We start from the raw sequence: 53,431 nt of genomic DNA, 5'->3' as shown, positions 1-53,431 counted from the left end.
CGGCATGCGCAACGACGCCGCCGCCGATGCAGACGTGCCCGGACGGTTCGCAAGTTGCCGCAGGACAGCCCTGTCCTCCGCCACCGCCGCCGCCGCCACCGCCGCCGGTCATGTGCCCGGATGGAACCTCGGTCCCGGCTGGCGCTACCTGCCCGGTCCCACCGCCACCGCCGCCTCCACCGCCGCCACCTCCGACGCACGCCGGTGAGCGCGGGTAAAGCTTAGCCAGGGTCGGCGCAGGCTTCGGCCTGCGCCGCATCCATGTGCAGGAGCTTAGAAGGCGCGCTCAGGCGCTCGGCGGCTCCCACAATTCGACGGGGTTGCCCTCAGGATCGTGAACGCGGGCGAATGAGCCGACGTTCGGGTCGTTCCACTCGTCACGGGTCTCGACGTTGATACCGGAATTCTTCAGCCGCTCTACGAGCTGCGCGAGATTGGTGACGCGCAGGTTGAGCATGAATGCCTTGTCGGCCCGGAAATAGTCGGTGTCGGCCTTGAACGGCGCGAACACGACCGGCCCGCCCTTTGCCTTCCACACCCATTCCTCGGCTTCTCCGGCGCCCGGCGCGGCGCAACCGGATCCGACGTTCAAATGATCGCGATACCAGGCCGTGAGCGCCTCCGGGTCCTGCGCCCGGAAGAACAGGCCACCAATCCCGATCACCCCCATCGGCGCCTCCTGAACCTTTGCTGCGAGGATATCACACAGGCTCGCCGAGAATGGCTAGAGTCTGCTTCTACCAATCCCGCCACCATGCCCGCCTCTGCGACAGCGCCAAATTCTGGCGCAATCAGTCCACAATCTACCGAACTTTGCACCTCATACTGTGTTAGTGAACCACTACAGTAAGTTTTCGGGGCGGAGATATGAGGTTTGCAGCAACCATGGCATGCGCAGCGGCGATCGTGCTGGCCAGCAGCGGCGCCGGCGCGGAACCGGTGGTGACAGGATCGGTAGCGAAAGCGGTCGACGAGAAACTCGTCGTTGCTGATCTCAGGCGGATTATTGCAGCCAATTACGTGCTCGCTGACGTCCGGTCGAGGCTGGACGCTGCGCTCGTGAAGGGGCTGGCTACGGGTCGCTACTACGTGGGCGATCCCGGAGAGCTGGTCGACCGGATCAATGCGGACATGAAGGCGGTCGCGCACGATGCGCATCTCGGCATGCGCTACGACCCCGCACAGCAAGCGCAACTCGCTGCAAGGCCAGCGGGCTCGGGTGCAGACGATGCGCCACCGAGCGACGATGAAATCCGCCGGGCGGCCAAGTTCAACTACGGCATCGTCGAGATGAAGGTGCTGCCTGGAAACATCCGCTACATCGATCTGATGGGGTTCTTCTGGGGCGGCCAGACCGCCGCAGCGTACGATAACGCCATGCGCTTCCTGAAGGATGGAGACGCCGCAATCATCGATATCCGCCAGAACGGAGGCGGCAGTCCGCAAGCAGTACAGTATCTTGTCAGCCACTTCCTCGAGCCCAATCGGCCGATCGTCACGTTCTACATGGGCGCGAACAAGGTCGACCATTTGTCCAGCCTCGCGTCGCTCCCTGCAGGACGGCTGGTCGGAAAGCCGCTGTACGTGCTGACCAGTGGGATGACCGCCAGCGCGGCCGAAGAATTTACAGGGCACGTAGCCGGATTCAAGATTGGCGAAGTCATCGGACAGAATACGGTGGGTGCAGGCTTCCGGAACGAGTTTTTCCCGGTTTCCGGTGGGTACGTCGTCAGTGTTTCCATCGGTCGGGCCGTTCTTGCCTCGACGGGGAAGGACTGGGAAGGGGTCGGCATCGCTCCGACCACGAAGGTCGAGGCGGACGACGCGCTCGAAGTCGCACAGGTCCATGCCCTGCACCGCATCGCATCGACAGCAAGCGGCATGGAAAAGCGCATGCTCGAATCGCGCGCCATGCTTCTCCAGGCCAAGCTAAGTCCGGTCGCCACCGCGCTTCCGATTGAACGCTACGCTGGCGTCTACGACGGTGGCCGGTCAGTGACGCTCGAAGGCGGCGCACTAAATTACCAGCGCATTGGAGGGCCGAAGGTCGCGTTGATTTCGGTCGGTGCCAATGAATTCGGCTTCAGCGAAGATCCGCTCTCACGCATCAGCTTCACGGTATCAGGCGCGGGCGTGACGGGCCTGAAGCTGGTTCGCGGAGACGGTTCGACCGTCGAAGCACCACGAGCGCGCTGACCAAATGGGTCGAAATGGTTTCCAGTTCGTTCTGCCAAGATGGCATCATTCAAAAATCCGACTTTTCAGGACCGTGCGGGTCAAGCTGCGGCGGCCAAGCAGAAGGCATTGGAGCAACTCCGGCTTAGGCCTGAGCCCGACGACGCTGAGCTTGCTCAGAGAAAGGCGGCTGAAGCATCAAGAAAGGCGGTTCGGGCGGAGAAGTCCGCCGCGAAGAAAGCAGCAGCCGAAGAAGCAGCTCAATTAAAGGCACGAGCCAAGGAAAAGGCCTCCGCGCCGGCGCCTACTGAGGCCGATCGAAAGGCCGCACGCGATGCTCGCTACGCAGCCAGGCAGGCCCGCATCAATCGTTGATCTGGCGCTTAACTGGCGGCGAGCATGCGCAGAGGAGTATCTCGCAGTCGCGAGCTAGGTCAGTCGCTTGCGGTTTGCCCGAACTCGTTTTCCATAGATGGTCAACGCCTTGCGCGCCGCGGCCTCGGTGCTTGTTACGCCACCGCCGGCTAACGCCCCAGCCAACTCCAAGCCCGCCTCGGTCTTTTCGCTGACCATCCGTTTCATTTCCAAATCTGCGGCTGGTCCACCGGCCATCACGCGCCAGGAGCGAAGCGCCACGACCATGCCGGCGTCTGCCCACAGTTTCGATGCATCGAATATGATCGCAGACCATTCGGAAGCAGCTTTGGATCGAGTCATGAGAGTCCTTGAAAGTGAGGAGCGCCGCCGAACGGCGACGCTCCTCGACTGAGGTTTTATTGGGCTGTCGCCATCCGCGGCTGGGTCGTGCTGTGGCCGCCGTTACGCGACAGGATTTCGCTAACTGTTTCCGACGAAACGCTATCGTCGTTGGTATCAACGGAGACGAAGATGCCGCCGTCATTGATCCGGCCTTCGTAATAGGTCGCATCCTCGTCGCTGACGCCATGGTCCTTGAGAAGGCCCGTCAGGCCGCCGGCGACTGCGCCCGCGCCCGCGCCGATCGCAGCGGCGCCCGGGATCGCCGAACTGGCGATGGCACCGGCAGCAGCTAGCGGACCGACGCCCGGGATCGCCAAAGCGGCGACGCCAAGAATGGCGCCAATACCGGCGCCTCCGAGCGCGCCCTTCAGCGTGTCACCAATTCCCTCCTCGGCCTTCTCGCCCGCACCGTCGGTGACGGTCGTGCCGTCCCCATCACGGCCGATGAGCGAAAGCTTGCCGCTATCGATCCCTGCGTTGCGCAGTTCGCCGATTGCAGCTTCTGCTTCCAAGCGGCTGTCGAACACGGCCGAAATGATGTTCTGGTTCATGGTGACTCCTGGGAAAAACTCGCCCGCCCAGATGACTAGCGAAGGAGGCGCGGCGACGTTCCTCAATGTCAGGAATAAACTCGTGGGCGACGCATTTTGCCTGCTTTCGAACGCATAGCTACGAAGCGGGCGAGCCGAACCAGAGCTGTGCGCGATGACGCCGCCATCCATCAGCAAGTCACTGCCGGAAAGCGCCGACGGTTCCAACCTCGTCAGGAGTCCCTGTGCGCTTCGTCACCGAACTGTCGATCCTCAGGCATCGACATTCTCCCTTGGCCGCGTTTCGGCGGCCCACTCCGAGGCATATTTGCGGACTTCGTCGAGCTCGACGCGGCCCCATCGCTGGGCATATCCCTCGGGGTCGACCTTCCCGGGCTGGTCGAGCCGTTTCTGCCAGTGGCGCAGCTCCTCGATGTAGGGGGCGCAGGGCACCCGCTCAAAGCTGCTTTTATCGGCGACGTCGTAGATCCCAATCTTGGCCCATTCCTGCGACCACCAATCCGGAACGTCCACGAACGGATAGAGACAGACTCCATGGAGCTCGACGCCGGCATTTATGGCCCTGAATGACTCTTCCATGGTCATCCGCAGCCAATCGGCGCGGTTGTCCTGATAGCCGCTCGTTTCGCCTATAATCATCGGGCGCTGGTAGCGGCTCCACATCATTTGCAGCAGCTCGCTGAGCGGCTTCCGGCGCGGGTCGTGCGGCCCGAGAATCTCGCGCTTCTTGTCCGCGCCGAGCTGGACTTGGCTGTAATGGTAGACATTGACCCCGATGATATCGAGGATCTCGGGCGAGCCTCCGAGCTCCGGCAAGCAGCGCCCCGAGAGTATGTCGAACGCCTCGAAGTCCTCCCGCCGCTCTTCTTGCTCCGCCTCGTCGGCCAGGTCCGGTCGATCGGCGGGCGGAACGGCTTGTATCATCGGGTCGACGTGCACCATGCGCGCTCCGGCATCGACTTCGCGGATCGCCTTCGCGCCCTCGATCGACATCCTGCACAACGCCCGCTTGAGTTCCGCCTCCCGGCCCTTGGCGAATGGGTACATCCAGCCGAGATCGCTCGCGGCTGCCGAGAAGAATGTGATCTCGTTGATCGGCGTGAAGAAGTAGGGACCGTCGGCGCTGCTGGTGACGAACTGGGCGACAGCCCGGCAATAATCCACGAAGCGTTTCCGGCAGTCGTCGGTCAGGGGATCGCAATCGTCAGGAAAGCCGTAGTGGCATAGGTCCCAGATGGGCGTGATCTTGCGTTCGGTCGCACTATCTTGAACCGCCTTGACGGTGAACCAATCATAACGACCGCCGCCGAGATCGACGCTGGGCCACCGCACGGCCTCGCGAACCACGCCGATGCCGAGGTCCATCGCCGCCGCGAGATCCCGCTTCAAGTGGCGGTCGTGCCCCGTCGCAACGACATAGTCCTTTCGCTGGCCGTCCTTCCAGACGAAGGTCGAACATTCGAAGCCGGCCATAAAGAATGTCGGAAAGATTGCGGCGCCGGACGAAGAAGCAGTTTCAAGCATGGGAACCCTTTTCGTTTGTCCCGGCAAAACGGCCATAACCGACAAACTCACGGATGAAGGAGTGGGTTCAGCCGCTCGCGGTTCAAGAACTGCGAAGCGGATCTTTGTTTAGCTGCTGAGCTAATGTCGGCTTTCGACCCAAAGCAGACGTTAAGACGACACTTGAGCACGTCCGTGGAAGTCCTGATTTCCGACGCGGAGCTGAGACGTCATGTTGTGAGACGTGCAAGGTCCTAACCTCACGACCAACGTTTCGCTCTCGGTGCTTGGCTGCGCGGCCAAGTGCGTTAGACGGTGCGGCAATTGTGCATTCGCAGGGGCCATGTCTCGGCACGAGTTGGAACCAACCCGGGGAGCCTCATATGCGTAAGATTGGCGCGCTCGCAGCTAGCGTCGTTTTCTGCATTGCTCTTGGCAGCTGCAGTAAGCAGGACAAAGAAGCTGGGTCGTCGCCAACGAGTGGCCCTGTGCCAGAAGCGTCAGTGGGTCCCGCCGCGGACAAGCTGATGGAAGAGGCGCAGGCTACGTTCAAACCGATTCCGCTCGGTGCGCCCAGGCTTGAAGGCAACGAGTCGACGCCCGAGAAACTGGCTTTAGGCCGGATGCTCTATTTTGACCCGCGCTTGTCCGCCAGCCATGCAATCAGCTGCGCCTCTTGCCATGCGATCGGATTGGGTGGGGCCGATAATGAATCGACTTCCATTGGCCACCGTTGGCAACGTGGTGGGCGCAACGCCCCGACTGTGTTTAATGCCCGTTACAATGTCGCGCAGTTTTGGGATGGCCGTGCCAAGGACCTATTCGAGCAGGCCGGTGGCCCCATGATCAATCCCGTGGAAATGGCCTCACCACAGGAACATATCGAGGAGCAACTCAAGAGCCTCCCGGCGTACACTGTCTATTTCGCCAAGGCATTTCCCGGGAGCGCGCACCCGGTTACGTTAGACAATGTGCAGAAGGCCATAGCGGTGTTCGAAGCAACACTGACCACTCCCAATGCGTCATTCGACAAGTACTTACGCGGCAACAACGACGCCCTCGATACCCGGCAAAAGGCAGGCCTGCGGCTTTTCATGGATAAGGGCTGCTCCGCCTGTCACAACGGCGTGAACGTTGGTGGCGGCAGATATGCGAAATTTGGCGTCGTGTCCTCCCCCGGCGAAAAGCTGCTGCCGCGCGGGGACCTAGGCCGGTTCGCGATCACCAAAAACGAAGCGGACCGCTATGTTTACAAGGTGCCGACGCTGCGCAACATCGCGCTGACGGCGCCGTATTTCCACACTGGTCAGGTGTGGGACCTTAACGAGGCGATTTCCGTCATGGGCAAGGTGCAGCTCGGCGCTGACCTGACACCGGACGAGACAGCGAAGATGGCGGCATTCCTTACCAGCCTGACTGGCGAAACTCCCCGTGTGTACATCCCGGCACTGCCCCCGAGCGTCGCGACGACCACGCGACCGCAGGATTGAGACCTCGGATATAGTGTCGCCCGCGACCACTAATGTCCGCCTTCCAGCCATACGGGCCATTATGCGATCGACATTCGTGACCCGAGTTTCCCAAATCGGCCGTTATGGCGTGGGCGCTACGATGGTCGGCTTTTTCACGGCCTTCGACCAGGCGGCGACCTGATAGCCGCGTTCCTGGAGGCAGCCTGACATTGCGGCCTTGATCGCGCGTTCCTTCTTGGCGCGCTTGATCTTGGCCATGCCCCAGGCGCCGCCGATGACGGCAAAGGGAAGTAGCACGACGGTGGCGCTGGCTGCTGCCAATCCGGCATATCCCCCGGCGGAAGCGAGCGCACCGCCAGCGACAGCAGTCGTCGCGCCCGCTGCGGCGCCGGCGCCCGCAGATCCGCCCCTGCCGCTTGCGTTGAGCTTGCCGTCGGCCAGCAACTGGCGGCAGGTCGCGTAAGCTTCGTCGAAGTCAGTCTGACTTGCGACCGGAGTCGAGATCGTCGGGTTAAACTCTCGCGGCCGCGATGAGCAACCTTCCAAGGTCAGAACTATCGCAAGCGTCCACGCGACCGACTTGTTGCCCATCATTCCCCCCACTCGAGCCGCTTGAGACTCTGCCCTTAACCGGATTGTGGCAGTCTTTTGAGCGATTTGCGACCCACGGCCGCGCGACGTTAGGCACCGGCGCGCGCAGGTGTTACTCAGCCGATGTTCTGAATGCGGGGCGTGGATAGAGCGGAGGCGAAGTGGCCGTGATGAAAGTGTCGATGTGCGCTCGATGCGAGCGGTACATTGAAATTTCCCGCATTCCCTGCAGTTCGCTGGACATGGACCAGTTGCGTCGTGGCGAAGTCACCATCGGCGACGCGATTTGCGAACGGGTGCTGGGACGGAAGTTTCTCGACGCCTGATCGGTAGTCGGATCCGATGCGCCGCTAACGCGACAGCTTAGCTCAGCGTCACCCAGGTTGGCGCGTGGTCGGAGGCCTTCTCCTCGCCTCTCGCCCAGCGGTCGACGCCAGCGCCGAGCAGCCGGTCCGTCGCCTCGGGCGAGCAGAGCAGGTGATCCAGCCTGAAGCCGAGATCGCGCTGCCAGCAGCCGGCGGTATAGTCCCAGAAGGTGTAGAGCTTTTCCTCGTTCGGGTGCAGCGCGCGCAGGGCATCGGTCCAGCCTTGGTGAATGATGCGGCGCCATGACTGGCGCGCTTCGGGCTGCATCACCGCGTCATTCTGCGTCGCTCGGACGGAGAAGACATCGCGGTCCTCCGGCACGACGTTCCAGTCGCCGCACAGCAGCACCGGCCGCTCATCTTCGAGCAACTCGCGGGCATGCGCTTCCAGGCGATCCATCCAGCGCAACTTGTATTTAAACTTCTCCGTCCCGACGGGATTACCGTTGGGGAGATAGATCGACGCGACGATGATGCCGCCGACCTCCGCTTCGATGTAGCGGCTGTGCGTGTCGTCAGGATCGCCGGGAAGGCCCGTGCGGCGCAGCTGCGGCTGGTCGCCTTTGGCGAGGATGGCGACGCCGTTGAAACCCTTTTGGCCATGCCACACCGCGCTGTAACCGGCCGCCTCGATATCGGCGATTGGCAGCGATTCATCCGCGCATTTCAGTTCCTGCAGGCAGGCGACGTCGGGCTTCTCGCGATCCAGCCATTCGATGAGCCGCGGCAGGCGCGCACGGATGCCGTTGAGGTTGTATGTCGCAAGCTTCATCGAGCGGCGCTTAGCCGCGCGAGCTTAGGCAGGGAAGCGCGCGTAGCAGCGTTGGGTGATGCGATCGACGCAGGCGCGATATTCCTCGTAGCATTCGTGCCCGTCGCGGATGACGCCGACCGCCGCATCGGTGTTGCCACGTGTCGACGTCAGCGAGATCGGTACGGCCGCCGGTGTCAGCTGCGCCCCCTCCCCCGCCGCGAGCGTCAGCAGGATGCCACTCAAGCCCCCGCCCGACGGACGGTTGAGCAGCGCCATCCGGTACTGCCCCTCGCTGATCGTCACGAGATAGATGGCTCCGGAAATGTTGGGAAAGGAAACGAAGCCCTTCTGCTCATATTCGCTGTCGGTGCGCGATGCCTCGCTGAAAACCAGGTGGCCCTTGTCGTCGTCCCAGTCGACCGAGGTCAGGTAAGCGAAGACCGCGCCCGCTTCGCTGAACGACGGTCGCAGCGTCAGGTATGTGCCTTCAAGCCACTGCACGGCAGCGCGGGCGTAAGCGCCCATCGATTCCGGCGCGAGCATCCGCACGCCGTTCTCGCTGCGCGACCTGAGGCTGGTGCCGAGCGCATCCTCGATCCGGACCACGGTAGAAAAAGTGAACGGCCGGCTGCCCGCAAGCGCCTTTTCCAAGGTCGACAGGCTAATCTTCGCTTCGTCTGCCAGCCACTGCCGCGACAGGCGCCGGCGCGCGAGTTCCTCCCGCACCTGCAACGCGACACTGTTGCTACCTTCGACCGAAAGTTCGTTCATGGACTCGCCCCCGAGCGCTCCGCACATCTCCGCACATTTCGGCACATGCCGTCAACGGTCCGCACGCCTGCCGCACAAGTAAGGCGAGCATTTCCAAGACTTTCCCATGGCGCGAATCCCTGATCGGAGCGAGATGCACCCGAGAAATCAGCGAGACATCGGGGGACTTACGAGATGCTCAACGACAGGGCGCGCACGGGATTCGGGGGGATGGCGGTCGTCACGGCAGTCCTTCTGATGGCCCAGTTCATCACCGGCGTGGAGGCCTTCCCACTATGAGCCCGTTATGGTCAGATCTCGCCCTGGCGCGCGCCGCCTTGGCCAAAGCGGTCGAGCGGGGCGTCGTCGAGGCGCCTGAGAAGCCGGAGCCTGCGCGGCAACAAGAGGAGCGCGACGCGGTTCGTCGCGTGCTCCGGCCGCGCCTGAAGAGCTGCGCGCTCTAACCGCCGCCATTTCAACAGCAGTGATGCAGCCATCGCGGTCGCCCGGGCGGCCGCGGTCCGTATGAGTAAAGGGAACAAGTCATGTTCATGGGTTTGATGATCGGCGCTATCGTGCTCGCGCTGGCGCAATTTGTCGTCATTCTCCGCACGCCTGCCAAAAGGGGCGGCACTTCAGGGGAGGATCAGCTGGGCAGCTGATTAGACGCTAAAGGACGATCCGCAGCCGCAGCCGGATTGCGCGTTTGGGTTCGTAACCTTGAACGCGGCACCGCCAAGGTCCTCGACGAAATCCACGGCCGATCCTCGAACGAGGTCGAGGCTGATCGGATCGACGACGAGCTTCACGCCATCGGTCTCGGCGACTTCGTCGTCAGCGTCCGCCTGCGCGGCGAGCTCGAACTTATAGGTGAAGCCTGCGCAGCCGCCGCCATCGACGGCAAGCCGCAGGATAGCCGGCCTCGACTGGCGCTCGGCAATCCAGGCCACGCGCTTTGCAGCGCTTTCGGTGAGAATGATGTTGCTCACGCTGGGGAGATAGGGAGCGGCAGGGCGCCGGGCAATGTCAGGCGGCAGATTAACGCCCGGCGTTCGGTCCGCCGATCGCGACCTGGTCCATCGAGGCGGCGCCCGAACGGCGCTGCATGGCGAGGACATAGTCGGTCGACTTCATGAAGGGGATCGGGTTCACGGCGCGGCCGTCGATCCGCACTTCATAGTGCAGGTGGTTGCCGGTCGAACGCCCGGTCGAGCCCATGCGGCCGATCTGCATGCCGCGAGTAATATGCTGTCCGGCCTGGACCAGGATGGCCGACATGTGGCCGTAGCGAGTGGTGATGCCTCGGCCGTGGTCGATCTCGACCAGATTGCCGTAGCCACCGCTATTCCAGCCCGCGCGAAGCACGGTGCCGTCGGCAGTCGCATAAATCGGCGTGCCGTAGCTGCCGGCGAGGTCGATGCCGGGATGCATGGCGGCGCCAGCGTGGAACGGATCGGAGCGGACGCCGAAGCCGCTGGTGAACGAAACGTCGAGCTTAACCGGCTTGTCCGAGGGAACCGCGATCACGCCGTCCTGGAGCTGGTCAAGCTTCTTCCAGCTGTTGAACAGCTGCTTGAAGGTCGCGTTGCCGGCGCTCTCGAACGGGCCGCCGACGCCTTCCTGACTGCCGACCCGAGCCGGGGCGATGCCGAGCCGCTTCAGCTCGGCCGCAGTGACCTGGTAACGAACGTCGAGTGCCTTGGCGACGAGCGCGGCTTGTTCGAGTTGCTGCGCTTCGACGCGCGCAAGCGGGCCGTCATTTGCGATGCGGCCATCGGCGGCCGCGGCAATGAGCTTGGGATCGATCTTTTGGCCGCTGAGCGCTGCTTCGATAAGCGCCTGGCGCTGCTCGATCTGGCGAGCGCGGGCTTCAGTGGCGGCGGAGAGGCTGGCGAGGGAGCTAAGACCGTTGGAGCGCGTGAGGAGCTGGGTGGTGGCAAAGCTGGCCCAGGCGACGAGCCCGAGCAGGACCACAAAAAACCCGGCCTGAACCGGGGCGGAAACACGGAAACGGCGCAGCCTCGATCCGTCATGGACGAACAGGTCGCGATCGCGGAACAATGTCGTTGTCACCGCCAAAACTTGCGTCATTTTAACCCGCTCCACAGCTCCCGGGCACGCGAACAAACGGTTCGCCGGACCCGGTTTCCACAATTATCAGGAGCTCCCCAGCCCCTCGCCACGCATTGGAATTGCCCAATCCCGTGCTGACGAAGCCGCAGACTGCGCGGACTTGGTAAACAAATTCAACCTTGGGTTCCCTGTGGTGGGATGAATCGAGCCGCTTAGCGGGATGAACGGATGGATCGAGGCGGTTTCCGAGGCAGATTCGAGCGATTTCAGTCTGTTGTGCAGTGCAGCAATGCGATTCTTTCGCGCTGCCTTGCGACCGCCGCAATCGGCCTTACAAGCAGCCGCGGGCCACGCCGTCCCAACGCGGCGCGAGCTCTCTGAGAGGAGAGTCAGATTGACTGAAGTTGCCGAACCCGGGGCCGTAGTGCGCCCGGCGAAACCCGCCACCAAACCCGCCAGACCGTTTTTCTCGTCCGGCCCGTGCGCCAAGCCGCCGGGGTGGAACCCGACATTGCTCAGCGAGCGTGCACTCGGCCGCTCCCACCGCGGGAGCGTCGGGAAGAAGCTGCTGGCCGAAGCGATCGATCGCACTCACGCGCTGCTGGAACTGCCGGCCGACTACAAGCTCGGCATTGTCCCCGCGTCCGACACCGGCGCGATGGAGATGGCGATCTGGTCGCTGCTCGGCACCCGCCCTGTCACCATACTGGCGTGGGAGAGCTTCGGCGCCGGCTGGGTCACCGACGTCGCCAAGCAGCTCAAGCTGAACGCCGACATTCGCACGGCCGATTATGGCGAGATCGCAGACCTGTCCGGCATCGATCCGGCGCGCGACGTGGTATTTACTTGGAACGGCACGACCAGCGGCGTCCGCGTTCCCGATGCCGACTGGATCGCCGCAGATCGCACGGGCCTCAGCATCTGCGACGCGACGTCGGCCGCCTTCGCACAGGACATCGACTGGGCGAAGATCGATGTCGGAACCTTCAGCTGGCAAAAGGCGCTCGGCGGCGAGGCCGCGCACGGCATGATCGTGCTCAGCCCGCGCGCCATCGAGCGGCTTGAGCGCGAGCCCGCTGCGCGTCCGCTCCCGAAGATTTTCCGCCTCACCAAAGGCGGCAAGCTGATCGACGGAATCTTCCGCGGCGAAACCATCAACACGCCGAGCATGCTGTGCGTCGAGGACTGGCTGCTCGCCCTCGAATGGGCCGAAAAGGCCGGCGGCCTGTCGGGCCTGATCGCCAGGGCCGACGCCAATGCCGCCGCGCTCGACGAGTGGGTGCAGCGGTCCGCATGGATCGACCATCTCGCGGGCGATCCGGCGATCCGTTCGAACACGTCGGTCTGCCTGCAATTCGCCGACCGCGCCGACGAGGAAGGCAACCGCGTCCGGCAAAAATCGCTCGGCCAGCTGCTCGAGCGTGAGGACGCCGCCTATGACGTGACCGCCTATCGCGACGCGCCGCCTGGCCTTCGCATCTGGTGCGGCGCCACTGTCGACACCACAGACATTCAAGCGCTCGGGCCCTGGCTCGATTGGGCATGGGAGGCCACGGCGTGACCGAGCAAGTACGCGTTCTCATTGCAGACAAGATGGATCCGCGCGCCGCAGCGATCTTTCGCGAACGCGGCATTCAGGTCGACGAGAAGTCCGGTCTGTCGCCGGAAGATCTGCAGGCGATCGTCCATGACTACGACGGCATCGCAGTGCGCAGCTCGGCGAAGATCAGCGCGGCGATCATGGATGCGGCGCTGCCGCGGCTGAAGGTGATCGGCCGGGCCGGAATCGGCGTCGATACGATCGACGTGCCGGCCGCATCCGCGCGCGGTATCGTCGTCATGAACACGCCCTTCGGCAATTCGATCACGACTGCGGAGCATGCGATCGCCATGCTGTTCGCGCTCGCCCGCGAAATCCCGCAGGCCGACCAGTCGACGCAGGCCGGCAAGTGGGAAAAGAACCGCTTCATGGGCGTCGAGCTGGCCGGCAAGACGCTCGGCCTGATCGGCTGCGGCAATATCGGATCGATCGTCGCCGACCGCGCGCATGGGCTCAAGATGAAGGTCGTCGCTTACGACCCCTTCCTGTCGCCCGAACGCGCCGTCGAGCTTGGCGTCGAGAAGGTCGAGCTCGACGAGCTGTTGCCGCGCGCCGACTTCATCACGCTGCACACGCCGCTGACTGACCAGACGCGTGGGATCCTGTCGCGTGAAGCGCTGGCGAAGACCAAAAAGGGTGTTCGCATTGTCAATTGCGCCCGCGGCGGCCTGATTGACGAGGCGGCGTTGAAGGAAGGCCTAGAAAGCGGCCACATTGCCGGCGCCGCTCTCGACGTGTTCGCGCAGGAACCGGCGAAGGAAAATGCGCTGTTCGGCACGCCGGGCCTGATCTGCACCCCGCACCTCGGCGCGTCGACCAACGAGGCGCAGGTGAATGTCGCGATCCAGGTCGCGGAGCAGATGAGCGACTTCCTGCTACTCGGCGGCATCACAAATGCGGTGAACGTGCCGTCGCTCTCGGCCGAGGAAGCGCCGCGGCTGAAGCCTTACATGGCGCTCGCGGAAAAGCTCGGCCGCCTGCTCGGGCAGATCGCCGGCACCGAAATCCGCTCGATCGACATCGAAGTTGAAGGCGCCGCCGCCGAGCTAAACATCAAGCCGATCTCCGGCGCGGTGCTTGCCGGCATCATGCGCAGTTGGTCGGATACGGTGAACATGGTCAACGCGCCCTTCCTGGCGAAGGAGCGCGGAATCGGCGTGCGCGAAATCCGCACCGAGCGCGAAGGCGACTACCACACGCTGGTTGCGGTCACCGCCGGCACCGACAACGGTCCGCGCCGTGTCGAAGGGACCCTGTTCGGAAATAGCGCCGCGCGGCTGGTGAAGATCTTCGGTATCCCCGTGGAGGCCGAGCTGACGGGCCAGATGATTTACATCGTCAACAACGACCAACCCGGCTTCATCGGTGCGCTGGGCACCGAGCTCGGCGAAAACGGCCTCAACATCGCCACCTTCAACCTTGGCCGCCGCAAGGAAGCGGGGGAAGCGGTTGCACTGGTGGCCGTCGACGACCCCATCACGCGAGAGGTGGCCGCCCAGCTCCGGGAACTGCCGGGCGTCCGCGAGGTCGTGCCGCTGAGCTTCTAACCGCAAAGAAAAAGGGCGCCCCCGAAAGGGCGCCCTTGGGGTCAGACCGCCTGCGTGCGAGCGGCCGAACCCGAACCGATTAGTTGGCGCTGTTGCCGTCGGCGTCGGCGCCGTTGCGGACCGCGTCAGCCTTGACTTCGCCCTGGTTGCGGACGGCGTCGGCCGTGTTCTCGGCATTCGCCTGAACATTGTCGGCCATGTTGTCGGCATTGGCCTCGATCGTGTCGGCCGTGTTCTCGGCGTTCGCCTCGATATTGTCGGCGGTTTGCTCGGTCGGGCTCTGCTTGCACGCCGCGAGGGCGCCGAGACCGAGGGCAATCGCTAGGACGGTGGTGGTTTTCACGTTTCACTCCCCTGTAGTTGTTCTGCCGTTCGCGCTTTCGAGCACGATACGAAGCGCAACTACGCGCGACCGCGGTTTTCTGTTCCGCAAGTTCAACAATCTCTTCCCGCCTAGACGCGCTGCCCCTCCGCTCCTAGGAGCGGGCCGGCCTCAAGTAGCAAGGACTTAACGTGGGAAACGTGACCGTCATCGGCGCCCAGTGGGGCGACGAAGGCAAAGGCAAGATCGTCGATTGGCTTGCGAGCCGGGCCGACATGGTGGTGCGCTTCCAGGGCGGCCATAACGCCGGGCATACGCTGGTTGTCGGCGACAAGACCTACAAGCTCTCGCTGCTGCCGAGCGGCATCGTTCGCGGCACGCCATCCGTCATCGGTAACGGCGTCGTGCTCGATCCGTGGGCGCTTCGCGACGAGGTCACTCGGATGCGCGAAATGGGCATCGATGTGACGCCTGACGTTCTGATGATTGCCGAGACCTGCCCGCTCATCCTGCCCATTCACCGCGACCTAGATGCTCTCCGCGAGGACGCGAGTGGCGCCGGCAAGATCGGCACCACGCGACGCGGCATAGGCCCAGCCTACGAAGATAAGGTCGGCCGCCGCGCCATCCGTGTGTGCGACCTCGCGCACCTCGGCGAACTCGGGCCACAGCTCGACCGTCTCTGCGCCCACCACGACGCGCTCCGCGCCGGCTTCGGCGAGCCGCCGGTCGATCGTGAGCGCCTCAAGAACGATCTCGCCGAAATCGCCGATTTCGTGCTTCAGTTCGCCAAGCCCGTCTGGCGTGATCTGGATGAGGCGCGCTCGCGCGGGCGCCGCATCCTGTTCGAAGGCGCGCAGGGCGTGCTTCTCGACGTCGACCACGGCACCTATCCGTTCGTCACTTCGTCCAACACGGTCGCCGGCACCACCGGTTCGGGCAGCGGCATGGGTCCTTCCGCGGCTGGCTTCGTGCTCGGCATCACCAAGGCCTACACGACGCGCGTCGGCTCAGGCCCCTTCCCGACTGAGCAGGACAATGAAGTCGGCGAGCGTTTGGGCGAGCGCGGACATGAGTTCGGCACCGTCACCGGCCGCCGCCGCCGCTGCGGCTGGTTCGATGCGGTGCTCGTACGTCAGGCGGTCGCGGTCAGCGGCGTGACCGGCATCGCGCTCACCAAGCTCGACGTCCTCGACGGCTTCGAGAAAGTGATGATCTGCACCGGCTATCGGATTGGCGGTCAGGAATTCGACCACCTGCCGCCGCATGCCGCGGATCAGTCGCGGGTCGAGCCGGTCTACGAAGAAATCGAAGGCTGGCCGGGCTCGACTCGCGGCGCGCGCAGCTGGGCCGACCTGCCGGCACGCGCGATCAAATATGTGCGCCGCATCGAAGAGCTGATCCGCTGCCCGGTCGCGCTCGTCAGCACGTCGCCGGAGCGCGACGACACCATCCTCGTCCGGGATCCGTTCGCGGGCTAGTGCCGCACTTCGAAGCGGCTGGAATTTTCGTCCGTCGCTTCATCGATCTTCATGTCGAACACGCGTGCCTGCGGCGGGCCTTCGCGCATGCGGCTGATTAACTCATCGACCAATTCTTCTTCGCCTTCGATATGCGCTTCTACGGCACCGTCGTCGCAATTGCCGACCCACCCGCACACCCCGATCGAGCGTGCTTCGTCGCGAGTCCATGCGCGGAAGAAGACGCCCTGCACGCGCCCGGTCACGCGAACATGCCGGGCGACCCTGGCCATCAGACCGTCGAGATGTCCGGCGCGTCCTCGGCCTTCATGCCGACGACGTTGTAGCCCGCATCGACGTGGTGGATCTCGCCGGTAACACCGGACGCGAGATCGCTGAGCAGGTAGAGCCCCGCCCCGCCAACGTCCTCGATGGTGACGTTGCGGCGAAGCGGCGAATTATATTCATTCCACTTCATGATGTAGCGGAAGTCGCCGATGCCGCTCGCGGCGAGCGTCTTGATCGGTCCAGCCGAAATACCGTTCACGCGAATATTTTCGCGGCCGAGATCCGCCGCCAGATATTTCACCGACGTTTCCAGCCCAGCCTTGGCGACGCCCATCACGTTATAGTGAGGGATGACTTTCTCGGCGCCGTAATAGCTCAACGTCAACAGCGAGCCGCCGTTGGTCATCATCACCCGCGCGCGCTGGGCAACGGCGACGAAGCTGTAGACCGAGATATTCATGGTCATCAGGAAGTTGTCCATCGTCGTGTCGACGAACTTTCCCCGAAGCTCATTCTTGTCGGAATAACCGATCGCGTGGACGACGAAGTCGATCGAATCCCACTTCGACTTCAAATGCGCGAACGCGTCGTCGAGCGCTTCCATGCTGCTGACGTCGCAATCGACGAGAAGGTCCGACCCAAGTTCCGCCGCCAGCGGGCGCACACGCTTTTCGAGCGCCTCGCCCTGGTAGGAAAAGGCCAGCTCGCCGCCCTGTTCGGCGACGGCGCGCGCGATTCCCCACGCAAGCGAACGATCATTGGCAAGCCCCATGATCAACCCGCGCTTGCCTTGCATTAGTCCGGTCAAAGTTGAGGCCCCTCAGGCTGCAATTCTGGTTTCACGTCTTCACCGGGTTGCGGCTCCTCGACTTCAAGCTCGTCGGTGTACGGCCCGGTGTAGATTTCGCCCTTTAGCGCGGTGGCGCCGCTTTCCGCCAGCGCCGCGTTCAGCTCCGCGCCGATGACGACGCCAAGCCCGACGACGAAGAAGAAAATGAGCGCGATCATCACGCCCGCAAGGCTGCCGTAAGTGCGGCTGTAGCCGCCGAACAAGCTAATCGCGTCCGGCAGGATCTCCACCGTCGCCAGCCACCACGCGGTAATCAGTAAAGCACCCGGCCACTTGCGGCAGTCGCGCTTGCGGTAGCGCGCCGGCGTCAAGGCCAGGAATAACACGTAGAAAGTGAAATAGAGCGTGATGCCAGGCACGAAGCGATAAAGCCCGAGCGTGCCGGCCAGCCCCTGCGCCATGGGGAACCATTCGAAGATGAAATGCCTGACGATGGTCAGCGAAGCGCTGGCGGCGAACGCGACCATCAGCAGAAGCACCGCACCGAGGATTAGCAGGATCGACCCGAGCCGATACTCCCAAAATGGCGCGCAATATTTCACGCCATAAGCGCGGCGCAGGATGTCGCGGATCGTCTCGACGAAGCTTGTCGCCGTCCACAGACCGACGATTGCGCCGAACCAGAGCAGATTGCCGGTGCGGATCGTCAGCACTTCCAGCACGGGCTCGCGTAGCGTCGCGGCGACATCCGGCGGAAGGCGCCGGAGGACGTTCGTCACCGTCAGCATGGCGTCCTGGCTCTGGCCGAGCAAATGCGCGACCGCCGCGGCGACGATGAAGAAGGGAAACAGCGCGACGATCGAAAGGTAAGCGAGGTTGCCGGCGTGGATGAAGCCGTCGTTATAGACGCCGATCGCGACGCGCTTGACCACTTCCCAAACAGTCACGTGCGGCTTGAGCTTTTCTTCGACCTCCGTTCCGAAGGCCGCGCGCATGCTCGCTAAGCGCTTCCGCCGTGCTTCCGGCGAGGCAGGCGAAATGTCGCGCATTCGGCGGCGCTAGACCCCTAGGCTCGCGCGCGGGTTGCCACCGGCGTTCCAGCCTTCCGCGAACTTCTGCAGATCGGGGTCGCTTGCCGGCACGTCGATCTCCACGCTGATCAGCTGGTCGCCGCGCTTGCCGTCCTTGTCGGCAAAGCCACGCTCCTTCAGCCGGAACACCTTGCCCGAGGTCGTGCCCTTAGGGATCGTCAGCATGACGGGTCCGTCGGCCGTGGGCACCTTCACCTTGGCGCCAAGCACCGCTTCCTTGAGCGTCACCGGTAGGTTGAGGCGGATGTTGTTGCCGTCGCGGGTGAAGAACCGGTGGGGCGCGATCTCGATCGTCACGATCGCATCGCCGCGCCCGGCCGGTCCCTGCTCGCCCTTGCCGCCAAGCCGGATCTTGGTGCCGTCCTCAAGCCCCTGCGGAAGCTTCAGGTCGATTGTCTTGCCATCGCCAAGCGTAATCCGCTGCGGCTTGAGCGCGACCGCGTCGACGAAAGGGATCTTGAGGCGATATGCAACATCCGCGCCCTTCTGCGGGGCGCGCCCGCGCTGGCGGAAGCCGCTGAAGCCGCCGCTCTGCCCGCCTCGGCCGCCGGTCGCAGCGCCGAACAGGCCTTCGAAAAGATCGCTGAGGTCGGCCGCATCGCCGCCTCCGCCGAAATTGAAATTCTCGTAGCCCGCGCCAGGATGCTGGCCACCGCCGCCCGCACCACTCGAATAGCCGCCGAACCCGGAGCCGAACGGCATCTTCGGGTTGCCATCTTCGTCGATCTCGCCGCGGTCGTATTTCGCGCGCTTGTCCTTGTCGGACAGCAGATCGTACGCGTGGGTAATCTCGCCGAAGCGCTTCGCCGCGTTCGGATTGTCCTTGTTGCGGTCCGGGTGAAGCTGCTTCGCAAGGCTGCGATAGGCCTTCTTGATCTCGGCCTCGCTCGCGCCGCGCTTCAGTCCCAATCGTTGGTACAGGTCCAGAGCCATATCCCTCCAATGGCGCACAGTTACAGCGCTGACCAGATGGGTTGCCGTTCCGCCAAGGCCAAGCCTAAGGCAATCGCAGCATGGCCGCCGACCCGTTTGCATTGTTCGATGAGTGGTTTGCGCAAGCCCGCGCGAGCGAAAGCGGCCTGCCCGAAGCAATGAGCGTCGCCACCGCCGACGCGACCGGGCAACCATCCTCACGCATGGTGCTTCTCAAGGGCCACGGCCCCGACGGCTTCGTTTTCTTCACCAACGTCGAAAGCGACAAGGGCGAGCAGCTCGCCCAGAACCCGAAGGCCGCGCTCCTCTTTCACTGGAAATCGCTGGGACGCCAGGTGCGCATCGAAGGCGCGGTCGAGCCCGTCACCGAAGCCGAGGCCGATGCATATTTCAGCAGCCGCCTGCGGGATTCGCAGCTTGGCGCCTGGGCATCCGACCAGTCGCGGCCAATGGATCGCCGCGAGACCTTCCAGCAACGTTTCGAAGAAGCCGAGCAGCGCTTCGAGGGGCAAGACGTCCCGCGCCCTGAATATTGGAGCGGCTACCGCGTCATTCCGCACCGGATCGAATTCTGGACCGAGCGCCCTTATCGCCTGCACGAGCGGCGCCTGTTCAAGCGCGATGACGACAGCTGGACCGAAGGATTGCTCTACCCGTGACCACCGCCAAGACCGCGGCCGAACATTCGACGCATTCCTCGCGAGCCGCGCTTGCGAGCGTGGCCGTAGCGACGATCCTCCTTATCGCGAAAGCATGGGCGGCCTACCGGACGGACTCCACAGCGATGCTCGGGTCGCTTGCAGACACTGCGCTCGACGTACTCGCCAGCCTGACCACACTCGCCGGTGTCCGCATCGCTGCCCAGCCAGCGGATCACGATCATCGCTTCGGCCATGGGAAGGCGGAGGCTCTGGTCGCGCTTGCGCAGGTTGCTCTCATCAGCGTCTCGGCCGCGGGCATCATGTGGCGAGCAGTTGACCGCCTCATTCATGGCAGCCCCACACAGGCCATGGCCGACGGGATTGCGGTGTCGGTGGGCGCGATCGTGCTGACGTTCGGCCTGCTATGGTATCAGCGGCAGGTCATCGAACGCACCGGATCGGTCGCGATCAAGACGGACAACGTCCATTATAAGTCCGACCTGTTCCTCAATGGCTCGGTCATCATTGCGCTTGTTCTCGATCAGGCGCTCCATGTCGCCGGCGCCGACGCGCTCTTCGGAATTGCCATTGCCCTATGGCTCATGTGGGGTGCGTGGCGGGCGTCGAGCGAGGCGATTCACCAGCTGATGGATCGCGAATGGCCCGAGGAGGAACGCGAGGAATTTCTCGCTGCAGCGGCCGAATATCCTGAATTTTCGGGCCTCCATGACCTGCGATCCCGCAAGAGCGGCACGCTTCGTTTCGTCCAGTTCCATGTCTGGGTTCCGGCGCACTGGACCGTGCAGGAAGCGCATGACCGGCTCGATCGGGCCGAGGAGGAATTACAGAAACGCTTCCCGCATACGGAAATCCTGATTCACGTCGATCCGGAAGGACAGACGGACCGCGAGACGCTCTTGCCGCAGGAAATCACGGAGCAGGCAGGTTGACGACGATCCCCTTCTTCCAGGTCGATGCCTTCGCCGAGCGCCCGCTGACCGGAAATCCCGCCGCCGTCATGCCGCTCGACCGCTGGATCGATGACGCGCTGATGCAGGCGATCGCGGCCGAGAATAATCTCAGCGAGACTGCGTTTACCGTTCCGAGCGAACGGGACGATGCCGACTTCGACCTGCGTTGGTTCACGCCTGTCGCCGAGGTCGAGCTTTGCGGCCACGCGACGATCGCGTCGGGGCACGTGCTGATGACCGGCGGATCGGTGCGCTTTTCGACCAGGGCCGGAATTCTGACAGTCAGCCGGCGTGACGATTTGCTCGAGCTCGACCTGCCGGCCGCACCGCTCACAGAAGTGCACGAGCCGGAGCTCAATCGCGCGCTCGGCCTCCCGGATTTACCGGCATGGCTTGCCGAGGAATGCAACGACGCGGCGATCATCGAGGTGGCCGACGAGCAAACCGTCCGCGATCTCGAGCCGGATTTCATCGCGCTGCGTGGCATCCGCCGAATGGCGGTCGTCACTGCGCGCGGCACGACCGAAGACATCGTCGACCGCGTGTTCGTGTCGTATCTCGGCATCGACGAGGATCCGGTGACCGGCTCCGCCCACGCCGCGCTGACCCCCTATTGGGCGAAGCGGCTTGGCAGGAACGAGTTCACCGCGCTTCAGGCCAGCGCTCGCACCGGCCTTCTCAATTGCCGCCTCCAAGGCAACCGCGCCATTCTCGGCGGCAAGTGCCACACGGTCATCGAAGGTCAGTTCCAGCTGTGAAGTTCGCAGCCGCGTGCGTCGCGCTAGCCGTCGTCGCCACGCCCGCGCCTGCCAGTCCGAAGAGTGAGCGCGCGGCGATCCTAAACGTCATCCAACGCATGGAAGCAGCTTGGAACCGCGGCGACTTCCGCAGCTACATGGCGGGCTTCAAGAGCCCCGACGTCATATTCGTCTCGGGCGGCAAGTTTCAGCAAGGTTGGCAGGGCACGCTCGACCATTATGTCCGCGACTATGGCGGGTCGCCGGAACGGCGCGGCAAGCTCCACTTTTACAATATGAACGTCGACCTGCTCGCGCCCGACGCCGCCATGCTGGTCGGCCAGTACCGGCTCGAGCGCGGCGCCCGTATCACCGAGGGCGTCAATACGCGCCTGTTCCGGAAAATCCGCGGCAGATGGCTCATCACGATGAACCACGTCTCCGCCTACGACGTCGCGCCTACTGCGACCGCGCCAGAAGCGCGCTGAGGTCCGATTTCCAGAATTTCGCCCAGGTGTGCGTGCCGTGCCCATGCGTTTCCGCGGTCTCGGGGATCAGCCGGAACTGCGCATTGGACATACGCTTCACTGCTTCCTGAGGGTAAGTGAAGTTGCGCGGATTGATGAAGTCGTCGGCCGAATTGATCCACATCATCGGCGCCGTGATCGCTTCCAGCCTTGGCCAGGGATTGTAGTTCCGCGACGAATCCAGCTGGTAGATGAGATCGTTGGCATCCAGCGACTTCAGCGCGTTCGCCACGCTCTGCTCGGCAAACTCGCTCGCCTTCACCCGCGTCGAATACTGCGCCTGCAGGAACAGCGGCGCGCCGCCCGCGACGAACAGCAAGTTCTGCGCCGCCCGCAAGCCGGTCAAGGGCTCTGCGGAGTATCCGCCCCCCTGCCAGGCGGGGTCAGCCTCGATGCCGTTTATCGCAAGTTGGCGCCACATGCGGTTGAGCCCGGCGATCTCCACCGGCTCACATGCCATCGGCATCAGCGCGCTGGCGAAGGCCGGATAGGCCTCTCCCCACACGAAGGCGTGCATGCAACCCATCGACGTGCCCATGATCAGCCGTAGATGCGCGACGCCCAGCGACTGCAGCATCCGATGCTGTGCATCGACCATGTCGTCGTAATCATATTTCGGAAATTTCATCCGTAGCCCGTCGGACGGCTTCGACGATTTCCCGTGCCCGATATTGTCGGGGAGAATTATCCAGTATCGACGAATGTCGAGCGGCTGCCCCGGACCATAAAGTTCGTCGGCGAACTGCGGCCGGAGAAACTGCTGTCCCGTTCCGCCGGTGCCGTGCAGCGCCATCACCGCGTTGTCGATCGCACCCGCCGCATTGCGGTGCGGTGTGCCGAGCGTGGTGTAGTGCATGTTGAGGCGCGGCAGGCTCACGCCGCTGCGGAAGCGGAAGTCTTTCAGGACGACATCGCCCTCTTTCGTCGGCCAGCTCTTGGGCGCGGGCGGCGGCGGGGTAGGCGCGGACAAGGCCTGGGCGGCAAGAGCGGCGAAAAAGAACAGCATCACTACCTCATGACTGGAGCTTGCGCTCGAGCGCGTCGAGCAATGGCAACTGGCTCGGAAGCATGTAATCGCGCGCTTCGGCAAGCGTCATCCACCGCGCCTGCTCGACCTCGGGGAAAGACTCGCGCCTTCCGCTTCGCGGCGGCCATTCGACCTCGAAATCGTTCGACCGGATCGCGTCGCAATCGAGATCGCCTTCGACCGCAAATGCCTCAACGACTTTGCCACCCGCCTGCCTGACGCTCGCGAGCGCAAACGGAACGGTGGACAGGCGCGTACCGGTCTCTTCCTCGAATTCGCGAAGCGCGGCTTCCGCCGGCCGCTCGCCCGGTTCGATCTTGCCCTTGGGAATCATCCACGCGCCGGCGTCCTTGTTACGCCAGAACGGACCGCCGGGCTTGATCAGCAGGACTTCAGTTCCGCCCTCGCGCTGACGGAAGAGAAGGATGCCGGCACTAAGCGGCGGCGGCATCCAGCTTCTGCTCGGCGCCGATGGTCTCGGCGATCCAGCCGCCGCCGAGTAGACGCGAGCCCTCGTAAAGGACCGCTGCCTGGCCCGGCGCGACGCCAAACTCGGCGCTGTCGAAGCGCAACCACTCCCCGTCGCGCGTCGCTGCAACCGCGGGCGCGAGCGAACGCACCTTCGCCGTCACGTCAGTCTGGTCCTCGCCAAGCCAGTTCCAGTCCGCGACGCGCATCGCGCCAACGGCAAGCGCGCGGCGCGGTCCAACGACGATGCGCCGGGCGTCCGGCTCGATGCGGATGACGTAGAGCGGCTCGCGCTGGCCGCCGATCTCGATCCCCCGGCGCTGCCCGACCGTGAAATGCACGACACCACGGTGCGTGCCCAAGATGTTGCCGTCGAGATCGATGATATCGCCGGGCGCCTGCGTCTCCGGTCGCACCCGCTTGACCAGCGAGGCATAATCCCCATCGGGCACGAAGCAGATGTCCTGGCTGTCCGGCTTGGCCGCGACCTCCAGTCCGACCTCGCCAGCGATACGCCGCACGTCATCCTTCGGCAGGTCTCCCAGCGGGAAACGCACGAAATCGAGCTGCTCACGTGTCGTACCGTAGAGGAAATAGCTCTGGTCGCGGCGCGGGTCGGCTCCCTTGTGAAGCTCGACACGATCGCCGATCACGACCCGCCGCACGTAGTGGCCAGTCGCCAGGCAATCCGCGTCCAGTTCCCGCGCGAACTGGACCAGGTCGACGAACTTCACGCCCTGGTTGCAGGACGCGCAGGGCACGGGCGTCCGGCCATGCGCATATTCGTCGACGAAGCGATCGATCACGCCTTCGCGAAAGCGGCTTTCGTAATCGAGCACGTAGTGGGCAATGCCGAGCCGGTCGGCGACCTGCTTTGCATCGTAGATATCCTGCCCCGCGCAGCAGGCGCCGCTCCGCCGCACGGCCTCGCCATGATCGTAGAGCTGAAGCGTGACGCCGATGACTTCTGCGCCGGTCTGCGCGGCGAGCGCGGCCGTGACGGAGCTGTCGACGCCGCCCGACATGGCGACGACGATCCGGGCTTCGTCCGCGGGACGGCCAAGCTGAAAATCAATCCGCATTTGAAGGTCTGATGTGGGCCATCTTTACTCGAATTTCACCATCCTCGCCTAGACCGGTGATGTGGGTAGGCATTCGAGGGGGATGGATTGGCGCGTCACGAGGGGAACTTTCGCAGTGGTGCGGAGGAACCGCTCAGCGTTGACGAGCTGTTCGCCCTTCTCGCCAAGTTCGAGAAGGACGACGGCCTGTCCCGCGAAGATGCGATCGCCTGTGCCCTGTCGGCAAGTGAAGGCTGGCAGGAAGCGGTCAAGCGTCTTGGAGGTGCGTTCGCGTCAGATGCCTCAGGGTTAAGGGAGCGTAAGGGCGAACTACCGGAGGATTAACCAGCGCGCTTCAGAATGTTTTTAAGCGCCAGCGTTAAACAGCAGTGCAGTGTCAATGATTAAGCAGGTGTGACGGAATGCTCGAGAACCAGAAGATTCGTCCGGCCCAGGTCATCGGACCGCTCGGCGAGCCGCTGACGCTCGATTCGCTGCCGCCTCCGAGCACGACGCGTTGGGTCGTCCGCCGCAAGGCCGAGGTCGTCGCCGCCGTTGCCGGTGGGCTGCTCAGCATTGACGAAGCGTGCAAGCGCTACACGCTGAGCCTCGAGGAATTCACGAGCTGGCAGCGCGCGGTGGACCGTAGCGGCATGCCCGGCCTGCGCGTCACCCGGATCAAGCAATACCGCGATCAGTACGAGCGCCAACAGCGCTACTGAGGCCTCGCTTTTAGTCGTTACTGGCGGGAATCTATCCAGCTTTCCCGCCAGCTTCGGCTCCTCTCGTTAACCAATTTTCTTGCCAGACCCTTCCGAATCCGGAACAACTGCGGCGCATCGCGCGTCTGTGGTGCCGGAACGATCGCCCTAAGCCAGGGCGATCACGAGAACAGGAGGGATTAGGCTCATGGGTATCATCGTCTGGCTCGTCGTCGGTGGCATTTGCGGTTGGCTCGCCAGCCTCATCATGCGGACTGACGCCCAACAGGGTGTCATCCTAAACATCGTCGTCGGCATCATTGGTGCGGTCATTGCCGGTCTGCTGTTCGGCGTGAATATGAATGCCGGCATCACGATCGAAAGCTTCCTCTACGCGCTCATCGGTGCGGTCATCCTCTTGGCGATCGTAAACCTGATCCGCAGGGGTACGGTCCGCTAACGAACCGACCGGTCTGAATTGAAAGGCCGCGTGGGGATTGCCCGCGCGGCCTTTTTCTTTGCCTTTCCGAGCGCGGCTATTGGAGCTCGAACGTCATCGACAGATTGACCTGCAGCTTCTGCTCGCCAGCGTCGATCTTGGTATCGGCGGCCTCGGCCATCTGTGCCCGCATCACCATGGGCATCGGCGGGGGCGGCGCATATCCACCGCTTTCGCTGACCGAGACGACACGCACCACTCGCAAGCCCATCGACCGCGCATAGAGCTCGGCGCGCGCACGCCCGGCGGCGACCGCCTTGCCGCGCGCCTCGTCGAGCGCGGATTCGGGTTTGTCGACCACCAAGGTGGGTCCGTTTATCTGGTTTGCGCCCTCCTTGACCAGCGCGTCGAGGATCCGGCCGGCCTTGGCAATCTCGCGAAAGCGGACACTCACCTGGTTCGACGCCTGATAACCGGTGATCACCGGCGGCTCGTTGTTCACGTAGCGATAGTCGGGGTTGAGGCTGATATTGCTCGTTTGAATATCGCGATCGGCGACGCCTGCAGCCTTCAGTGCGGCGCGCACGCGCTGCATGCGGCTGGCCGCTTCCTGCATTGCCGCTCCGGCGGTTGCCGACTTAGTGACCACGCCGGCGCTGATGATTGCGACGTCCGGCACGCGCATGACTTCGCCGGTTGCGCTGATATCCAGCCGCGTACCCGCAATGGTCTGGTTAATGGTGCTCTGTGCGCCGGCAGGGGCCGGCAGGGCGGCCGTGCCGAACATCAGCGCGGCGATCAGGATGCGTTTCATTTCTCGTTCCCCTGGTCAGTCGTAACCATGGCGCAACGGTTGCCCGCACGCCATGGCTGTTTCATGAACGGGAACGCTATAGCCGGCGCCGGCCGGCAACCAACCGATAGATGCCAAGGAGGATGAATGCGCCGATGATCGCGGCGACGAAGCCTGCGCCTTCACCGGTATTGTACCAGCCGATCGCATGGCCCAACCAACCGGCAACCAGCGCGCCGGCAATGCCGAGAAGAACGGTGATGATGCATCCGCCCGGGTCCTTGCCGGGCATCAGAAGCTTGGCGATGGCACCGGCGATTCCGCCGATCACGATCCAGCCGATGATCCCATACTGCTCCATTGGGCTGCTCCCCTATTCTACTGTCGTTCATGCGACGATTGATTTAACAGCCGGCAACGCTCGCTCGCAATACAAGTGCCACCGTTAGTCGAAAAGCAGTAGCTTCGGTTAACTTCGTAGCGCCCTGTTGCGCGAGGTGCTCTATTCACGTAATACAGTGGTTGGCGCTAACAGACTCGCAAAGACGGCAGGGGAATGATGAACCGGGAAACTTCGATCCGCACCTCGGACACGCTGATTGTGACCGATAGTGCACGCCGTCGGCGCTGGATCATCATCGGCGCGGTCGCCATCGCGATGCTCGTCATTATCGCCGCAGCCATGCTGATGGGCAAAGGAGCCACGAAGCCTGATGACGCAGCGGCTGGCGACGCCAAGGGCGCGGGCCAAGTTCCAAGCGTCACGGTGGTCGTTCCCGGTCGCAGCTCCGTCGCTCGCATCATCACCGCCAGCGGACCGCTCGCGGCGAAGCGCGATCAGCCGGTCGGCATCGCCGGCCAGGGTGGCCGTGTCGTCCGCGTTCTCGTCGATGCCGGCAGCTGGGTTCGTGCCGGGCAGACGCTGGCAGTCGTCGATCGCTCGGTTCAGGCGCAACAGGCGGCACAGCTTGCGGCGCAGGTCGATGCGGCGCGCGCCAACGCTGCGCTGGCCCAGTCGAACTATGAGCGCGCCGTCGCCCTTCAGGGCCGCGGCTTCGTTTCCAAGGCAGAAATCGATTCTAAGAAAGCGACGCGCGACGCCGCTTACGCCCAGGTTCGCGTGGCGCAGGCGACGCTCGCCGCGACCCGTGCGCAGATCGGCCAGCTCAACGTCATCGCACCGGCGTCGGGCCTGATCCTCTCGCGCGCGGTCGAGGTCGGCCAGATCGTCAGCCCCGGCTCCGGCGCGCTGTTCCACCTTGCAGAAGGTGGGCAGATGGAAATGCAGGCGCAGCTGTCGCAGCAGGACCTGGCGCTCATCCACACCGGCATGGCAGCGAGCGTAACGCCTGTTGGCGCGCCGACCACGATCACCGGCAGCGTCTGGCAGGTTGCGCCGACGATCGATCCGCAATCGCGGCTCGGCGCCGTCCGTATCGCCATCCCTTATACGCCCGCGGTCAAACCCGGCGGCTTTGCCGAAGCTCGCATCACGGCCGGCGAAACCTCCGCGCCGATGCTGCCGCAGAGTGCCGTGCTCAGCGATGCCAACGGCAATTACGTCTACATCGTCAATGGCCGGAACGAAGTCGAGCGGCGGGGCATCACGATCGGGACCGTGAATGAGAGTGGCGTCACGATCGCGACCGGCCTGTCAGGCAACGAGCCGGTGGTGCTCTCGGCGGGGCCGTTCCTCAACCCGGGGCAGAAGGTCAATCCGCACCGCGAAGCAGCGCGCTAAGCGTCAGCGAAAGCAGTTAAGACATGAACTTCCGCAACATTTCGTCCTGGTGCATCCGCAACCCGGTCTTCCCCATCGTCCTCTTCGTGGGGCTGATGCTAGCCGGCCTGGTGTCGTTCTCCCGCATGCAGGTGAACAACAACCCGGACATCGACTTCCCGGCCGCGATCGTGTCGGTCACGCAGCCGGGCGCAGCGCCGAACGAGCTTGAAACGCAGGTCACGCAGCGCGTCGAATCCGCGATCCGCGGCGTCAACGGCGTCGAGGAAATGAGCAGCACGGTGAGCGAGGGCAACAGCACGACGTTCGTGCAGTTCCAGCTCGGCACGCCCACCGACCGCGCAGTGAACGACGTTCGCAACGTGATCGCGCAAATCCGCGGCAGCCTGCCGGAAGGCATCCTCGAGCCGCAGGTGACGCGGGTCGACGTCAATGACGAGCCGATCTCCTACATCGGCGCCCAGACCAACGACATGACGCTCGAGCAGCTGAGCTGGTACATCGACAATACGGTCGCCAAGCGCCTGCTCGGATTGCCCGGAATCGCGGCGGTCCAGCGAATTGGCGGCGTCGACCGCACCATCCGCGTCATCCTCGACCCCGCCGCACTGCAATCGCAGGGCATCACCGCGGCGCAGGTCAATCAGCAGCTTCGTGCGAGCAACATGAACGGCGCCGGCGGCCGGGCCGAAATCGCCGGGTCCGAGCAGTCGGTCCGCGTGCTCGGCAATGCGACGGACGCCTACCAGCTGTCGCAGACGCAGATTGCCTTGCCCGGCGGACGCTTCGTGCGGCTGGTCGACCTCGGCCAGGTCCAGGACAGCAATTCCGAGCAGCGCTCGATCGCCAAGCAGAACGGCCACCAGGTCGTCACCTTCATGATTCAGCGAGCGAAGGGCGCGTCGGAAGTCACGGCCTATGATTCGCTTCAGAAGGAACTGAAGCTGATCCAGAAGGAGAATCCGAAGATCCAGTTCTCTGAGGTCTTCACCACCGTCGACTATACGAAGGCGCAGTACCGCTCGGCGATGGAAGGCCTGATCGAAGGCGCAATCCTCGCCGTTCTCGTCGTGCTTCTGTTCCTTCGCGACATCCGAGCGACGGCCATCTCGGCACTCGCCATTCCCCTTTCGGCGATCCCCGCCTTTTTCTTCATGAGCATGCTGGGGATCACCCTGAACTTCATGTCGACGATGGCGATGGGCCTTGTCGCCGGCGTGCTGGTCGACGACGCGATCGTGGAGATCGAGAACATCGTCCGCCACATGCGCATGGGCAAATCGGGCTACCAGGCGTCGCTCGACGCGGCAGACGAGATCGGCCTCGCAGTGCTTGCAACGACGATGGCCATCGTCGCCGTCTTCTTCCCGGTCGCGCTCATGCCCGGCATCGCCGGCCAGTATTTCAAGGCGTTCGGCTTCACCGTCGTGTTGTCAGTCCTGATGAGCTTGCTCGTCGCCCGCATGATCACGCCGCTGATCGCCGCGTACTTCCTGCGTTCGCACGGTGCGCAGCCGCACGCCGCGTGGAAGTGGATGGACATCTACCTCAAGGTCCTGAACTGGAGCCTCGACACGTCGAAGGCTAATGCTCTCCTCGCGCGGATACCTAAGTCCGAGAAGAGCATCGGCTACTACCTGCTCGGCGGCTTTCTCCTCCTGCCCGTCCTGGCCGTCTTCGTCGGCGGCATCGGCGCCGTGGTGATGGGCTTGGGCAAAGTCGGGCTTCCCACGGCTTACGCCTTCCCGCTGGCCTTCCTCGTCGGCGCGGCGCTCGCCTATGGTGCGGCCAAGCTGGTCGCGATCCTCGTCCAGTTGGTCGGCCGCTCTGGCTTCGCAGAATGGCATGGAATCATGGCCAGCCGCTGGGCCGCGCGTATGCACGATCATCGCATGGCCATGGTCGGCGCCGGCGTCCTGACGCTGCTTCTCAGCTTCACGCTGTTCGGCACGTTGTCGATGTCATTCTTCCCGCCGCAAAACAGCGACTTCTCGCGCGCCAACATTACCATGCCGCCCGGCACGACGCTTAAGGAAACCGAAGCTGTCGTCGACCGCGTCGCGAACAGGATCGCACAGGATCCGAGCGTCGAGCGCGTTTTCGAGCGCATCAACGTCGGCGAAGGCCACGTGAACATCGTGCTCAAGAAGGACCGCAAGGTGAAGAGCACGGACTTCGAGCGGAATCTCTCGCCGGTATTGGCGGCGATGCCCGATGCCCGTGTCAGCTTCCAGAGCCAACAGGGCGGTGGCCCCGACGGAGACTCGCGCGACATCATGCTCTTTCTCGGCGGAGAAGACCCGGCCCAGCTAAACGCCGTTGCGAACCAGATCGCCAAGGAAATGGCCACGGTCAAAGGCCTTCGCGCACCGCGTGTCGGAAGTAACCTCGCGCAGCCGGAAATCACGATCACGCCCCGCTTCGACCTTGCGGCCGACCTCGGCGTGACGACCGCCGCGCTGAGCCAGACGATCCGCATCGCGACGCTTGGCGAAATCGAGCAAAACAGCGCCAAGTTCTCGCTGTCCGACCGTCAGGTGCCGATCCAGGTTTCGCTGTCGGAAAGCTCGCGGCGCGACCTCTCGACGCTTGAGAATCTGCCGGTGCCGACGTCGAACGGCTCCTCGGTTCCGCTTAAGTCCGTCGCGAAAATCGGCTTCGGGTCAGGCCCGACGACGATCCAGCGTTCGAACCAGCTCCGCAGGCTCGCGATCGGCGCAGATCTGGCACCGGGCGTCGTCGAAGGCGACGTCTGGGCGAAGGTCAATGAGCTTCCGACCGTGAAGAACCTGCCGCAGGGTGTGCAGAAGATGAACCTCGGCAACCAGAAGTGGCAGTCGGAACTGCTGTTCAACTTCGCCGTCGCGCTCATCGCCGGCGTGCTGCTCGTGTTCGCGGTGCTGGTACTGCTCTATCGCCGGTTCCTGGCGCCGTTCGTCAACATGGGGTCGTTGCTCCTGGCGCCCCTTGGAGCGGCGGTTGCGCTGCACATCGCCAACCAGCCTGTGTCGCTGTTCGTCCTCATCGGTGTGCTCATGCTGTTCGGTATCGTCGCGAAGAACTCGATCCTGCTTGTCGACTTCGCGGTCGAGATGATGAACCATGGCATGCCCAAGGACAAAGCCATTTGGGAAGCCGGCCACAAGCGCGCCCAGCCGATCGTCATGACCACCGTCGCGATGGTCGCCGGCATGCTGCCGACCGCGATCTCGATCAGCGGCGACAACAGCTGGCGTGCGCCGATGGGCATCACCGTTATCGGCGGCCTCATCTTCTCGACGCTGCTGACGCTGCTCCTCGTCCCGTCTTACTTTTCGATCGCGATCTCGATCGAAACGAGGATCGGCAAGCTGTTCCATCGCTTCGTGGGCGCCGACGCGCATCAGGCTGGACATCCCGTTCCTGCCGAATGATGAACCTCGGGCCCGGCTCAGCTATTGAGCCGGCATGAGAGCGATGACCAACAGTAGTTTATCCCGGTTCAACCCTGCGCAGCCCGGCGCGCAGGGGATGAAGGTTGTCGCGACTGGCCTGCTCGTCGTCATGGCTGTCGTTTTCGGGGTAACGCGCTATTTCGAGCCGCAATATCCGTGGCTCGCTTATGTGAAGTCGTTTGCCGAAGCAGCGATGGTCGGCGGCCTTGCCGACTGGTTCGCCGTCACCGCGCTGTTCCGCCACCCGCTCGGCCTGCCGATCCCGCACACCGCGATCATTCCGCGCAACAAGGACCGCATCGGCGAGGCGCTCGCCCGCTTTCTCCAGGAAAACTTCCTGATCCCGACGGTCGTCGCGCGCCGCATGCGCAACATCGACGTCGCTGGAGCGGTCGGCACCTTCCTCCAGACGCCCAACCAGGACGAGCAGTCGCGCATACGCTCCGGCGCTTCACGCCTTATCGCCGACATGTTCGAAAGCCTCGACGACGAGCGGCTGGGCGGCATCGTCAAAGGCGCCATCGCCTCGCGGCTGCGCCGTACCGAAATCTCGCCGCTGCTCGGCCACGCGCTTGCGAGCGCCATCAACGAAGACCGTCACGTACCGATGCTCGAAGCCGGCATCCGCTGGACCGCGCGCGCGCTCGACGCCAACGAACCGCTGATCCGCGAGATGGTTCACAAGAAGGCGAACTGGGTACTGAAGCTCGCCGGTCTCGACGAGAAATTGGCCGACGCGATCATCGACGGCCTGCGCAAGCTGACGGTCGAAATGTCCACCGATCCTGCGCACCCCGTCCGCATCAAGGTTGAGGAAGCACTGGCCCAACTCGCCAACGACCTTCAGACCAAGCTTGAAACTCGTGAGAGGGTCGAGAACATCAAGGAGCAGTTGCTCGACAACAAGTCGGTAAGCCTGTGGCTCGACACCCTCTGGCAGAAGGGTCGCGAGGCAATCATCAAGGCGGCGCGCAACCCCGACGCAGTGATGGCCGGCAAGCTCGGCGAGATCCTAAAATCGATGGGCGCGACGCTCGAGACCGACCCCCGCATCCGCAAGGCGATCAACCAGTTTACCCGCCGCGCCGTCGTCGGCCTGTCCGCCAGCTACGGCAGCTCGATCGTCAAGCTGGTTTCGGAAACGGTGCGGAGCTGGGACGCGCAGACCGTCACCAACCGCCTCGAAGCCGCTGTCGGCCGCGACCTCCAGTACATCCGCATTAACGGAACGATCGTCGGCGGGCTGGTCGGCCTTGTCCTCCACCTATTGGACACGCTATGAGCGACCCGGAACTCGACACGCTTGCCGACAGCGCGCGCAACCGCGGGCTCAAACTCGTCCGCTCCCGCGTCCGAACCCCCGGCAAGGGCCGCTTCGGCAAGGTCGGCCTTTCCGATCCCACAGGCAAAGCCGTCTTCGGCATGGACGACAAGGGACCGACCGCGAAACCAGAGGACGTCGAAAGCTATCTCCGCAATCTCGGGGCGAAGGACTGGGGCGCGTCACTCGACGTCGCCGTGCTGCCCCGCAAGCCCAAGGGGAAGCCGAAGCGCGAGCCTGCGAACGACAGCGAGCCGCCGCCAGCGCCGAAGAAGCCGCCCAAGCCAAAGCCCGCACCGAAACCCACGCTGCGTGATGCCAAGCCGTCAGATGCCCCGCGCCTCGCCGAACTGATTCACTTCCTCGGCCACGAAGTCGACGAAAAGGCGGTTCGAAAGAACCTCACGCGGCTGAAGAAGCTCGGCGAAACGCCCATCGTTGCCGTCGAAGGCAAGCAGGTCATCGGCCTCATCGGCGTGCACGCCATGACAACCGTTCACCGCCCTGCCCCCGTCGGCCGCATCCCCGTCCTCGTCGTCGCCGAAGAAGCGCATCGCCGCGGCCTCGGCCGAATGCTCGTCGAAGCCGCCGAGCAATGGTGCCGCAAGCAAGGCTGCCAGATTGTCGAGGTAACCAGCAACGACCGCCGCGGCGAAGCCCATGCCTTCTACCGCCACATGGGCTACGAACGCACCAGCATTCGCTTCATGAAGAAGCTCTAATCGCGCTCACGCGATGCCAAGCCAATCGAGTTCGCCAGGCAACTCATCGCAGGCGAAATCTATCTGTAGCACCCGGCGTGACGCATTCTTCCTTGAGCGTTCCGAGGCGTGAAGGATCGTCGTCTGGTAGAGCCAGACATCGCCAGGCCTTGCCGAGCAGGCTGCGATCCTGCTGCCTTCAACTATCGATGAAATAGAATCCTCTGCAACACGCCCCGCTCGATGCGACCCGACGGCAACCAGCAGCGGCGCATTTTCCTCGTCCACCGGATCTAGGTGAATGCGCGCAGTGACCATTCGCTCGAGCAGTTTAAAGGGTGGTTCGACGTGTAGAATGCCAGCCTTCACCGTCCACCGGTCAAAGCCATCCGCCTGATGGCGTTGGCGAACTGCAATCGTTCGATCCTGATGCCATGCCAGCGCCCAGTTAGCTTCCGGTGTCTTGTCGAACAGAATGGCGCGAACAGGGCGCGCGGCGGGGCCGAGCCTGGATCGGACGAGTTGGCCGAGAGGGCTGAGGCTGAGGATCGCCTCCAACCGTGGACTGCCGTGAATCCACATACCAGCCGAGGACGGCATCGGTAAAATTCTTTCGAGCGCTTCCAATTCACCGGTGGGAAGCAGGCCCGCCGCGAGCGCGAGGCCGTCGCGAGCTAGGTCGAAGGCTGCCTCAGCTTGGTTCAGCCCTGGCTCCGCCGTTCGATGGTCGCTCCGACGGCTGAGAGTTTCTCTTCCAGCCGTTCGTAGCCGCGATCGAGGTGGTAGACGCGCAGGACTTCGGTTTCGCCTTCTGCCGCCAGACCGGCGAGCACCAGGCTCATCGAGGCGCGCAGGTCGGTCGCCATGACGGCGGCGCCGGTCAATCCCTCGACTCCGCGAACGATCGCCGAGCGACCGTGCACTTCGATATTCGCGCCCATGCGGCGGAGTTCGGGGACGTGCATGTAGCGGTTCTCGAAGATTGTCTCTTCGAGGAAGCTGTCGCCGTCGGCGAGGCACAGCATCGCCATGAACTGCGCCTGCATGTCGGTCGCAAATCCCGGGAACGGCGAAGTTGAAAGCGCCAACGGCCTCATCTTGCCGTTCGCGCTGACCTTGATCCCGCGATTGTGGAATTCGATCACGAGTCCGCATTGCGCGAGCGCGTTGAGCGTTGCCCGCATGTCGTCGGGCCGCGCGCCGATGAGGTCGAGCGATCCGCCCGTAATCCCCGCCGCGCAGGCATAACTGCCCGCCTCGATGCGGTCGGGCATCACTTCATATTCGCAGCCGTGAAGCGCCTCGACGCCGTCGATAATCAGGTGTCCGGACCCGATGCCCTTGATCTTCGCGCCCATCGCCACGAGTAGATTGCAGAGGTCAACGATCTCCGGCTCACGCGCGGCGTTGAACAGTTGCGTCTTCCCCTTCGCCAGCACCGCCGCCATCAGCGCATTCTCGGTCGCGCCGACCGACACCACCGGGAAGCTGAAGTCGCCGCCCGCCAGCCGACCCTTGGGCGCGCTAGCTTTTACATATCCGGCGGCAAGCTCGATCTCCGCGCCCATCGCTTCGAGCGCCTTGAGGTGAAGGTCGATCGGACGGTCGCCGATTGCGCAGCCGCCCGGAAGCGACACGGTCGATTCGCCCATGCGCGCAAGCATCGGGCCGAGCACCAGGATCGACGCTCGCATCTTCCGGACCATGTCGTAGGGCGCAACCGTGGAGACGATGTCGTCGGCCTGAAGCGTCATGCGCCGTCCCACCTGCCCCTTCTTCACCCCCGCGACGGAGGTGGAGACGCCAAGCTGGTTGAGCAGATGGCTGAACGTGTCGACGTCCGCGAGCCGCGGCAGGTTGCTGAGCGTCAGCTTCTCGGCCGTGAGAAGGGCGCAGGGCATGAGCGTTAGTGCGGCATTCTTGGCGCCGCTGATCGGGATCTCGCCCTCGAGCCTCGCCCCGCCCTTGATCCAGATACTGTCCACCGCCGCGCTTTAGCGCGTGACGGCGGTGTTACAAGAAGGCGGCGGTCAGGCCTTTTCGAGCGTGCACTGAAGCGGGTGCTGGTTCTCGCGCGCGAAGTCGATCACCTGGGTAACCTTGGTTTCCGCCACCTCGTAGGTGAACACGCCGCAGACGGCGACGCCCTGCTGGTGGACCTGGAGCATCACCCGCGTCGCATCCTCGATGCTCATCGAGAAGAATTGCTGAAGCACCAGCACGACGAACTCCATCGGCGTGTAGTCGTCGTTGAGCATCAGCACTTTGTAGTTGGACGGCTTCTTGGTCTTCGGGCGCGTGCGCGTTGCGACGCCGGTCTCGATATCGTCGATCCCGTCGTCATCCGGCCCGGAAGCCATCATCACCCGATTACGCATCACGTCGTAAAAACCCATCATCCTTAGAATATGGCAAGCAGCCGAGATGGAGCAAGGCAGCTAGCACAGTCGGGCGACAAAAAAAGGCGGCCGCTCCAACTGGGAGCGACCGCCGAACCGTTGCCTAGACTTTAGGAGGGGAGAGGGTCAGGCAACGAGAGTGTTGAAGCGCTCGGCATTGGCCGTGGCGCGATTCGAAAGCGGCTGGAACGCTTCACCGGCAAGCTTCACCATCGACTCGGTGAGCTTCGACGTCTCGGCGACCATGCGGTCGAACGAAGCGCGGGCGAAGTCGCCCTGAAGCTGCAGATACTCGGTCGGCGACTTGGCTTCGGCGAGCGAACGGATCGCGTCGGCGGCCTGCTCGACACCGTCACGGCTGGTGGCGACGACGTCCTGACCGATCGAGCGGGCACCCTCGCTGGCGAGGCGGCCGGCTTCGACTACCGCTTCGACGTTCGCGCGCGCGAGGTCGGCAAACTGCTCAGCGACCTTCTGGCCACGCTTCACGAAATCCTGGCTGCGCTCGTTGGCGTCAGCGAACATCGTCTGGAACGGCGCGAACGCCGGAACGGCGTCAAAGCCGTTGAAGAAATTGTTGGTCACGGTCTCAATCCTTTTCTGGGCCGTACGGGCAGCCTTCGGGGCAGCCTTGCGCGCGGCGGCACGGGTCTTGCGGCTGGTGCCGCGGGTCGAACGGCGCACCGTCTTGCGGGCGGCCTTCTCGGAAACTTCTTCGCGCTTGGCGCGACGAGTGGTCGCGGCGCGGGTACGACGAGCGGTCTTCTTGCTCTCGGCAACGACCTTCTCGGCCGTGTCCGCAATCGCCTTCGCGACCTCGGCAGGAGCTTCGGCAGCGGCCGCAGCCTGAACCTTGGTTTCTTCAGCCATTGTAAGCATTCCTCGCTTTTGAATTCTCTGATGTTGCAGTGCACAATAATGATTGCGCCGCACCATTTCAACCATAATTCTTGTGCGGTGCGGCAATTCGTCGCAAGATTGGTGCGCTTGACGGCCCGGCATTGGCCGAAGCAAGAGCGGCCATGGACCAACCTACCCGTCATCGCCGCGGCCTCCTGATCGTCCTTTCCTCTCCTTCGGGTGCCGGCAAATCCACTATCGCCCGCATGTTGCTGGACGCGGACGACGATGTGACGATGTCGATTTCCGCGACGACGCGCCCCCGGCGACCGGGTGAGGACGACGACGTCGACTATCATTTCGTCGACGACGACGGCTTCGACGCGATGATCAACGACAATGAATTCGTCGAGTGGGCCCCCGTTTTCGGCTACCGCTACGGCACGCCCAAGGCGCCGGTGAAGCAGGCGCTCCGCCAAGGCCGCGACATCCTGTTCGACATCGACTGGCAGGGAACCCAGCAGCTTCAGGCCGCCATGGGCGAGGACCTCGTTTCGATCTTCATCCTCCCCCCTTCGATGGATGAGCTCGAGCGGCGCCTGCGCAGCAGAGGGACCGACAGCGACGAGGTTATTTCCGACCGCATGTCACGCGCTGCCGCCGAGATCAGTCACTGGCCGGAGTATGAGTATGTTCTGGTCAACCGCGACATGGATCAGTGCCTCGATCAGGTCCGCGCCATTGTCGCGGCCGAGCGCCTGAAGCGTACCCGGCAGATCGGGCTGGTGACTTTCGTCCGGGACCTCATCGGCCCCGCGCACTAAGCGTCGAGCAGTTCGAGGAATGTTGCAGCCGCGAAGAATTCGCGGCGCCGGTTCTCCAGCGCGGCCTCGGCCTCCGCGTCCGATCCCCATTGTTCGAGCTGCCAAGTTTCATCCAGGCTGACCGCCGCCCACGCCTGCTCGGGCATCATCGCCTTTTCGAGGACCGCGAGCGCCGCGACCAAAGATCCGCCGATCGTCACCAAGGGCGCAAGCCCGGCCAGGTGAAACGGATCGAGCGTCGACACCGCATGCGACAGCCGTTCGAAGGTGGCTTCCGGCTGGCCGACGTGCATGATCCCAGAGGTCGTCGTGAAGTCGACGTCGTAGCGCCGCCGCGCCCAGGCAAGCAGCGGGTCCCAGTCCTGCTCCTGCCGCATAACAAGCGCGCGTGGTCCCTCCGCTCGGTAGCAGGCAAGGTCGGCCGCGGCGTAGCGCGCCAATCCCTCGGCAAAGGCCTGCCTGCCTGCGGAAACCCGGTCGATCGCCGCATTGGCGAGCCCGGTCAGCGGCATCGCGCGAGGGTCGATATCCTCCGCAACCGATCGCCATTCCTCGCCAATCGCATTTGCCAGCGCCTCGCTCGGCACCAGCAAGGGCGCGCGTGCCGGCGTCTTCACCGGCCGTCCGTCAAGTTGAATGCCCCAGCCGTCATCCTCCCGGATGACCAGCACTTCCTTCCAGAAGCGCTTCATTGCGCGTTGCGGTCCTTCTCGTCCCAGGCGCGCTTCAGTAGTCGCGGTGCAAAGAAGGAGTCGATCACGCCGAGTATCGCGACGATGGCGCCAACCTGCGGCCAGCCGCCGGGGCGCAGCAGATCGGTGTAGATGATGGCCATGCCGAGGAAGAATATCGCCAGGCCGATGAAGCGGACCAGCATGTAGAGAAGCAGCCGGCGCTTCGCGACATCTTCATCCATGAACATGGCTCCTGACGAGATCGAGCACGTCGAGCGGCTGCTCTGCAACCGCCACCGCGCCGGCTTCGATCAATTCCTCAGCCTCATGATAGCCCCAGCCGGCCCCGATGGGCGCCGCGCCCGCCGCCGCCGCCATGGCCATGTCGAAGCTGGTATCGCCGACGACGATGCTGGTCTCCGGCGAAGCACCGGCGTCGGCGATCGCCTGCTGAACCATCGACGGATGCGGCTTCGACGGATGCCGGTCGGCCGTCTGCAACGATACGAAGCGCGCGTGGATATTGTGGCTGTCGAGGCAATGCTTGAGTCCGCGGTCGGACTTGCCCGTCGCCACCGCGAGCAGCCATCCATCATGCTCCAACCGGTCGAGCAGCTCGATCACGCCGTCGAAAAGCGGCTCCTCCACCCGTCCTGCGGCGCGCAGGTCCATGAAAGCGTGCTTGTAATCCTCGGCGAGGTCGATGTGCCGGTCGGCGTCCAAGGCCGGAAGCAAGGTCGCGATCGCCTCGACGAGGCTAAGCCCGATGATCCGCCGGCATTGCTCCGGCGGCGGCACTTCCAACCCGTTGCGCTCGAGGCTGACCTTCAGCGCCGCGAAGATCGTCGCGCCGCTGTCTACCAAGGTCCCGTCGCAATCGAAGATCGCCAGTCGGTTCACCGGCGCTTGGCCTTCGGCTGCGCCCCCCGCGAGCGCCGCTCGCCTCGGCGTTTGTCACTCGGCACCCGCTTGGCCTTGAAGCCCGGTTGCGGACGCGGCGGCGGCACGCGGTCGCCCGCGGCCTCCACGAAACCCAGGGTCGAAAGGCTTTCGGCGAAATGCACCGGCAGCGGCGCGGTCACGTCGATTTTGCCGCCCTCGGGCGCATCGATACGGATGCGGCGGGCGTGCAGGTGCATCTTCCGGCTGATTCCGCCGGTAAGGAACGCCTCAGGCCCGCCATATTTCGCATCGCCGACGATCGGATGGCCGATCGCCGCCATGTGCGCGCGCAGCTGATGTGTACGGCCGGTCAGCGGCTGCAGCTCGACCCAGGCCGCGCGATTGCCGGCATGATCGATGATACGGAAACGCGTCTTCGCCGGAAGCCCATGCTCCTCGTCGATATGCATCTTTTCACCGCCCGTTCCCGGCTGCTTGGCGAGCGGCGCATCGATCGTGCCTTCGTCGGAATCGGGCTTGCCGACGACTAGCGCCCAATAGACCTTCTTCGCAGTCCGCCCCGAAAAGGCCTTCGCGAAGTGCCCGGCCGAGCGCGCCGTGCGCGCCACCAGCAGCGCCCCCGACGTATCCTTGTCGAGCCGGTGCACCAACTTGGGCCGCCCACGATCGTCGCCGAGCCCGTCGAGCAGGCGGTCGAGATGCTGCGTCGTCTTGGTCCCGCCCTGCGTCGCCAGCCCCGGCGGCTTGTTGAGCACGAAGGCGTGAGGGTCCTCATGGATCACCATTTCGCGGACGTAGCGGACTTCGTCCTCGGTGAGGTCGACACGTTTGCGGACGGGCTTGCCAGTGCGGGCGGGCGTCGTCTCGGCCGGAGGAACGCGGATTTCCTGCCCAGCCTCAATCCGGTCGCCGGGGACAGCCTTGTTCCCGTTGACCCGCAGCTGCCCCGTCCGCGACCAGCGCGAGACGAGGTTGAAGCTGACGTCCGGCATGTGCCGCTTAAACCAGCGGTCCAAACGGATTCCGTCGTCGTCGTCGGTAACGATGTAAGTGCGTGCCTCGGCCATGGGGCGCGCTTCCTAGCGAATGCTAGGCGTCTCGTCCCGCCCAATGTGCAAAGGCCTGTTGCTGCAGCTTGCGGATCAGCCGTGCTGCCTTGGGCCCTTCCCACTGGCCGGTATAGCCATGCTTCTTCGCGCCACCGATCCACCAGCCTTGCCCCGGCAAGCGGTCCGACTGCCGCACGACTAGCACAGCCAGCTCAGGCTCGCCGCGCTTCTCCGCCTCGTCGTCGACAAAGGCGAGCACCTTGCACAACGCCCGCATCTTCGGCCGCGTGAAATGGTGGCCAAGCAATGCCAGCGTCTCTGAATATGTGATCGATTCGCCCGCTTGGGCCGACGAGATCAGGATTGCACGCACCTCCGCAGGGTCGGCCAGCAACCCTGCCGTGTCGTCATTCATCCCTGCGGTTGCTGCGCGACCGGCGTCAGTTCAAACACGTCGAGCTTCGACGTGCTCTGCGGCCACGGAATGACCAACCGCCATTTGAACGGCGCGATCCGTTCCAGCACGCCGGCCATGTCGCGCTTGGGGTCGTCGCCATAAGCGACAGGCATCTGCTCGTCGCCAAGCGCCAGGCTGCCAAGGAAAATCAGCCTCTCCGAACTGTCGTCTTCCCATAAACGCCCGGCCGGACGCTGGCTGCCCGTCTGCTTGACGATCGTCAGCAAGTCGCCCTCGACCTCGACGTAGCAGAAGAAGGGTTTGAAGCTTTCGTATGCCCGCGTCTTCGGCACCGCCTGGCCCAGCTTGATCAGCCGGCAATTATAGCTTCCCGGCGTCGGCGCCGGTCGCGGCAACGCCGCCTGCGGCTTCAGCAAAGCCCCTTCCTTGCGGATCTCGCCCGTGAAGCTCTTTCCCGCTTCGGTGAGTGCCTGCTGCCACGCCGAATCGAGCCGCGCGATGCGATTCTGATCGGCTGCGGTTGCCAGTTTCTTCCAGGCTTCGGACTTGGCCGGCGGTTCCACCGTGACCACCGGACGAACGCCGGGCGGGCGCGTCGGCTTGGTTTCACAGCCCGACGCAAGCAGGGCAACAGCGATCAGCGTTCCAAGTCGGACGCGAGTACGAACATTGGTGTCGATCGCCGGCAAGCCTCTTGCTCCCTCGCTGGAATCCAAAACATGCCGATCACCAACTATCAACTAACGATTGGTTAACCGTGCGCTTTAACTACGCCCTCACGCCCTCTAATCGCGGCGGAATGAACGCACGCAAACATGAGGGACATCTACCGCGCAAGGGCCTGTTGTACGGGGTCGGTGCCTACGGCCTGTGGGGCGTCCTTCCCATTTACTTCAAGGCGCTCGCGGGCGTCCCGGCATTCGACATCGTGGCTCATCGCGTCCTCTGGTCGCTGCCGTTCCTGACCCTTCTCATCCTCGCTTCCAGAAGCTTCGCCAAGGTGCGCGCGGCGATTACCCAGCCCAGAACGCTCGGTATCCTGGCGCTTACGGCGCTGCTCATCGGCGTCAATTGGCTACTTTATGTCTACGCCGTGACTAGCGGCCACATCCTAGCCGCCAGCTTCGGCTATTATCTCAACCCGCTCGCCAACGTCCTGCTCGGGCGCTTCGTGCTGCACGAGCGTTTGAACCGCTTGCAATGGGGCGCCGTGGTGCTCGCCGCCGCGGGCATCTGCGTCCTCGCCGCTGGTGCGCTCGGCCAGTTGTGGATCAGCCTCAGCCTGTGCGCCAGTTTCGCGCTCTATGGCCTCCTCCGCAAAGTCGTCGCGGCCGACGCGCTTACGGGCCTCGGCATCGAAACCGCGATCCTGTTCCCGCTCGCGATCGGCTGGCTCGCCTGGCGATCCAGCGGCGGCGCGAGTGTCATCGGGACCACGACCGTCGACACGACCCTGCTGGTCCTGTCCGGGATCGTTTCAACCACGCCGCTGATTCTGTTCACCGTCGCCGCGCGAAGGCTCGCTTATTCGACGCTTGGCATGCTGCAGTTCATCGCGCCGACGCTACAGTTCCTGATCGCCGTCCTGCTCTACGGGGAGAAGGTCGCGCTTGCCCACGCCGTCGCCTTCCCGGCGATCTGGGTCGGGCTGGCCCTCTACACGATCGCGCTGCTGCGCACGCCGCCTGCACAAGAGGAACTGCCGCAGGCGCCCGAATGATGATAGGCAGCAACCCATGTTCAACATCGTTTCACTCATCATCGGCGCCGTCGCATTCATCTGTGCCCTGGTCGCCTTCATCCCGCTCCTCGGCTGGGCCAACTGGCTGATCATCCCGCTCGCCATTATCGGCGCCGCGGTCGGCATGATTTCGCGCAGCACGTCGGGGCGTAACCTCAACCTGTTCGTCATTGTAATCGGCGTCGTCCGTCTGATGCTCGGAGGAGGCATTCTCTGAGCCGCGAGCCGCGCATCGATGCCTACATCGCGAAGGCGCAGCTTTTCGCGAAACCCATTCTCGAACATGTCCGGGAACGCGTTCACGCCGTACTTCCCGACGTCGAGGAGGCGATCAAATGGAGCATGCCGGCCTATACCGTCGGCGGTAAGATCGTCCTGATTACCGCTGCATTCAAAGCGCATACGGCGCTCAATTTCTGGCGGGGCCAGGAACTCTATTCGAGCCACGATACAGTCGGCGCCATGGGCCAGTTCGGCAAAATCAAGTCGCTCGAAGAGCTTCCGCCCGATGCCGAGCTCGATCGCCTCATCCGCGAAGCCGCCGAGCTCGCCAAGGCCGCACCGGCGCCGCGCAAGCCCAAGCACGAGCCAAAGCCCACTCCGTCCATGCACCCGGAATTCGCCGCCGCGCTAGCCAAAGCGCCCAAGGCGAAAGCCACGCTCGAAGGCTTCCCCCCTTCAGCGCAGCGCGACTATTGCGAATGGATTTCCGAAGCGAAGCAAGACGCAACCCGCGCCAATCGTATCGAGGCGGCAGTGGAGTGGCTCAGCGAGGGGAAACGGCGGCACTGGAAGTATCAGAAATGCTGACCCCCAGTTTCTCGGCGCGCAGCCGGTTGAGCGCTTCGTAACCGAGCATTCCCGTCATCAGCACGATTCCGAGGTTCGCGAATATTGTGCTCAGGATAAGCGCAGCCGCGACCCAGATCAGCGGCGAGCGCTTCCGGTCCATCAGCATCGCGACGCACGCTAGGCTCAATCCGGCGAGGTCGTACGACAGAGTGTAAGGCGACATCATCACCGTGCAGCAGGCAAAGGCGGCATAGCGGTCGATGATCGGCGTTTCGGTGCGGAATACCGACCAGCTCGTCACCAGCGCCGGCGGAATGGCGATGACGAACAGCCAGCCGGGGAGGCCGACGGCGCGCACCAGCCCGTAAGCGCCGACGTCACGGCGATCGATACCGTGATCGATTAGCCATGCATGGAACTTCGGAAGCTCGGCCAACCAACGCGTCCAAGTCTCCAACCCAAAAGCTGCAAGCGACAGGAGCGCCAGTGTAAGTGTGGTCGCAATTACCCAAGCAATTGCGCGCCAATTGCGTTCGGCAATCAGAGCAATGGGCGCCGCGAGCAGGGATTGGGGCTTAATCACTGCCGCCGTCGCCAGCAAGACACCGCGCCAGCGCGGGTTTTGCGTTGTTAAGCCACCAATGATCAGGGCGCCGACGAATAGGCTCGTCTGCCCACCCAGCAGAACGCCGATCATTGCGTTAGTGCAAAAGCCCATCGCAAGCGCGCCCCTGCTGAGCATCCGGCGCGAAGCGAACGCCATTGCTGTAGCCCCCGCAGCGCTCCACGCCAGCAGCGAAGGCCAGAATGGCAGCAATCCGAACGGCCGGAAGAGCATTAGTCCAGTTGGAGGGTAGGGAAATACGGGGAGGTAATGCCCGTAAACCCATTCCAATGGAGCAGTCTCAATACCCCAGAAGACGTTCCAGTCGCCGAGATAACCGCGGTACCAGAACATGCTGAAGACGAAGCCAAGTGCCGGGATCAGCCCGACGGCCATGCTCGCCAGAAGCAGATATCCACGCAAATCGCGGCGCTGCGCGGGTGCTGAAGTCTCGGGGAGAATGGCCTCGGCGGTCATGCGCTGGCTTGTAGCGGCAAGGTGCTGAATTAGGGTTAACGGCGCGCTATCGCGTCATCCTCAGCGCCGGCCCGAACCGCGTCTGTGCCTCGCCTTCCAGCGAAAAGCCGCAGTTCTCGTAGAACACGCGGGCAGCCGGGTTGGCAATGACCCTTAATGCGAGCCCTCGCTGTCGCGCCGAATGTGTGGCCGCGTCCACGAGCGCCCTGCCGATACCGAGGCCCCACAGATCGGGCTCGACGAATAACCCATCGAGCTCGCCGCCGACCACCGCTGCGAATCCCGCAATCTCGCCGCCAAACTCGGCAACGATTACTTGCCCGTTTGCAATCTGCGCGGGCGGCAAATGGATCACCTCCGGATAGGCCAATAACTGTTCGCGATAGTCGGGCAATTCGAGCGAAGCGCGCCGCTGCAGTTCTTCCAGCTCGTCACGCTCATCCGCCTGCGCAAGCCGAAGCGTCAACCGATCAGCGTGATCGGACATAGCTCCCCGGCGCATCCTCGATGGCCTTCAGCTTGCCCTTGCCTGGCACGCGCGCACCATCCGCCTTCACCGTCGCCGGGTCCTGCTTCTTCAGCCATGCGAGCCAGTCAGGCCACCACGAGCCCTTATGCTCGGTTGCGCCCGCGACGAACGTCTCCAGCGTCGCGCTCGACTTTTCGTTGACCCAATATTGATACTTCTGGGCGGCAGGCGGATTGACCACACCCGCGATGTGTCCCGAACCCGCGAGCAGGAAGCGTTTCGGCCCGGCGAAATGGTCCATGATCTTCCACACGCTCTGCGGCGGCGCGATATGGTCCTCGCGCCCGGCCTGGATATACGCCGGCGTCTTCACCGTATCGATATCGACCGGCGTCCCGGCGACCTTGATGCCGCCTTTCTCCGCAAGCTTGTTCCCCTTGTAGAGCGTCTCGAGATAGTCGCGGTGCCAGCCTGCCGGTAGGTTGGTCGTGTCGCTGTTCCAGTGAAGCAAATCGAACGGCGCCGGCTCGTCGCCGAGCAGGTAATTGTTGACGACATAGCTCCAGATGAGGTCGCGCCCGCGCAGCAGGTTGAACGTCGCCGCCATGTAGCGGCCGTCGAGATAGCCCTTCTCCTTCGTCAGCTGCTCCAGCAGCCCCATCGTTTCCGGCCCGGTGAAGAGCTTCAGGTCGCCCGCCTCGGTGAAGTCCACCTGCGCCGTGAAGAAGGTCGCCGACTTCACCTTCTCGGCCCGCTTCTGCGCCTGGAGGTAGGCCAGCGTCGCCGCCAACGTCGTCCCCGCCACGCAATAACCGATGGCGTGAACGCCCTCGACGCCCAGCAGCTCGCGCACCGTGTCGATCGCGTCGACCTGCCCCTTAAGGACGTAATCCTCGAGGCGCGCATCGGCAATGCTTTCGTCGGCCGATTTCCAGCTGACCATGAACAGGGAAATGCCCTGGTCCACGCACCATTTGACGAAGCTTTTCTCAGGGCTGAGGTCGAGGATGTAGAAGCGGTTGATCCACGGCGGGAAGATCACGACCGGCGTCTTCAGGACCTCGTCGGTCGTCGGCGTGTATTGGATGAGTTGGTAGAGCGGCGTCTGCTTCACCACCTTGCCTGGCGTCGTCGCAAGGTTCCGCCCGACCTCGAACACGCCCTGCTTGGTTTGAGTCAGCTGTCCGGACGCAATGTCCTTCAGCATGTTCGCGAGGCCCTTGAGCAAATTCTCGCCGCGCGTGTCCAGCGTGCGCTTCAGCACCTGTGGATTGGTCAAAGCGAAATTGGACGGGCTCATCGCGTCGACGAAGCTGCGCGTCGCGAAGCGCAATTTCTCGCGCATGTCGGCGTCGATATTCTCGATCTGGTCGACCGTGCCGAGCAGCTGGTCTGAGATCTGCAGGTAGCTGTTCTTGATCGTACCGAAGATCGGGTTCTCGCTCCACTCAGGTGCCGCGAACCGCCGGTCCTTTTTTTGGGACTCCGGTGCTGCGGTCACGCCACCCAACATCTTGCCCCACGTCTCCAGGCCCTTGGCCCAGGCTTGCGCGCCTGCGGTCATCAGCGCCATCGGATCGCCGCCCGGCGCCTGCTCGCCGAACCCGAAGGCAGACGGCGTCGTGCCGAACTGCGGCATGGGCTGGCCCGCCTTCATTTGCCCGGCCCAGAATTCCATCAGCATCTGCTGCGCGCGCCCCATCACGAGGGTCCAATGCTGCCAATCTTCGAGGGTCGGCATCGCGCCGCTATTCGTTTGGTCCGCCATCGCGCTACTGTAGGCCTCATGCCCATCCTGCCGCAAATACCGACCGCGCTCGTCCTGCTCGACTATTTCGGTATCGCCGTGTTCGCGATCTCGGGCGCGCTGCTGGCGGCGGAAAAGCGGCAGACGCTCGTGACCTTCATCTTCTTCGCCGTCGTCACCGGCGTCGGCGGCGGCACGCTGCGCGACCTGCTGATCGGCGCGCCGGTCTTCTGGGTGCACACGAACGCGACCTTGCTCATCTGCATCGTTGCCGCCTTGCTGGTCTGGCTCATCAGCCATCGCAGGATCGCGGGCAAGGCGCTGCTGTGGTTCGACGCCGCCGGCCTCGGCGCCTACGCGACCTACGGCTCGGCCAAGGCGCTCGCCTTCGGAGTCGCTCCCGTACCTGCCTTCGCGATGGGCGTGCTGACGGCTTGCGCCGGCGGCATCATCCGCGACTTGCTAGCCAGCGAGCCCTCGATCCTCTTGCGGCCGGAACTGTACGTCACCGCGGCCGCGCTTGCGGCAGGTCTGTTCGTCGGACTCGACTTCGCGGGCGCGCCGGTCTGGGTCTCAGCGTTGGTGTCCGCCATCGCCGGTTTTGCCCTTCGTGCCGCCGCCATCGCACGCGGCTGGTCATTGCCCGCCTACAACGATTAAGCTCCTCGCCGTGCGGATCACGGCGCTCTTCTTCCCTTTGCTGCTCGCGGCATGTGCCACCGTGCCGCGACCCGTAATGTCGCATGCCGAAGTCGGCGTCGCCTTCGATCGCGCCGGTGAAGTTGCCAGCTTCGCCGAGGGTCTCGCCGACCCGCAAACCCGCCGCGCAGTCACTGCCGACGACCCCGTCCGCGTCGCCTCGCTCAGCAAGATGGTCACCGCCATCGGCGTGATGAAGCTGGTCGAGCAGGGCAAGCTCGACCTCACTAGCGACGTCTCGCCCCGGCTCGGCTGGAAGCTGCGCAACCCGAGCTTCCCCGATCAGCCGATCAATCTCGCCATGCTGCTCGCGCACACTAGCTCGATCCGCGAGCGCGACGACAATTACGCGATCCCGCTCGGCGCCTCATTGCAGGATCTGATGAAGGATCCGCTGAACTGGGACGCACATCACGGCCCCGCCGCAAACTACTTCAGCTACGTCAACACCAACTATCCGATCGTCGGCTCAATCATCGAGCGCGTGACCGGCGAGCGTTTCGACATCTGGGTGCGCCGCGAAGTGCTGGAGCCGATGAAGCTCGACGCCTGCTTTAATTGGCCGACGTGCAGCGACGCCGCCGTCGCCCGCGCGGTCGAGCTCGACCAAGGCGGCAAGCCGGTGAAGGACGACCTTCACGGTAAACAACCCGACTGCCCGGTGTTCGTGAAAGACCCGACGTCGTGCGATCTCAAACTATGGAAGCTTGGCGAGAACGGCTCGCTCTTCTCCCCGCAAGGCGGCCTGCGCATTTCCGCGCGCGGGCTCGCCCGCATCGGCCGCATGCTCTTGAACGGCGGCGAGATAGACGGCGTCCGCATCCTCACGCCGCAGTCGGTCGACACGCTCCTCGCCCAGACCTGGACGTTCAACGGCAGCAACGGAAAGACCGACGACGGCTTTTACTGCAGTTCGGGCAATGGCACGAACCAGCTGCCCACGTCCGTCCCCGGCTGCCGCGACGACATGTGCACCAACGGCGCGACCTTCGTTGGCCACGCCGGCGACGCCTACGGCCTGAAGTCCGGACTGTGGATCGACCGCGCCCACGGCGTCGGCATCGCTTATTTTACGACCGGCGTGCCCGAGAAGGCGCCCCGCGATGACCGCAGCGCTTATACGGCCGCCGAAGCCAAAGCCTTCCGCCGCATCCTCGCGCTCTTGCCGCACTAAGGTCGCGCCGTCAGAGTCCACCGATGGACTCCGACTTCTACCGCATCCAGCGCCTGCCTCCCTACGTCTTCGCCGAGGTCAATGCGATGAAGGCCAAGGCACGCGCCGCGGGCGAGGACATCGTCGACCTCGGCATGGGCAACCCCGACGGCGCGCCGCCGCGCCACGTCATTGAGAAGCTCGCCGAAGTCGCCGCCAAGCCCAACGCCCACCGCTATTCCGCCAGCCGAGGCATCCCCGGCCTCCGCAAGGCGCAGGCGGCTTATTACCTGCGCCGCTTCGGCGTCACCGTCGATCCCGACAAGGAAGTCATCGTCACGCTCGGCTCGAAGGAGGGCCTCGCCAACCTAGCCCAGGCGATCACCGCACCCGGCGACGTTGTGCTCGCGCCCAACCCATCCTATCCGATCCACACCTTCGGCTTCATCATCGCCGGCGCCGCGATCCGCTCGATCCCCGCCGCGCCCGGCGAGGAGTTCTTCGAGCGCCTCACCAACGCAATGCGCTATACCGTGCCGCGCCCGAAGGTGCTGGTGGTCGGCTACCCTTCCAACCCAACCGCCTACGTCGCGGACCTGCCCTTCTACGAACGCCTCGTTGCCTTCGCGCGCGAGCACGACCTCATCGTCATATCCGACCTCGCTTATGCCGAGATCTATTTCGGCGACACGCCCACGCCATCGATCCTTCAGGTCGAAGGCGCGAAAGAGGTCGCGGTCGAGTTCACGTCGATGTCCAAGACCTATTCGATGGCGGGCTGGCGCATGGGCTTTGCGGTCGGCAATGCGCGCCTGATCGAGGCGCTCGCACGCGTGAAGTCCTATCTCGACTATGGCGCCTTCACGCCGATCCAGGCCGCCGCCGTCGCCGCCCTCAACGGCCCGCAGGACATCGTCGAGGCCAACCGCGCGCTCTACAAGAAGCGCCGCGACGTCCTCGTCGAAAGCTTCGGCCGCGCCGGCTGGGACATTCCCGTGTCGCCAGCCAGCATGTTCGCCTGGGCCCCGATTCCCGAGCGCTTCCACAACCTCGGCGCGATGGAATTCTCCAAGCGCCTGCTGACCGAAGCCCACGTCGCCGTAGCGCCCGGTGTCGGCTTCGGCGAGGAAGGCGAAGGCTTCGTCCGCATCGCCCTTGTCGAGAACGAACAACGCCTGCGCCAAGCGGCGCGCGGCGTGAAGAGGATGCTGGGTGCCTGAAAACTGAGGGGAGCTTTCCATCCATTGCAGACGAAGGGTCCCTGAATGATTTGCAGAGGTAGAGGCTCAGGACAGTCGGAACTGTGTGCTCTTGCCGTAGTGTTCAGTGCTGTCTTCGTCCGGCCCGCTTCGTTATCGCAACATTAGATTAGCGCCTTCACGGCGCCTGCTTTACTAACGATCTCGCCGGCATTGAGACAGAGCGAGCGTTCGCCCGTCGAGAACCTCAGATAGAAAGTCCGGGATCGCCCTCGACTACCCTCACCGAGAGTTTCGGGCGCTCTCCCGCGGCCCACAGCGGCGCGCTGTGCACGACCCGGTAACGAAGCGGACCACCGTCCGCGCGCTCGCTGCGTGTCACCGGGCGCGGGATGCACACGAATTCGGTCCGCATTTCGTTGGCGCTTAGCCGCACCGTCGCATAGCCGTGACCGCCCAGATCAACGAACTCCAAATGTGGAGCGAGCTTCGCGTTCGATAATGACCGGGCGCGGGGAAGGTCGAAGTTCTTCGCATAATCGAGGCACGAACGGACGCCGTGCCGAAGCAGCATGTTGAATGTCCAGTCGGGCTTAGCCCCGTCCGGCCGGTCGGCAAGGAACAGGGCACGCGTCGGAAGATCCTTCGGTAGTTTGTGCTCATAGGATTCCATGACCCCCGGGCTGGCGAGCGACCCGCCGACGAAGCTCAGGCCGACCGGCTCAAACTTGCCCGGCGGCAGCGCCGCCGACGCATAGCCGGCCCAGAAGCTGTGGCGGTCGCCCGACACGATCGCGAAGCCGGTAATTCTTGAATCGTGGACGAGACCGTAAATCTCCTTCCGCTCGACATAGGCGCTGCCATGGTCGCCGCTGCTAAGGATGGCATAGCCCGCGGGCCACGGCTGCGTCGTCACCCCGGCGGGAATGTTTTGCGGGTCCGCCCGCCAGTCGAGGCTGCCGAGAGAATTGCCCCAGACCTTCCAGGTCGCGGTCGAGCCCTTGAGCTTCTCCTTGAACCAAGCCTTCTGCTCCGCGCCAAGGATCGTCTGCGGCGGCGCGTCCTTCTGCGGATTCGCGACCCGCACCTCCCCGAACGTCAGCTCTGCCGGGGGCTTTCCGCCGTTGAACGATCGCCCGCCATCGAGAACCTGCATCGCGCTTTCGGGAAACATGCCATTGAACCCCGGCAACCCGAGCTTCTCCAGTTGTGGCGCTTCGGTCGGGTCTTTGCTCCGGTAACTGTGCTGGTCGGTGATGATAAGGTCCAGGTGCCGGCCGTACCGGACCGCGCGATAGCCGATCAGGCTGTTGATGGCGGCGAGATTGTTCGGCTCGTCACCGAGACCGTTCTCATCCCACTTCTCGATCGCGACATTCTTGAGTGCGGGCGGCCCGAACGTCTCGAGCGTCCCGCTCGGCGCTTTCACACGGGCAGGGATATATTCGAACCAGGCCTGGTTGGCGGCAACCTTGATGGTCTGGCCGGGACGGCCGTCGTCGCCAGCGCGCTGTATGCTTTGCCAGCCCTGCCACGAGAATTCGTGATTGTCCCACATACCCACGAACGGCCAGCGGGCGCGGGCATCCTGAAGGTCGGGATCGGCGAGATAGCCTTTATAGACCGCGCGATAGCCCTCGACCGTCAGCGGATAATGAAGCTTGTCTGTCTGCCCGCCGTCGGGGATCCGCGCGACCTCATAGATGGTCCGGTCGTATCGGGTCGGGACCTCTTCCGGATATTCAACGACCTCGTAGATGAAGTCGCCAAGGTGGAGCACGAACCCGAGTTGCTCCGCCGGCACCGCACGCTCATCCTCGAAGATCATCCGCCGGTAGCCGTTGAGCTTCCCCTCGTTGACGCTCTGGCAGCTGACGAATGCGAATTTGACTGGTCGCGGATCGTCATCGCGCGGCGCGGTGATCGTGCGGCCGATCCGGCTGCCGTTCCCTTCTGCGTCGGTGAAACGGAACCAATAGACGTGCGCCGGCTTGAGCCCGCCCACCAGCACGCGCGCCGTCCAGTCGGCGTTGGCCAGCACGGGCGTCCGGGCGTTCGCCACCACGCGCTCAAAGGCCCCGTCTTCCGCCACCTCGACAGTGAGCAGGTGACGGTCTCCGCCGTCGTAAGGCCGCCTCGTCCACAGGATGACGCTTTGCGCATCGGGGTCACCGGATGCGACACCTTGTGGATAATGCGCGCTGCTTTGCCGCCAGTTGCTGCGCGAGGCACGAGCACTCCCGACCCAGGCAAGCGATGCGCCCATTGCCGCTGCAGTCCGGATGAAGTCACGGCGACTGAGCGCCATCGGCTGGGCCCCCTCTTGCGTCGGTTCAATTTGGGGCATGACTGACGTTAGTGACGGGCGGCGCAATTCCTTTTCGATGAACGGGCTTCCGTCACCGACGTCGTCTCGCATCGAATAAGATCTGCCTCGTGGAGCGATCGGCAGCTGTTAAAACCGCATTGCCACGCCCGTATAAAGCTCAATGTCCGCAGTCTCCCGACTGAGACCGAAGTTGGCGCCCGCGTCGAGTTGCACGTTCTTGCTGGCCAAATAGGCAATCGACGCATCGGCTGAATATTGCCGCACCGTGGCCGCCGGATCCCAATTCCACTGCCCCCAAATCTCGCCCGCCACGTTGAGCCTGGGCGAAAGCTCCCAACCGAGGCTTGCAACTTGGCTCATCGACGCGTGAAGGCCATGGCCGTCCTCGTCCGCGACCAAGTCGAACTCAGGCGTCAAGTTCACCGAGAATGGCGACCTGCCGAGCGGGAAGCCCATGGGGACCAGCAGCCCGGCCTCGAACTTGCGGTTGCCAAGCGACCGCTTTGCCGTCGGAATCTTCACGAAAGGGAGCAACGTCACTTGGAACGGAGCGTCGCTCGCCGTTAGGTGGCGCTTGTAATTGACGTAGACGTCGCCGATCCCCGACGCGCTGTCATCGATGTTGCCGGCACGGCTCGTCGCCCGCTCCCACGGCGTCAGGTCGACCTCAATGTCCGATTCCGCGTCGAGGCCATATTTCACCGTCGTCTCGCCGAGCACGAGCAAAGTGTCGCGCTCATTCCCACCTTTTCGCAGCGCCCAGTCGGCAAGCCCCGTCTCGATCTGCCAATGCCCGGCTGGGACGGTGCAGGTCTCCGACGATTTACCCGGCCGATCGGCGCAAATCCCGTCGTCGGCGGCAAACGCAGTCGAGGCGAGGGACGCAGCAACCGCGCCAGTGAGGAGATGGAACGTGCGCATCGCCGTTTTGTGCGTCGCCGCGAACGGTTCGTCGAGATGGGCTTACAAGTTCCCACGGAATCCACACGACTTCTTTACGCCAGCGGAACAGCTGGAAAGCCACCGCTGCGTCACCTAACGAATGCCGATGGACCTGCCCGCGCTCACCTGGGGAATGTTGCTCGATATTGCCGAGTGGGTGATCCGCGCGGGCGCGCTCGTTGTCATCCCATTCCGTCGCAAGTTCACGGCGGCCGCCTGGCTTTTGCTGATTTTCTTCCTGCCGATCCCCGGGCTTTTGCTGTTCCTGATGATCGGCCAGCCGCGCTTTCCCAAAGGCCGCATCGAACGCTTCGAGTTGTTGCGCCCCGCTTTCGACCGCGTCACGAAAGCACTTAGCGCAAGCAAGCCGGATCAGCCCTCCGCGGTCGCCGCCTTTTGCGAAAAGCTCGGCCTATTCCCCGCCACCGCCGGCAACCAAGTCGAGCTTCTCGACGATTATGACGCCGCTCTCGGCCGCCTCGTCGCCGATATCGACGCGGCCAAGGAGCGCGTGTTCATCCTCGTCTACATTTTCGCCGATGACAAAACCGGTTGCAGCGTCATCGACGCACTCAGACGTGCGGTC

At 63.9% G+C, this 53,431-nt stretch carries 62 protein-coding genes (1 of these 62 only partly in view); 27 read left to right on the top strand and 35 right to left on the bottom strand.

The window, feature by feature from the left end; genetic code table 11:
* Positions 1 to 4: 4 nt before the first annotated feature.
* The gene (locus ABD704_RS12210) at positions 5 to 208 is read left to right on the top strand and encodes a hypothetical protein (protein WP_344699970.1); all 204 of its coding nucleotides are present in this window, start codon (positions 5 to 7) and stop codon (positions 206 to 208) included.
* Positions 209 to 286: 78 nt separating this feature from the next.
* Here the strand turns inward: ABD704_RS12210 and ABD704_RS12205 are convergent, their stop codons facing one another.
* Complete coding sequence (locus tag ABD704_RS12205) at positions 287 to 670, bottom strand: VOC family protein (protein WP_344699969.1); 384 nt, start codon at positions 668 to 670, stop codon at positions 287 to 289.
* Between the two features lie 197 nt (positions 671 to 867).
* Here ABD704_RS12205 and ABD704_RS12200 point away from each other — a divergent pair, with 197 nt between their 5' ends.
* Positions 868 to 2,196, top strand: coding sequence for a S41 family peptidase (locus ABD704_RS12200; RefSeq protein WP_344699968.1), 1,329 nt, complete (start codon positions 868 to 870; stop codon positions 2,194 to 2,196).
* A 39-nt stretch (positions 2,197 to 2,235) separates the two neighbouring features.
* A complete protein-coding gene (locus ABD704_RS12195; RefSeq protein ID WP_344699967.1) occupies positions 2,236 to 2,550 on the top strand; it encodes a DUF6481 family protein in 315 nt (104 codons plus the stop codon).
* Between the two features lie 54 nt (positions 2,551 to 2,604).
* On the opposite strand, the gene ABD704_RS12190 is transcribed toward ABD704_RS12195, so the two are convergent.
* The 3 genes from ABD704_RS12190 to ABD704_RS12180 form a co-directional block, all read right to left on the bottom strand.
* Entirely contained in the window at positions 2,605 to 2,892 is a 288-nt protein-coding gene (locus tag ABD704_RS12190) for a hypothetical protein (RefSeq protein WP_344699966.1), read from the bottom strand.
* Positions 2,893 to 2,948: 56 nt separating this feature from the next.
* The gene (locus ABD704_RS12185; protein WP_344699965.1) at positions 2,949 to 3,485 is read right to left on the bottom strand and encodes a hypothetical protein; all 537 of its coding nucleotides are present in this window, start codon (positions 3,483 to 3,485) and stop codon (positions 2,949 to 2,951) included.
* Positions 3,486 to 3,737: 252 nt separating this feature from the next.
* Positions 3,738 to 5,009 (bottom strand): glycoside hydrolase family 1 protein, encoded by a 1,272-nt coding sequence (locus ABD704_RS12180; protein WP_344699964.1) that lies wholly within the window; start codon positions 5,007 to 5,009, stop codon positions 3,738 to 3,740.
* A 362-nt stretch (positions 5,010 to 5,371) separates the two neighbouring features.
* Here ABD704_RS12180 and ABD704_RS12175 point away from each other — a divergent pair, with 362 nt between their 5' ends.
* On the top strand, positions 5,372 to 6,478 hold the full coding sequence (locus ABD704_RS12175; RefSeq protein ID WP_344699963.1) for a cytochrome-c peroxidase: 1,107 nt from the start codon (positions 5,372 to 5,374) through the stop codon (positions 6,476 to 6,478).
* 102 nt (positions 6,479 to 6,580) lie between these two features.
* Here the strand turns inward: ABD704_RS12175 and ABD704_RS12170 are convergent, their stop codons facing one another.
* Positions 6,581 to 7,051: a hypothetical protein gene (locus ABD704_RS12170; protein WP_344699962.1), complete on the bottom strand. Its 471-nt coding sequence runs from the start codon at positions 7,049 to 7,051 to the stop codon at positions 6,581 to 6,583.
* A gap of 161 nt (positions 7,052 to 7,212) precedes the next feature.
* Between ABD704_RS12170 and ABD704_RS12165 the strand changes: the two genes are divergently transcribed.
* Positions 7,213 to 7,377: a hypothetical protein gene (locus tag ABD704_RS12165; protein WP_344699961.1), complete on the top strand. Its 165-nt coding sequence runs from the start codon at positions 7,213 to 7,215 to the stop codon at positions 7,375 to 7,377.
* A gap of 37 nt (positions 7,378 to 7,414) precedes the next feature.
* Here ABD704_RS12165 and xth read toward each other — a convergent pair whose 3' ends face one another.
* The 5 genes from xth to ABD704_RS12140 all read right to left on the bottom strand — a co-directional run bounded on the left by xth (position 7,415) and on the right by ABD704_RS12140 (position 11,011).
* Positions 7,415 to 8,188 carry an exodeoxyribonuclease III gene (gene xth / locus ABD704_RS12160; protein ID WP_344699960.1) on the bottom strand — a complete coding sequence of 258 codons (774 nt, stop codon included), beginning with the start codon at positions 8,186 to 8,188 and terminating at the stop codon, positions 7,415 to 7,417.
* A gap of 24 nt (positions 8,189 to 8,212) precedes the next feature.
* The gene (locus ABD704_RS12155) at positions 8,213 to 8,941 is read right to left on the bottom strand and encodes a helix-turn-helix domain-containing protein (RefSeq protein WP_344699959.1); all 729 of its coding nucleotides are present in this window, start codon (positions 8,939 to 8,941) and stop codon (positions 8,213 to 8,215) included.
* 290 nt (positions 8,942 to 9,231) lie between these two features.
* Positions 9,232 to 9,417 (bottom strand): hypothetical protein, encoded by a 186-nt coding sequence (locus tag ABD704_RS12150; protein ID WP_344699958.1) that lies wholly within the window; start codon positions 9,415 to 9,417, stop codon positions 9,232 to 9,234.
* Positions 9,418 to 9,582: 165 nt separating this feature from the next.
* Entirely contained in the window at positions 9,583 to 9,909 is a 327-nt protein-coding gene (gene erpA / locus ABD704_RS12145; RefSeq protein ID WP_344699957.1) for an iron-sulfur cluster insertion protein ErpA, read from the bottom strand.
* Positions 9,910 to 9,958: 49 nt separating this feature from the next.
* Entirely contained in the window at positions 9,959 to 11,011 is a 1,053-nt protein-coding gene (locus ABD704_RS12140; protein WP_344699956.1) for a M23 family metallopeptidase, read from the bottom strand.
* Positions 11,012 to 11,387: 376 nt separating this feature from the next.
* On the opposite strand from ABD704_RS12140, the gene ABD704_RS12135 reads away from it, so the two are divergent.
* Both ABD704_RS12135 and serA read left to right on the top strand, forming a co-directional pair.
* Positions 11,388 to 12,554, top strand: coding sequence for a phosphoserine transaminase (locus ABD704_RS12135; protein ID WP_344699955.1), 1,167 nt, complete (start codon positions 11,388 to 11,390; stop codon positions 12,552 to 12,554).
* Positions 12,536 to 14,140, top strand: coding sequence for a phosphoglycerate dehydrogenase (gene serA / locus ABD704_RS12130; protein ID WP_425565431.1), 1,605 nt, complete (start codon positions 12,536 to 12,538; stop codon positions 14,138 to 14,140). The genes ABD704_RS12135 and serA overlap by 19 nt, the downstream gene beginning before the upstream one ends.
* Positions 14,141 to 14,219: 79 nt before the next feature.
* On the opposite strand, the gene ABD704_RS12125 is transcribed toward serA, so the two are convergent.
* Positions 14,220 to 14,483: a hypothetical protein gene (locus tag ABD704_RS12125; RefSeq protein WP_344699953.1), complete on the bottom strand. Its 264-nt coding sequence runs from the start codon at positions 14,481 to 14,483 to the stop codon at positions 14,220 to 14,222.
* Positions 14,484 to 14,653: 170 nt separating this feature from the next.
* Between ABD704_RS12125 and ABD704_RS12120 the strand changes: the two genes are divergently transcribed.
* Positions 14,654 to 15,943, top strand: coding sequence for an adenylosuccinate synthase (locus tag ABD704_RS12120; RefSeq protein ID WP_344699952.1), 1,290 nt, complete (start codon positions 14,654 to 14,656; stop codon positions 15,941 to 15,943).
* Here ABD704_RS12120 and ABD704_RS12115 read toward each other — a convergent pair.
* From ABD704_RS12115 to ABD704_RS12100, 4 genes are read right to left on the bottom strand one after another with little or no spacing between them, the layout of a single operon-like run.
* Complete coding sequence (locus ABD704_RS12115; protein ID WP_344699951.1) at positions 15,940 to 16,215, bottom strand: acylphosphatase; 276 nt, start codon at positions 16,213 to 16,215, stop codon at positions 15,940 to 15,942. The genes ABD704_RS12120 and ABD704_RS12115 overlap by 4 nt on opposite strands.
* On the bottom strand, positions 16,215 to 17,018 hold the full coding sequence (gene fabI, locus ABD704_RS12110; RefSeq protein ID WP_344699950.1) for an enoyl-ACP reductase FabI: 804 nt from the start codon (positions 17,016 to 17,018) through the stop codon (positions 16,215 to 16,217). Before fabI ends, ABD704_RS12115 begins: the two co-directional genes overlap by 1 nt.
* Entirely contained in the window at positions 17,015 to 18,049 is a 1,035-nt protein-coding gene (locus ABD704_RS12105) for a YihY/virulence factor BrkB family protein (protein WP_344699949.1), read from the bottom strand. The genes fabI and ABD704_RS12105 overlap by 4 nt, the downstream gene beginning before the upstream one ends.
* Positions 18,050 to 18,058: 9 nt before the next feature.
* Positions 18,059 to 19,024, bottom strand: coding sequence for a DnaJ C-terminal domain-containing protein (locus ABD704_RS12100; RefSeq protein WP_344699948.1), 966 nt, complete (start codon positions 19,022 to 19,024; stop codon positions 18,059 to 18,061).
* An 80-nt stretch (positions 19,025 to 19,104) separates the two neighbouring features.
* Between ABD704_RS12100 and pdxH the strand changes: the two genes are divergently transcribed.
* The 4 genes from pdxH to ABD704_RS12080 are packed head-to-tail and all read left to right on the top strand — an operon-like array spanning position 19,105 to position 21,861.
* Positions 19,105 to 19,683 (top strand): pyridoxamine 5'-phosphate oxidase, encoded by a 579-nt coding sequence (pdxH, locus tag ABD704_RS12095; RefSeq protein WP_344699947.1) that lies wholly within the window; start codon positions 19,105 to 19,107, stop codon positions 19,681 to 19,683.
* Positions 19,680 to 20,615 carry a cation diffusion facilitator family transporter gene (locus tag ABD704_RS12090; protein WP_344699946.1) on the top strand — a complete coding sequence of 312 codons (936 nt, stop codon included), beginning with the start codon at positions 19,680 to 19,682 and terminating at the stop codon, positions 20,613 to 20,615. Before pdxH ends, ABD704_RS12090 begins: the two co-directional genes overlap by 4 nt.
* Positions 20,612 to 21,394, top strand: coding sequence for a PhzF family phenazine biosynthesis protein (locus tag ABD704_RS12085; RefSeq protein ID WP_344699945.1), 783 nt, complete (start codon positions 20,612 to 20,614; stop codon positions 21,392 to 21,394). Before ABD704_RS12090 ends, ABD704_RS12085 begins: the two co-directional genes overlap by 4 nt.
* The gene (locus ABD704_RS12080) at positions 21,391 to 21,861 is read left to right on the top strand and encodes a YybH family protein (protein WP_344699944.1); all 471 of its coding nucleotides are present in this window, start codon (positions 21,391 to 21,393) and stop codon (positions 21,859 to 21,861) included. Before ABD704_RS12085 ends, ABD704_RS12080 begins: the two co-directional genes overlap by 4 nt.
* On the opposite strand, the gene ABD704_RS12075 is transcribed toward ABD704_RS12080, so the two are convergent.
* Genes ABD704_RS12075 through mnmA form a run of 3 tightly spaced genes read right to left on the bottom strand, consistent with a single transcriptional unit; the run spans position 21,833 to position 24,477 of the window.
* Entirely contained in the window at positions 21,833 to 22,906 is a 1,074-nt protein-coding gene (locus ABD704_RS12075) for an alpha/beta fold hydrolase (protein ID WP_344699943.1), read from the bottom strand. The genes ABD704_RS12080 and ABD704_RS12075 overlap by 29 nt on opposite strands.
* 7 nt (positions 22,907 to 22,913) lie before the next feature.
* Positions 22,914 to 23,378, bottom strand: a complete 465-nt coding sequence (locus ABD704_RS12070) for an NUDIX hydrolase (protein ID WP_344699942.1) — start codon at positions 23,376 to 23,378, stop codon at positions 22,914 to 22,916.
* Positions 23,362 to 24,477, bottom strand: a complete 1,116-nt coding sequence (gene mnmA / locus ABD704_RS12065) for a tRNA 2-thiouridine(34) synthase MnmA (protein WP_344699941.1) — start codon at positions 24,475 to 24,477, stop codon at positions 23,362 to 23,364. Before mnmA ends, ABD704_RS12070 begins: the two co-directional genes overlap by 17 nt.
* An 87-nt stretch (positions 24,478 to 24,564) precedes the next feature.
* Between mnmA and ABD704_RS12060 the strand changes: the two genes are divergently transcribed.
* The 3 genes from ABD704_RS12060 (at position 24,565) to ABD704_RS12050 (ending at position 25,617) form a co-directional block, all read left to right on the top strand.
* Positions 24,565 to 24,801 carry a hypothetical protein gene (locus ABD704_RS12060; RefSeq protein ID WP_344699940.1) on the top strand — a complete coding sequence of 79 codons (237 nt, stop codon included), beginning with the start codon at positions 24,565 to 24,567 and terminating at the stop codon, positions 24,799 to 24,801.
* A gap of 77 nt (positions 24,802 to 24,878) precedes the next feature.
* Positions 24,879 to 25,178, top strand: coding sequence for a CtrA inhibitor SciP (gene sciP, locus ABD704_RS12055; protein ID WP_344699939.1), 300 nt, complete (start codon positions 24,879 to 24,881; stop codon positions 25,176 to 25,178).
* Between the two features lie 187 nt (positions 25,179 to 25,365).
* Positions 25,366 to 25,617: a GlsB/YeaQ/YmgE family stress response membrane protein gene (locus ABD704_RS12050; protein WP_344699938.1), complete on the top strand. Its 252-nt coding sequence runs from the start codon at positions 25,366 to 25,368 to the stop codon at positions 25,615 to 25,617.
* Positions 25,618 to 25,693: 76 nt separating this feature from the next.
* Here ABD704_RS12050 and ABD704_RS12045 read toward each other — a convergent pair whose 3' ends face one another.
* Together ABD704_RS12045 and ABD704_RS12040 are read right to left on the bottom strand one after the other, a co-directional pair.
* Positions 25,694 to 26,410: an SIMPL domain-containing protein gene (locus ABD704_RS12045; RefSeq protein WP_344699937.1), complete on the bottom strand. Its 717-nt coding sequence runs from the start codon at positions 26,408 to 26,410 to the stop codon at positions 25,694 to 25,696.
* A gap of 76 nt (positions 26,411 to 26,486) precedes the next feature.
* Positions 26,487 to 26,750, bottom strand: a complete 264-nt coding sequence (locus ABD704_RS12040; protein ID WP_344699936.1) for a GlsB/YeaQ/YmgE family stress response membrane protein — start codon at positions 26,748 to 26,750, stop codon at positions 26,487 to 26,489.
* A gap of 198 nt (positions 26,751 to 26,948) precedes the next feature.
* Between ABD704_RS12040 and ABD704_RS12035 the strand changes: the two genes are divergently transcribed.
* From ABD704_RS12035 to ABD704_RS12020, 4 genes are read left to right on the top strand one after another with little or no spacing between them, the layout of a single operon-like run.
* Positions 26,949 to 28,130, top strand: a complete 1,182-nt coding sequence (locus tag ABD704_RS12035) for an efflux RND transporter periplasmic adaptor subunit (RefSeq protein WP_344699935.1) — start codon at positions 26,949 to 26,951, stop codon at positions 28,128 to 28,130.
* A 23-nt stretch (positions 28,131 to 28,153) separates the two neighbouring features.
* Positions 28,154 to 31,543, top strand: a complete 3,390-nt coding sequence (locus ABD704_RS12030; RefSeq protein ID WP_344699934.1) for an efflux RND transporter permease subunit — start codon at positions 28,154 to 28,156, stop codon at positions 31,541 to 31,543.
* Between the two features lie 43 nt (positions 31,544 to 31,586).
* The gene (locus tag ABD704_RS12025) at positions 31,587 to 32,846 is read left to right on the top strand and encodes a DUF445 domain-containing protein (RefSeq protein ID WP_344699933.1); all 1,260 of its coding nucleotides are present in this window, start codon (positions 31,587 to 31,589) and stop codon (positions 32,844 to 32,846) included.
* On the top strand, positions 32,843 to 33,607 hold the full coding sequence (locus ABD704_RS12020) for a GNAT family N-acetyltransferase (RefSeq protein ID WP_344699932.1): 765 nt from the start codon (positions 32,843 to 32,845) through the stop codon (positions 33,605 to 33,607). Before ABD704_RS12025 ends, ABD704_RS12020 begins: the two co-directional genes overlap by 4 nt.
* A gap of 6 nt (positions 33,608 to 33,613) precedes the next feature.
* Here the strand turns inward: ABD704_RS12020 and ABD704_RS12015 are convergent, their stop codons facing one another.
* From ABD704_RS12015 to ABD704_RS12000, 4 genes are all read right to left on the bottom strand, one after another.
* Positions 33,614 to 34,186, bottom strand: coding sequence for a phytanoyl-CoA dioxygenase family protein (locus tag ABD704_RS12015; RefSeq protein ID WP_344699931.1), 573 nt, complete (start codon positions 34,184 to 34,186; stop codon positions 33,614 to 33,616).
* Positions 34,187 to 34,287: 101 nt separating this feature from the next.
* On the bottom strand, positions 34,288 to 35,571 hold the full coding sequence (murA, locus tag ABD704_RS12010) for a UDP-N-acetylglucosamine 1-carboxyvinyltransferase (RefSeq protein WP_344699930.1): 1,284 nt from the start codon (positions 35,569 to 35,571) through the stop codon (positions 34,288 to 34,290).
* Positions 35,572 to 35,616: 45 nt separating this feature from the next.
* A complete protein-coding gene (gene clpS / locus ABD704_RS12005; RefSeq protein ID WP_344700543.1) occupies positions 35,617 to 35,949 on the bottom strand; it encodes an ATP-dependent Clp protease adapter ClpS in 333 nt (110 codons plus the stop codon).
* A 162-nt stretch (positions 35,950 to 36,111) separates the two neighbouring features.
* Complete coding sequence (locus ABD704_RS12000; RefSeq protein WP_344699929.1) at positions 36,112 to 36,855, bottom strand: phasin family protein; 744 nt, start codon at positions 36,853 to 36,855, stop codon at positions 36,112 to 36,114.
* Positions 36,856 to 37,007: 152 nt separating this feature from the next.
* On the opposite strand from ABD704_RS12000, the gene gmk reads away from it, so the two are divergent.
* Positions 37,008 to 37,649, top strand: a complete 642-nt coding sequence (gmk, locus tag ABD704_RS11995) for a guanylate kinase (protein ID WP_344699928.1) — start codon at positions 37,008 to 37,010, stop codon at positions 37,647 to 37,649.
* Here gmk and ABD704_RS11990 read toward each other — a convergent pair.
* From ABD704_RS11990 to ABD704_RS11965, 6 genes are read right to left on the bottom strand one after another with little or no spacing between them, the layout of a single operon-like run.
* The gene (locus ABD704_RS11990) at positions 37,646 to 38,341 is read right to left on the bottom strand and encodes an ATP12 family chaperone protein (protein WP_344699927.1); all 696 of its coding nucleotides are present in this window, start codon (positions 38,339 to 38,341) and stop codon (positions 37,646 to 37,648) included. The genes gmk and ABD704_RS11990 overlap by 4 nt on opposite strands.
* Positions 38,338 to 38,565 (bottom strand): hypothetical protein, encoded by a 228-nt coding sequence (locus ABD704_RS11985; RefSeq protein ID WP_344699926.1) that lies wholly within the window; start codon positions 38,563 to 38,565, stop codon positions 38,338 to 38,340. Before ABD704_RS11985 ends, ABD704_RS11990 begins: the two co-directional genes overlap by 4 nt.
* Complete coding sequence (locus ABD704_RS11980) at positions 38,558 to 39,223, bottom strand: HAD-IA family hydrolase (protein ID WP_344699924.1); 666 nt, start codon at positions 39,221 to 39,223, stop codon at positions 38,558 to 38,560. Before ABD704_RS11980 ends, ABD704_RS11985 begins: the two co-directional genes overlap by 8 nt.
* Positions 39,220 to 40,293 carry an RluA family pseudouridine synthase gene (locus tag ABD704_RS11975; RefSeq protein WP_344699923.1) on the bottom strand — a complete coding sequence of 358 codons (1,074 nt, stop codon included), beginning with the start codon at positions 40,291 to 40,293 and terminating at the stop codon, positions 39,220 to 39,222. Before ABD704_RS11975 ends, ABD704_RS11980 begins: the two co-directional genes overlap by 4 nt.
* 22 nt (positions 40,294 to 40,315) lie before the next feature.
* Positions 40,316 to 40,690, bottom strand: a complete 375-nt coding sequence (locus ABD704_RS11970) for a ribose-phosphate pyrophosphokinase (protein WP_344699922.1) — start codon at positions 40,688 to 40,690, stop codon at positions 40,316 to 40,318.
* Positions 40,687 to 41,382, bottom strand: coding sequence for a DUF4893 domain-containing protein (locus ABD704_RS11965; protein ID WP_344699921.1), 696 nt, complete (start codon positions 41,380 to 41,382; stop codon positions 40,687 to 40,689). Before ABD704_RS11965 ends, ABD704_RS11970 begins: the two co-directional genes overlap by 4 nt.
* 110 nt (positions 41,383 to 41,492) lie before the next feature.
* On the opposite strand from ABD704_RS11965, the gene rarD reads away from it, so the two are divergent.
* Genes rarD through ABD704_RS11950 form a run of 3 tightly spaced genes read left to right on the top strand, consistent with a single transcriptional unit; the run spans position 41,493 to position 43,244 of the window.
* Positions 41,493 to 42,413 carry an EamA family transporter RarD gene (gene rarD / locus ABD704_RS11960; protein ID WP_344699920.1) on the top strand — a complete coding sequence of 307 codons (921 nt, stop codon included), beginning with the start codon at positions 41,493 to 41,495 and terminating at the stop codon, positions 42,411 to 42,413.
* A gap of 16 nt (positions 42,414 to 42,429) precedes the next feature.
* Positions 42,430 to 42,651, top strand: a complete 222-nt coding sequence (locus ABD704_RS11955; protein ID WP_344699919.1) for a hypothetical protein — start codon at positions 42,430 to 42,432, stop codon at positions 42,649 to 42,651.
* Positions 42,648 to 43,244 carry a YdeI/OmpD-associated family protein gene (locus ABD704_RS11950; protein ID WP_344700542.1) on the top strand — a complete coding sequence of 199 codons (597 nt, stop codon included), beginning with the start codon at positions 42,648 to 42,650 and terminating at the stop codon, positions 43,242 to 43,244. The genes ABD704_RS11955 and ABD704_RS11950 overlap by 4 nt, the downstream gene beginning before the upstream one ends.
* Here the strand turns inward: ABD704_RS11950 and ABD704_RS11945 are convergent.
* The 3 genes from ABD704_RS11945 to ABD704_RS11935 are packed head-to-tail and all read right to left on the bottom strand — an operon-like array spanning position 43,201 to position 46,544.
* The gene (locus tag ABD704_RS11945) at positions 43,201 to 44,307 is read right to left on the bottom strand and encodes a glycosyltransferase family 87 protein (RefSeq protein ID WP_344699918.1); all 1,107 of its coding nucleotides are present in this window, start codon (positions 44,305 to 44,307) and stop codon (positions 43,201 to 43,203) included. The genes ABD704_RS11950 and ABD704_RS11945 overlap by 44 nt on opposite strands.
* A 46-nt stretch (positions 44,308 to 44,353) precedes the next feature.
* Positions 44,354 to 44,794, bottom strand: a complete 441-nt coding sequence (locus tag ABD704_RS11940) for a GNAT family N-acetyltransferase (protein ID WP_344699917.1) — start codon at positions 44,792 to 44,794, stop codon at positions 44,354 to 44,356.
* On the bottom strand, positions 44,778 to 46,544 hold the full coding sequence (locus ABD704_RS11935; RefSeq protein ID WP_344699916.1) for a PHA/PHB synthase family protein: 1,767 nt from the start codon (positions 46,542 to 46,544) through the stop codon (positions 44,778 to 44,780). The genes ABD704_RS11940 and ABD704_RS11935 overlap by 17 nt, the downstream gene beginning before the upstream one ends.
* A gap of 18 nt (positions 46,545 to 46,562) precedes the next feature.
* Here ABD704_RS11935 and ABD704_RS11930 point away from each other — a divergent pair, with 18 nt between their 5' ends.
* The 3 genes from ABD704_RS11930 (at position 46,563) to ABD704_RS11920 (ending at position 49,595) form a co-directional block, all read left to right on the top strand.
* Positions 46,563 to 47,183: a trimeric intracellular cation channel family protein gene (locus ABD704_RS11930; protein WP_344699915.1), complete on the top strand. Its 621-nt coding sequence runs from the start codon at positions 46,563 to 46,565 to the stop codon at positions 47,181 to 47,183.
* A 76-nt stretch (positions 47,184 to 47,259) separates the two neighbouring features.
* Positions 47,260 to 48,396: a serine hydrolase domain-containing protein gene (locus ABD704_RS11925; protein ID WP_344699914.1), complete on the top strand. Its 1,137-nt coding sequence runs from the start codon at positions 47,260 to 47,262 to the stop codon at positions 48,394 to 48,396.
* 23 nt (positions 48,397 to 48,419) lie between these two features.
* Positions 48,420 to 49,595, top strand: coding sequence for an LL-diaminopimelate aminotransferase (locus ABD704_RS11920; protein WP_344699913.1), 1,176 nt, complete (start codon positions 48,420 to 48,422; stop codon positions 49,593 to 49,595).
* A gap of 226 nt (positions 49,596 to 49,821) precedes the next feature.
* On the opposite strand, the gene ABD704_RS11915 is transcribed toward ABD704_RS11920, so the two are convergent.
* Positions 49,822 to 51,882: an alkaline phosphatase D family protein gene (locus tag ABD704_RS11915; protein WP_344699912.1), complete on the bottom strand. Its 2,061-nt coding sequence runs from the start codon at positions 51,880 to 51,882 to the stop codon at positions 49,822 to 49,824.
* Between the two features lie 147 nt (positions 51,883 to 52,029).
* Positions 52,030 to 52,824 carry a transporter gene (locus tag ABD704_RS11910; RefSeq protein ID WP_344699911.1) on the bottom strand — a complete coding sequence of 265 codons (795 nt, stop codon included), beginning with the start codon at positions 52,822 to 52,824 and terminating at the stop codon, positions 52,030 to 52,032.
* Positions 52,825 to 52,951: 127 nt separating this feature from the next.
* Between ABD704_RS11910 and cls the strand changes: the two genes are divergently transcribed.
* Positions 52,952 to 53,431, top strand: the start of a protein-coding gene (cls, locus tag ABD704_RS11905; RefSeq protein WP_344699910.1) for a cardiolipin synthase. The gene runs 921 nt beyond the window's last position; the window shows 480 of its 1,401 coding nt (coding positions 1-480); the start codon lies at positions 52,952 to 52,954; its stop codon lies off the right edge, out of view.

This window comes from Sphingomonas limnosediminicola (assembly GCF_039537965.1).
Taxonomy (GTDB): domain Bacteria; phylum Pseudomonadota; class Alphaproteobacteria; order Sphingomonadales; family Sphingomonadaceae; genus Sphingomicrobium; species Sphingomicrobium limnosediminicola.
The sequence above is the reverse complement of the archived record's forward strand: the minus strand, read 5'-3'. Positions and strand labels throughout refer to the sequence as shown.

Excerpts from the sequence above, each read along its gene's own strand:
- ABD704_RS12210 (WP_344699970.1), top strand. The coding sequence starts at position 5 with ATGCGCAACGACGCCGCCGCCGATGCAGACGTGCCCGGACGGTTCGCA.
- ABD704_RS12205 (WP_344699969.1), bottom strand. The coding sequence starts at position 670 with ATGGGGGTGATCGGGATTGGTGGCCTGTTCTTCCGGGCGCAGGACCCG.
- ABD704_RS12200 (WP_344699968.1), top strand. The coding sequence starts at position 868 with ATGAGGTTTGCAGCAACCATGGCATGCGCAGCGGCGATCGTGCTGGCC.
- ABD704_RS12195 (WP_344699967.1), top strand. The coding sequence starts at position 2,236 with ATGGCATCATTCAAAAATCCGACTTTTCAGGACCGTGCGGGTCAAGCT.
- ABD704_RS12190 (WP_344699966.1), bottom strand. The coding sequence starts at position 2,892 with ATGACTCGATCCAAAGCTGCTTCCGAATGGTCTGCGATCATATTCGAT.
- ABD704_RS12185 (WP_344699965.1), bottom strand. The coding sequence starts at position 3,485 with ATGAACCAGAACATCATTTCGGCCGTGTTCGACAGCCGCTTGGAAGCA.
- ABD704_RS12180 (WP_344699964.1), bottom strand. The coding sequence starts at position 5,009 with ATGCTTGAAACTGCTTCTTCGTCCGGCGCCGCAATCTTTCCGACATTC.
- ABD704_RS12175 (WP_344699963.1), top strand. The coding sequence starts at position 5,372 with ATGCGTAAGATTGGCGCGCTCGCAGCTAGCGTCGTTTTCTGCATTGCT.
- ABD704_RS12170 (WP_344699962.1), bottom strand. The coding sequence starts at position 7,051 with ATGGGCAACAAGTCGGTCGCGTGGACGCTTGCGATAGTTCTGACCTTG.
- xth (WP_344699960.1), bottom strand. The coding sequence starts at position 8,188 with ATGAAGCTTGCGACATACAACCTCAACGGCATCCGTGCGCGCCTGCCG.
- ABD704_RS12155 (WP_344699959.1), bottom strand. The coding sequence starts at position 8,941 with ATGAACGAACTTTCGGTCGAAGGTAGCAACAGTGTCGCGTTGCAGGTG.
- ABD704_RS12150 (WP_344699958.1), bottom strand. The coding sequence starts at position 9,417 with ATGGCTGCATCACTGCTGTTGAAATGGCGGCGGTTAGAGCGCGCAGCT.
- ABD704_RS12140 (WP_344699956.1), bottom strand. The coding sequence starts at position 11,011 with ATGACGCAAGTTTTGGCGGTGACAACGACATTGTTCCGCGATCGCGAC.
- serA (WP_425565431.1), top strand. The coding sequence starts at position 12,536 with ATGGGAGGCCACGGCGTGACCGAGCAAGTACGCGTTCTCATTGCAGAC.
- ABD704_RS12115 (WP_344699951.1), bottom strand. The coding sequence starts at position 16,215 with ATGGCCAGGGTCGCCCGGCATGTTCGCGTGACCGGGCGCGTGCAGGGC.
- ABD704_RS12105 (WP_344699949.1), bottom strand. The coding sequence starts at position 18,049 with ATGCGCGACATTTCGCCTGCCTCGCCGGAAGCACGGCGGAAGCGCTTA.
- ABD704_RS12100 (WP_344699948.1), bottom strand. The coding sequence starts at position 19,024 with ATGGCTCTGGACCTGTACCAACGATTGGGACTGAAGCGCGGCGCGAGC.
- pdxH (WP_344699947.1), top strand. The coding sequence starts at position 19,105 with ATGGCCGCCGACCCGTTTGCATTGTTCGATGAGTGGTTTGCGCAAGCC.
- ABD704_RS12075 (WP_344699943.1), bottom strand. The coding sequence starts at position 22,906 with ATGCTGTTCTTTTTCGCCGCTCTTGCCGCCCAGGCCTTGTCCGCGCCT.
- ABD704_RS12070 (WP_344699942.1), bottom strand. The coding sequence starts at position 23,378 with ATGCCGCCGCCGCTTAGTGCCGGCATCCTTCTCTTCCGTCAGCGCGAG.
- mnmA (WP_344699941.1), bottom strand. The coding sequence starts at position 24,477 with ATGCGGATTGATTTTCAGCTTGGCCGTCCCGCGGACGAAGCCCGGATC.
- sciP (WP_344699939.1), top strand. The coding sequence starts at position 24,879 with ATGCTCGAGAACCAGAAGATTCGTCCGGCCCAGGTCATCGGACCGCTC.
- ABD704_RS12050 (WP_344699938.1), top strand. The coding sequence starts at position 25,366 with ATGGGTATCATCGTCTGGCTCGTCGTCGGTGGCATTTGCGGTTGGCTC.
- ABD704_RS12045 (WP_344699937.1), bottom strand. The coding sequence starts at position 26,410 with ATGAAACGCATCCTGATCGCCGCGCTGATGTTCGGCACGGCCGCCCTG.
- ABD704_RS12040 (WP_344699936.1), bottom strand. The coding sequence starts at position 26,750 with ATGGAGCAGTATGGGATCATCGGCTGGATCGTGATCGGCGGAATCGCC.
- ABD704_RS12035 (WP_344699935.1), top strand. The coding sequence starts at position 26,949 with ATGAACCGGGAAACTTCGATCCGCACCTCGGACACGCTGATTGTGACC.
- ABD704_RS12030 (WP_344699934.1), top strand. The coding sequence starts at position 28,154 with ATGAACTTCCGCAACATTTCGTCCTGGTGCATCCGCAACCCGGTCTTC.
- ABD704_RS12025 (WP_344699933.1), top strand. The coding sequence starts at position 31,587 with ATGACCAACAGTAGTTTATCCCGGTTCAACCCTGCGCAGCCCGGCGCG.
- ABD704_RS12020 (WP_344699932.1), top strand. The coding sequence starts at position 32,843 with ATGAGCGACCCGGAACTCGACACGCTTGCCGACAGCGCGCGCAACCGC.
- ABD704_RS12015 (WP_344699931.1), bottom strand. The coding sequence starts at position 34,186 with ATGCCGTCCTCGGCTGGTATGTGGATTCACGGCAGTCCACGGTTGGAG.
- clpS (WP_344700543.1), bottom strand. The coding sequence starts at position 35,949 with ATGATGGCTTCCGGGCCGGATGACGACGGGATCGACGATATCGAGACC.
- ABD704_RS12000 (WP_344699929.1), bottom strand. The coding sequence starts at position 36,855 with ATGGCTGAAGAAACCAAGGTTCAGGCTGCGGCCGCTGCCGAAGCTCCT.
- gmk (WP_344699928.1), top strand. The coding sequence starts at position 37,008 with ATGGACCAACCTACCCGTCATCGCCGCGGCCTCCTGATCGTCCTTTCC.
- ABD704_RS11990 (WP_344699927.1), bottom strand. The coding sequence starts at position 38,341 with ATGAAGCGCTTCTGGAAGGAAGTGCTGGTCATCCGGGAGGATGACGGC.
- ABD704_RS11985 (WP_344699926.1), bottom strand. The coding sequence starts at position 38,565 with ATGGATGAAGATGTCGCGAAGCGCCGGCTGCTTCTCTACATGCTGGTC.
- ABD704_RS11975 (WP_344699923.1), bottom strand. The coding sequence starts at position 40,293 with ATGGCCGAGGCACGCACTTACATCGTTACCGACGACGACGACGGAATC.
- ABD704_RS11970 (WP_344699922.1), bottom strand. The coding sequence starts at position 40,690 with ATGAATGACGACACGGCAGGGTTGCTGGCCGACCCTGCGGAGGTGCGT.
- rarD (WP_344699920.1), top strand. The coding sequence starts at position 41,493 with ATGAACGCACGCAAACATGAGGGACATCTACCGCGCAAGGGCCTGTTG.
- ABD704_RS11955 (WP_344699919.1), top strand. The coding sequence starts at position 42,430 with ATGTTCAACATCGTTTCACTCATCATCGGCGCCGTCGCATTCATCTGT.
- ABD704_RS11945 (WP_344699918.1), bottom strand. The coding sequence starts at position 44,307 with ATGACCGCCGAGGCCATTCTCCCCGAGACTTCAGCACCCGCGCAGCGC.
- ABD704_RS11940 (WP_344699917.1), bottom strand. The coding sequence starts at position 44,794 with ATGTCCGATCACGCTGATCGGTTGACGCTTCGGCTTGCGCAGGCGGAT.
- ABD704_RS11935 (WP_344699916.1), bottom strand. The coding sequence starts at position 46,544 with ATGGCGGACCAAACGAATAGCGGCGCGATGCCGACCCTCGAAGATTGG.
- ABD704_RS11930 (WP_344699915.1), top strand. The coding sequence starts at position 46,563 with ATGCCCATCCTGCCGCAAATACCGACCGCGCTCGTCCTGCTCGACTAT.
- ABD704_RS11925 (WP_344699914.1), top strand. The coding sequence starts at position 47,260 with ATGTCGCATGCCGAAGTCGGCGTCGCCTTCGATCGCGCCGGTGAAGTT.
- ABD704_RS11920 (WP_344699913.1), top strand. The coding sequence starts at position 48,420 with ATGGACTCCGACTTCTACCGCATCCAGCGCCTGCCTCCCTACGTCTTC.
- ABD704_RS11915 (WP_344699912.1), bottom strand. The coding sequence starts at position 51,882 with ATGGCGCTCAGTCGCCGTGACTTCATCCGGACTGCAGCGGCAATGGGC.
- ABD704_RS11910 (WP_344699911.1), bottom strand. The coding sequence starts at position 52,824 with ATGCGCACGTTCCATCTCCTCACTGGCGCGGTTGCTGCGTCCCTCGCC.